We start from the raw sequence: 56,384 nt of genomic DNA, 5'->3' as shown, positions 1-56,384 counted from the left end.
CGCACTGCAACGGCCTTCAATGTGAGCCGGGAAATCGTTGGACCGGTCCAAAGAGGGGCAGTCATGGTGCGTTCGCTCGGCGTTGCCGTCGTGGGGTTCGGCTGGATGGGACGGGTGCACACCCAGGCGTACGCCCGCGTGCCCCACCACTTCCCCGGGCTGTCCCTGCGGCCCGAACTGGTCGCCGTCGCCGACGAGGTGCCGGGCCGGGCGGAGGAGGCCGCGGCCCAGTACGGCTTCGCCGCCGCCCACCGCGACTGGCGCGAGGTGGCCGCCGATCCCCGGGTCCAGGCGGTGAGCATCGCCGCGCCGAACTTCCTGCACCGCGAGATCGGTCTCGCCATGGCCGAGGCGGGCAAGCACATCTGGATCGAGAAGCCGGTGGGACTGACCGCCGAGGATGCCCGAGCCGTGTCGGACGCGGTCACCAAGGCCGGGGTCCAGGGCACGGTCGGCTTCAACTACCGCAGTGCCCCGGCCGTCGCCGCCGCCCGCGAACTGATCGCCTCCGGCGAGATCGGCACCGTCACCCATGTCCGCATCCGGTTGTTCAGCGACTACGCGGCCCATCCCGAGGGCGCTCTGACCTGGCGCTACGAGCGAGAGCGCGGCGGCAGCGGAGTCCTCGGCGACCTGGCCTCGCACGGCGTCGACCTGGCGCGCTTCCTGCTCGGCGAGATCGAGGCACTGACCGCCGACACCGCGATCTTCCTGCCTCGGCGGGCCCGCCCGACCGGCGCCACCGCCGGTCACACCCGCGCGACGGGCGGCGAACTGGGCCCGGTGGAGAACGAGGACTACGTCAACTGTCTGCTGCGCTTCGCCTCCGGTGCGCGGGGCGTGCTGGAGGCCTGCCGGGTCTCGGTGGGCGAGCAGAACAACTACGGCTTCGAGGTGCACGGCACCAAGGGCGCGGTCTTCTGGGACTTCCGGCGCATGGGCGAGCTGGGCGTCAGCAGGGGTACGTCGTACCAGGACCAGCCCGTGAGCACGGTGTACGTCGGCCCCGGGGACGGCGAGTACGCGGCCTTCCAGCCGGGCTCCGCGAACAGCATGGGCTACGACGATCTCAAGGTCATCGAGGCCCACCACTTCCTGCGGTCGATCGCCGACAACACCGCGTACGGCGCGACGCTGGCCGACGCGGTGCACAGCGCGGCCGCGCTGGACGCGATGTCCCGCTCCGCCGAGCGGGGCGCATGGGTGCCGCTGGCATGACGGGCGGTCGCGATGGCCGGACCGGATCCGTCATCGCGTCCATGAAGGACGGCCGGGCGACTTTCTGTTATCGGCCGCGTTCCACGGCGTCTCCTGTGCGTAGGCATCCCCGGGCACCGAGCGCTAAGGAACCACGTCAGTGACAGCACAGATCAGTCGCCGGAACATGCTGAAGATCGCCGGTGCGGCCGCGGGCGCCACCGTGGCCGGCACCGTCCTCGCGGCGGCCCCGGCAGCGGCGGCGGGCGGTGCCTTCGCGCACCCCGGGATGCTGCACACCCGGGCCGATCTGCACCGCATGGCGACCCAGGTGAAGGCCGGCGCGCAGCCCTACACGGCCGGCTTCGCCAGGCTGACGGCCAACCGGCATGCCCAGAGCACCTGGACGGCCAACCCCCAGGCGACCGTCTACCGCGGCTCGGGCACGCCCGAGAACTACGCCACCCTCTACAACGACATCCACGCCGCCTACCAGAACGCCCTGCGCTGGCACGTCACCGGAGACACCGCGCACGCCGACACCGCCCGCGACATCCTCAACGCCTGGTCGGCCAGGCTGACGAGGCTCGACGGCAGCGCCGACCGGTTCCTCGCCTCGGGCCTCTACGGCTACCAGTTCGCCAACGCCGCCGAGCTCGTCCGCGGCCACGACGGCTTCGAACTGGCCCGGTTCCAGAAGATGATGCTCGACGTCTTCCACCCGCTGAGCGAGGATTTCCTCGCCCACCACAACGGCTCCTACATCACCAACTACTGGGCCAACTGGGACCTGACGAACATCGCCTCCGTCCTCGCGATCGGCATCCTGTGCGACGACCGGGCGAAGGTCGACCGGGCCGTCGAGTACTTCAAGCACGGCACGGGGATGGGCTCCGTCAAGAACGCCATCCCGGTCGTGTACGCCGACGGCCTGGCCGAATGGGTCGAGGCAGGCCGCGACCAGGGTCATGCCCTGCTGGGCGTCGGCCTGATGGGCACCATCTGCGAGATGGCCTGGAACCAGGGCATCGACCTGTACGGCTACGACGACAGCCGCTTCCTCAAGGGCGCCCAGTACGTCGCCAAGTGGAGCCTGGGCGGAGACGTGCCCTACACCTCGTACACCCGTAAGAAGGGCGCACCCGGCATCTGGTCGGGCTCGGAGACCGCGTCCGCGGCGGCGGCCGTCGATCCGGCCATGGCCCGGCCGATCTGGGCCATGATCGCCAACCACTACACCGAGCGCCGGGGGCTGGACGCGCCGCACCTCACGAAGATCGCGGCCCGGTTCGCGCCCGAGGGGGGCGGCGGGGACTACGGTCCCAACAGCGGCGGCTACGACCAACTCGGCTTCGGCACGCTGGCGTTCACCCGCCCCCGGGCCACCGCCGCCGAGGCGACAACATCGCCTACGCCCACCACCAGTACGTCCGGTGCGTCGCCCTCCGGCAGTACGTCCGCCACGCCCTCCGCCTCCGCGAGCCCCCTCGGTGGGAAGGGCGACGACCTGGCCGCCACCGGTTCCTCCGACCTGCCGGCCTGGACCGCCGCCACCGGCGTCGCCGCCCTCGCGGGCGGCTTCCTCCTGCTGCGCCGCCGCGACCGGGCCCGCCGCGACGCCGGGGAGTGACGGGCGAGCGAGTGAGAGGCGGGCGTCCGCCTGCCGGTCGCGGCGCGCTCACGTACGGAGCAGCAACTGGAACTCGAAGGCGTACCGCGAGGAACGGTAGATGTGGGTGCCGTACTCGACCGCGCGGCCGGTGTCGTCGTAGGCCGTGCGCTGCATGGTGAGCAGGGCGGCGCCCGCCGGTTCGTCCAGCCGCTCGGCCTCCTCCGGCGAGGCGGAGCGGGCGCCCACGGACTGGCGGGCGCTGTGCAGGGTGATGCCGACGGCACGCATCATGCGGTACAGGCCGGTCGACTCCAGCCGGGCGGTGTCGACGTCCAGCAGCCCTTCCGGGATGTAGTTGCACAGGGCCGCCACGGGCCGGTCGTGGGTGAGGCGCAGCCGCTCCACGCGGTGCACCGCGCCGCCCTCGGGGAGGCCCAGGGCTGCCGCGACCTCGGCGGACGCGGGCTCGACCGCGTTGTGCAGCACCTGGGTCGTGGGACGCTGCCCGGCGTTCTCCAGGTCGTCGTAGAGGCTGCTGAGCTCCAGCGGGCGTTTGACCTGGCTGTGCACCACCTGGGTGCCCACGCCCCGGCGGCGGACCAGGAAGCCCTTGTCGACCAGGTTCTGGATGCCCTGACGGACAGTGGGGCGGGACAGGCCGAGGCGGCCCGCGAGCTCGACCTCGTTGCCCAGCAGGCTGCCCGGGCTCAGCACACCGCGCTGGATCGCGGCCTCCAGCTGTTGGGCGAGCTGGTAATAGAGCGGTACGGGGCTGTTGCGGTCCAGCGCGAAGTCCAGGCCCACGGGCATGGCGGCCGCTGCTCGTGGAGATCGGGCGGTCCGGCGGACGGGAACCTTTGCCATCGCATCGTCCTGACGGTCGGTCCTGAGGACGGCCGGTGCGGGAACCGAAGTGGTCTGTCCCCGCACCGGCCGCCACTGCGAGTCAGGAGTGGCTGGGGAAGCCGAGGTTGATGCCCGCGTCGGCCGGGTCGGGCCACCGCGTGGTGATCACCTTGCCCTGGGTGTAGAAGGCGATGCCGTCGTTGCCGTAGATGTGCAGGTCGCCGAAGAGGGAGTCCTTCCAGCCGCCGAAGGAGTGATAGCCGACGGGCACCGGGATCGGCACGTTGATGCCGACCATGCCCGCCTGGACCTCCAGCTGGAAGCGGCGCGCGGCGCCGCCGTCCCGGGTGAAGATCGCGGTGCCGTTGCCCCAGCGGGAGGCGTTGATGAGCTTGATGGCGTCGTCGTAGGTGTCGGCGCGCACCACGCACAGCACCGGGCCGAAGATCTCGTCCTTGTACGCGTCCGCCGTCACCGGGACCTTGTCGAGCAGCGAGACACCGAGGAAGAAGCCGTCCTCGTGGCCGTCGACGGAGTAGCCGGTGCCGTCGACGACGACCTCGGCACCCTGGACCGCCGCGCCGGCGACGTACGACGCCACCTTGTCGCGGTGCTCGCGCGTGATCAGCGGGCCCATCTCGGAGGCGGGGTCGTTGCCGGGGCCGATGCGCAGGTTCTTCGCCCGCTCGGCGATCTTGCCGACCAGCTCGTCGCCGGTGTCGCCGACCGCGACCACGACCGAGACCGCCATACAGCGCTCGCCTGCCGAGCCGTAGGCGGCGTTGATCGCCTGGTCGGCCGCGAAGTCCAGGTCGGCGTCGGGCAGGACGAGCATGTGGTTCTTGGCACCGCCCAGTGCCTGTACGCGCTTGTCGTGCTCGACGCCCTTGAGCTGGATGTACTTGGCGATGGGCGTGGAACCGACGAAGGAGACCGCGACGACGTCCGGGTGCTCCAGGAGACGGTCCACCGCGACCTTGTCGCCCTGCACGATGTTCAGCACACCGTCCGGAAGCCCGGCCTCGGAGGCCAGCTCGGCGAGCCGGAAGGAGGCGGAGGGGTCCTTCTCGCTCGGCTTGAGCACGAAGGCGTTGCCGCAGGCGATGGCGAGCGGGAACATCCACATCGGCACCATGGCCGGGAAGTTGAACGGCGTGATGCCGGCGACGACACCCAGCGGCTGGCGGATCGAGGCGACGTCGACCCGGGTCGAGACCTGCGTGGACAGCTCGCCCTTGAGCTTCTCGGCGATGCCGCAGGCCAGCTCGACGATCTCCATGCCGCGGGCGACCTCGCCGAGCGCGTCCGAGTGCACCTTGCCGTGCTCGGCGGTGATCAGCTCGGCGATCTCGTCGCGGTGCGCGTCGAGGAGTTCGCGGTACTTGAAGAGGATCGCCGTGCGCTTGGCGAGCGAGGCGTTGCCCCAACTCTCGTACGCAGACTTGGCGTTGGCGACGGCGGCGTCCACCTCGTCGACCGAGGCGAAGCCGACCTGCTTCTCCTGGGCACCGGTGGCCGGGTTGTAGACGGGACCGAAGCGTCCGGAGGCGGACTCGACGGGCTTGCCGCCGATCCAGTGGGTGATGGTCTTCATGGTGCGGGGGCCTTTCGGTGGCGGGGCAGGCGAAGAGGTCGGGATCAGAGGTGGCGGCGGCGGGCGGCGGCGTGGCCGTCGTACCGTTCACGGGCGGCCGACGCGGCGTCGCGGGAGGCGACTTCGGCGACGGGTACGTCCCACCAGGCCTCGGCGGGCGGTGCGGTGGGCGTCGGGTCGGTCTCGACGTAGACGCAGGTCGGCCGGTCCGAGGCGCGCGCGGCGGCCAGGGCGTCGCGCAGTTCCCGTACGGTCTTGGCGCGGATGACGTCCATGCCGAGGCTGGCGGCGTTGGCGGCGAGGTCCACCGGGAGCGGGGCCCCGGAGAACGTGCCGTCGGCGGCGCGGTACCGGTAGGCGGTGCCGAAGCGCTCGCCTCCGACCTCCTCGGAGAGGCCGCCGATGGAGGCGTAGCCGTGGTTCTGGATCAGGACCAGGTTGACGGGCAGGCCCTCCTGGACGGCGGTGACGATCTCGGTGGGCATCATCAGGTAGGTGCCGTCGCCGACCAGCGACCAGACGGGCGTGCCGGGGGCGGCCTGCTGGACGCCGATGCCGGCCGGGATCTCGTAGCCCATGCAGGAGTAGCCGTACTCCAGGTGGTACTGGCGCGGGCCGCGCGCCCGCCACAGCTTGTGCAGGTCACCGGGGAGCGAGCCGGCCGCGTTGATGACCACGTCGTCGTCGCCGACGACGGCGTCCAGGGCGCCGAGGACCTGCGTCTGGGTGGGTACGGCGGAGTCCTCCGCCCGGTAGGCGGCTTCGACGACCTCCTCCCAACGTGCCTTGCCCGCGCGGTAATCAGCCTCGTACGCCGCGTCGACCCGGTGGCCGGACAGCCCCTCCGCCAGCGCCTCGAGACCCGTCCGCGCGTCCGCGACCAGCGGCCGGGCGGCGAGCTTGTGGGCGTCGAAGGCGGTGATGTTGAGGTTGACGAAGCGGACGCCGGGCTGCTGGAACAGCGTGTTCGAGGCGGTGGTGAAGTCCGTGTAGCGGGTGCCGACCCCGATGATCAGGTCAGCGTTACGGGCGATGTCGTCGCAGACCGCGGTGCCGGTGTGACCGATGCCGCCGAGGTCGGCGGGGTGGTCGTGACGCAGCGAGCCCTTGCCCGCCTGGGTGGAGGCGACCGGGATGCCGGTGGCGTCGACCAGGGCCTTGAGCGCTGCCTCGGCCTCGCTGTGGTGCACTCCCCCGCCGGCGACGATCAGTGGGCGCTCGGCGGCGCGGATCGCCCGTACGGCTTCGGCGAGTTCCAACGGATCGGGGGCGGGACGGCGTACGCGCCAGACGCGCTCGGCGAAGAACTCCTCCGGCCAGTCGTACGCCTCGGCCTGCACGTCCTGCGGCAGGGCGAGGGTGACGGCACCGGTGTCGGCCGGGTCGGCCAGCACCCGCATCGCGTTCAGCGCCGCCGGGATCAGCATCTCCGGGCGGGTGATCCGGTCGAAGTAGCGGGAGACCGGGCGCAGAGTGTCGTTGACGGAGACATCCGCCTCGACGGGGTGTTCCAGCTGCTGGAGCAGGGGGTCGGCGGAGCGCGTCGCGAAGTAGTCGCCGGGCAGCAGCAGTACGGGCAGGCGATTGATCGTCGCGAGGGCGGCGCCGGTGACGAGGTTGGTGGCGCCGGGGCCGATGGACGTGGTCACGGCCTGCGCGGAGAGGCGGCTGAGCTGGCGGGCGTAGCCGACCGCCGCGTGCACCATGGACTGTTCGTTGCGGCCCTGGTGGAAGGGCATGGTGTCCTCGCCGGCCTCCAGGAGGGCCTGGCCGATGCCCGCCACATTGCCGTGGCCGAAGATGCCCCAGGTGCCGGCGATCAGCCGGTGGCGTACGCCGTCGCGCTCGCTGTACTGCGCGGACAGGAAGCGCACCAGTGCCTGGGCTGTCGTCAGGCGACGGGTGGTGGTGCTCATCAGGACCTCTCGGGGGCGGTGTAGAGGGGCAGGCGGGGGTCGACCGGCCGCTCCGGCCAGGTGTCACGGATCCAGGCGTGGTCGGGGTGGTCGCAGATCAGCCAGGCGCGGTCGGTGCCGGGGCCGGCCATGACGTTGAGGTAGTACATGTCGTGGCCGGGCACGGCCATGGACGGCCCGTGCCAGCCGTCGGGTATGAGGACGACGTCGCCGTCGCGCACCTCGGCCAGCACATCGGTGTTGGCGCCGTGGCCCGAGGGCGAGACGCGCTGGTAGCCGAGGCCGGGTGTGCCCTCGTGCGGGGCGAACTCGAAGTAGTAGATCTCCTCGAGTTCGGACTCCTCGCCGGGCCGGTGTTCGTCGTGCTTGTGCGGCGGGAAGGAGGACCAGTTGCCACCGGGGGTGATCACCTCGACGGCGATCAGCTTGTCGCACTCGAAACCCTGTCCATCACCGCCTCCGGCGGGGGCTGCCGCGCCGAAGTTGTTGACCTGGCGGGAGCAGGAGCCGGTGCCGCGCAGTTCGACCGGGACGCAGGAGGCGGGCCCGTAGCGGGCGGGCAGTCGGCGGTTGCAGCGGGCGCCGGTGAGCGCGAACCGGCCGCCGTCGCGCGAGGCGATCGAGACCTGGGCGTCGCGGGGCACGTACGCGAAGTCGCTCACCCCGCTGAAGACGCTCTCGCGGCCGGCGAGCCGGAACGTATCGCCGCCGACCGCGACGGTGCAGCCGCCCGAGAGCGGGAGCACGATCCACTCGCTGTCGCCGGTGTCGAAGGCGTGCCAGCCGCCGGCGGGCAGTTCGAGCACCCGCAGGCTGGAGTGGCCCCAGCCGGCCGACTCGGGAGTGACGTCCACGGCGTAGACGTCGGCGGCGGCCTTGCCCGCGGGCAGATGGTGCGTGGTGGTCATCGGGAGGGGCTCCTCTACGGGAATCAGAGCGGGCCTTCGCGAGGCGGCGAGTCGGCGCGGGCGGGGTGGGAGTCAGAGCAGGCCGACCGCGGTGTCCACCGCGGTCTCCACGCTGCCCTCGGCGGGGTAGAGCAGCGAGCGGCCCACGACCATGCCCTGGACGGTGGGCAGCCGCAGGGCCTTGCGCCACCTCTCGTACGCGCCCTCCTGGTCACCGCCGACCTCGCCGCCGAGCAGTACGGCGGGCAGGGTGGAGGCCTCCAGCACCTCGGCCATGTCGTCGGGGTCGTCGGTGACCGGGAGCTTGAGCCACGTGTAGGCCGAGGTGCCACCGAGGCCGGAGGCGATGGCGATGGACCGGGTGACGGCCTCGGCGCTCAGGTCGTTGCGGACCTTGCCGTCCACCCGGCGGGATATGAACGGCTCGACGAACAGCGGCAGTCGGCGGGCGGCCATGTCGTCGATGGCGCGCGCGGTGGTCCCCAGGGTCTCCAGGGAGCCCGGGTCGTCGTAGTCGATGCGCACCAGCAGCTTTCCGGCGTCGAAGCGGAGCCGCTCGATGTCCTCGGCGCGGTGGCCGGTGAAGCGGTCGTCCATCTCGAAGGACGCGCCGGACAGGCCGCCGCGGTTCATGGAGCCCATCACGACCTTGTTCTCCAGAACGCCCAGGAGCAGCAGGTCCTCCAGGATGTCGGCGGTGGCGAGCACCCCGTCCACCCCGGGCCGGGCCAGCGCGACGCAGAGGCGTTCGAGGAGGTCGGCGCGGTTGGCCATGGCCAGGCGGTGCTCGCCGACGCCGAGGGCGCCGCGCGCGGGGTGGTCCGCGGCCACGATCATCAGGCGGCCGCTGTCGCCGATCAGCGGGCGGCGGACCCGGCGGGCGGCCGCTTCGGCGATGGCCTCCGGATGCCGGGCGCGCACCGTGGCGAGGTCGGGGATGCTGATGCTCAAGACAGGCTCCGTTCAGGGGGTGGCGTCGGTCAGCCGCGCGCGAGGAGGTCCTCGACCTCGGACTCGGTGGGCATCGCGGAGGAGCAGGCAAGACGGGAGGCGACGAGCGCGCCGGCCGCGTTGGCGTACCGGATGGTCTTCTCCAGCTCCCAGCCGGACAGCAGACCGTGGCAGAGCGAGCCGCCGAACGCGTCTCCGGCGCCGAGGCCGTTGACGACCTCCACGGGGACCGGCGGGACCTCGGCGACGGTGCCGTCGCGGTGGACGGCCAGGACTCCCTTGGGGCCCTGTTTGACGACGGCGAGTTCCACACCGGCCGCCAGCAGGGCTTCGGCGCACGCGCGGGGTTCGCGTACGCCGGTGGCGATCTCGCACTCGTCGAGGTTGCCGACGGCGACGGTGGCGTGGCGCAGCGCCTCGGCGTAGTACGGGCGTGCCTCGTCCGGGTCGGACCAGAACATGGGCCGCCAGTCGAGGTCGAAGACGGTGGTGCCGGACTTGGCACGCGCCTTCAGCGCGGCGAGCGTGGCGGAGCGGCTGGGCTCCTCGCTCAGGCCGGTGCCGGTGATCCAGAAGATGCGGGCCGCCCGGATCGCGAAGAAGTCCAGCTCGTCGGTCCGGATCTCCAGGTCGGGTGCCTTGGGCCGCCGGTAGAAGTAGAGCGGGAAGTCGTCCGGCGGGAAGATCTCGCAGAACGTGATCGGCGTGGGGTAGGCGTCGACGGGCGTGACCCAGCGGTCGTCGACGCCGAACTCCTTGAGCGCCTGGTGGAGATAGGTGCCGAAGGGGTCCTGTCCGGTGCGGGTGATCACCGCGGTGGACCGGCCGAGGCGGGCGGCGGCCACCGCGACGTTGGCCGCCGAGCCGCCGAGGAACTTCCCGAAGGACTCGACCTGCGCGAGCGGCACACCCGTCTGCAGGGGATACAGATCGACGCCGATGCGTCCCATGGTGATGACGTCGAGGGATTCGGCGTCGAAGGATTCAGCGGACTCAGGCATGCGTGACGCTCCTGATGCGTGGGGATGCGGGCAACGGGGCGCCCGGTGCCTCTTAGGTGTAGGACCCATGGCACCCCCCTGTCAAGACTTTGTACTGACATTCGGACCTGCTCAGGAAATGATGTCTTAACAAAGTATTGACAGGGGGGTGCGTCAGGGACTTGTATCCCGTCCCAACGAAGCAGCCGCGTCACCCGCATCGACCCCGGACGTCCTGTCCGAGCCCCGCACGGGCCCGTCGCCCCGGCGCCGTCCCGTTCCCTTTCCCCTGTCGCACAGTGAGGTGCTGGAAAGATGGACCGCACGTTTCACCCCCGTACCCGCAGAATCGCCCCGCTCGTCGCGACCGCAGCAGCATCCGTGCTGCTCATAGCCGGCTGCTCCAGCAGCTCCGGCGGAAAGAAGTCCGAGGAGAGCGGGGCGGCGGTGTCGGCCGGCAAGGCCGGCACGCCCCGCATGACAGTCGCGCTGGTCACCCACCAGGCACCCGGCGACACGTTCTGGGACATCGTCCGCAAGGGCGCCGAGGCCGCGGCCGCCAAGGACAACGTCAAGCTGATCTACTCCGCCGACCCGAACGCGGGCAGCCAGGCCAACCTGGTCCAGAACGCCATCGACCAGAAGGTCGACGGCATCGCGATCACTCTCGCCAAGCCGGACGCCATGAAGGACGTCGTGAGCAAGGCGACGTCGGCCAAGATCCCCGTGGTCGGCCTCAACTCGGGCGTCAGCGACTGGCAGAAGCTGGGCCTGATGGAGTTTTTCGGCCAGGACGAGACGGTGGCGGGTGAGGCGCTGGGCAAGAGGCTGAACTCGGAGGGCGCGAAGAAGGCCGTCTGTGTGATCCAGGAGCAGGGCAACATCGGACTCACCCAGCGCTGCGACGGTGTGAAGAAGACCTTCAGCGGCAAGACGGAGACCCTGTACGTCAACGGCACCGACATGCCGTCCGTGAAGTCGACGATCACCGCCAAGCTCAAGCAGGACAGCGCGATCGACTACGTGGTCACCCTCGGCGCCCCGTACGCCCTGACCGCGGTGCAGTCGGTGGGCGACGCCGGCAGCAAGGCGAAGATCGCCACGTTCGACCTCAACAAGGACCTGACCGGCGCCATCAGCAAGGGCACGATCCAGTTCGCGGTCGACCAGCAGCCCTACCTCCAGGGCTACCTGGCCGTCGACTCGCTGTGGCTCTACAAGACGAACGGCAACTACAGCGGCGGCGGGGAGCAGCCGATCCTGACCGGGCCGGCCTTCGTCGACAAGTCCAACGTCGACGCCGTCGCCCAGTTCGCCGCGAAGGGCACCCGGTGATGAGCATGGCCCAGCAGGCTGAGCCGGCGGTGACCACACCGCCGGCCCCCGGCCCCAAGGAGACCGACGGCAGGACCGCCCAGCGCTCCCTGACGCTGCGGCTGCTCGCCCGCCCCGAGGTCGGCGTCTTCCTCGGCGCTGTGGCGGTGTTCGTCTTCTTCCTGATCGCCGCGCCGTCGGTACGCTCCGGCAGCTCGATGGCGACCGTGCTCTACCAGTCGTCGACGATCGGGATCATGGCCCTGCCCGTGGCCCTGCTGATGATCGGCGGCGAGTTCGACCTCTCGGCCGGCGTCGCCGTGATCACCTCGGCGCTCACCGCCAGCATGGTCAGCTACCAACTGACCATGAACGTCTGGGTGGGCGTGATCGTCGCACTCATCGTCTCGCTGGCGGTCGGCGCGTTCAACGGCTGGATGATGGTCCGCACCGGGCTACCAAGCTTCCTTGTCACGCTCGGCACCTTCCTGATCCTGCAAGGCGTCAACCTCGCGGTGACCAAGCTGATCACCGGCAACGTCGCGACCGACGACATCAGCACCATGGACGGCTTCGACCAGGCCAAGAAGGTCTTCGCGTCCTCCTTCGACGTCGGCGGCGTCCAAGTGAAGATCACCATCGTGTGGTGGCTGGTCTTCGCCGCGATCGCCACCTGGGTGCTGCTGCGCACCAAGTACGGCAACTGGATCTTCGCCGTCGGCGGCAACCAGGACAGCGCCCGCGCGGTCGGCGTACCGGTCACCTTCACCAAGATCACGCTCTTCATGATGGTCGGCTTCGGCGCCTGGTTCATCGGCATGCACCAGCTGTTCTCCTTCAACACCGTGCAGTCCGGCGAGGGCGTCGGCCAGGAACTGATCTACATCGCCGCGGCGGTGATCGGTGGCTGTCTGCTGACCGGTGGCTACGGCTCCGCGATCGGACCGGTCTTCGGTGCCTTCATGTTCGGCATGGTCAACCAGGGCATCGTGTACGCGGGCTGGAACCCCGACTGGTTCAAGGCCTTCCTCGGCGTGATGCTGCTCGGCGCCACGCTCATCAATCTGTGGGTCCGCCGCGCGGCGACCCGGAGGTGAACCGACCCATGACAACCAACGGATCCGGACCCGCCGGCGCCATCCTCCCGGACGCTCCGCCCGAGGACGGCACCGCCCCGATCGTCGAACTGCGCAGCGCCGGGAAGGCCTACGGCAACATCCGTGCCCTGCACGGAGTCTCCCTCGCCGTCCACCCCGGCCAGGTGACCTGCGTCCTCGGCGACAACGGCGCCGGCAAGTCCACCCTCATCAAAATCATCTCCGGCCTGCACCAGCACACCGAGGGCGAATTCCTCGTCGACGGCACCCCGGTACGCTTCTCCACCCCGCGCGAAGCCCTCGACAAGGGCATCGCCACCGTCTACCAGGACCTCGCCACCGTCCCCCTCATGCCGGTGTGGCGCAACTTCTTCCTCGGCTCCGAGATGACCAAGGGCCCCTGGCCGATCCAGCGCCTCGATATCGACCGCATGAAGAAGACCGCGGACGAGGAACTGCGCAACATGGGCATCGTCCTCGACGACCTGGACCAGCCCATCGGCACCCTCTCCGGCGGCCAGCGCCAGTCGGTGGCCATCGCCCGCGCCGTCTACTTCGGCGCCCGCGTGCTCATCCTCGACGAGCCGACCGCCGCCCTCGGCGTCAAGCAGTCCGGCGTAGTCCTGAAGTACATCGCCGCCGCCCGCGACCGCGGCCTGGGCGTCATCTTCATCACCCACAACCCGCACCACGCGTACATGGTCGGCGACCACTTCAGCGTGTTGCGCCTGGGCACCATGGAACTCAGCGCCGCCCGCAGCGAGGTCAGCCTCGAAGAGCTGACCAACCACATGGCCGGCGGCGCCGAACTCGCCGCGCTCAAGCACGAACTGGCCCAGGTGCGCGGCGTCGACGTCGAGGAACTCCCCGAAGCCGAGGACCTCAAAGCACCCGTGGCGGCCACTCCCGAAGGGACCTCCTGACATGACCGCTCCCCTGGACCGCATCCGGGTCGGCTCCGCACCGGACTCCTGGGGCGTCTGGTTCCCCGACGATCCCCAGCAGGTGCCCTGGGAACGCTTCCTGGACGAGGTGTCCGAGGCCGGCTACTCCTGGATCGAACTCGGCCCCTACGGCTATCTGCCGAGCGACCCGGCCCGGCTCACCGCCGAGATCGACAAGCGCGACCTGAAGGTGTCGGCCGGTACGGTCTTCACCGGGCTGCACCGCGGACCGTCCGTCTGGGACTCCACCTGGGAACACGTCAGCGAGGTCGCCGCGCTCACCCAGGCCATGGGCGCGAAGCATCTGGTGGTCATCCCCTCCTTCTGGCGCGACGACAAGACCGCCGAGATCATCGAGCCGCCTGAGCTGACCGCCGAGCAGTGGGCCCACCTGACCAAGGGCATGGAACGGCTGGGCCACGAGGTCAAGGAGACCTACGGCCTCGACATCGTCGTCCACCCGCACGCGGACACGCACATCGACACCGAGGACCACGTGGAGCGCTTCCTCGACTCCACCGACTCCGACCTGGTCAACCTGTGCCTGGACACCGGGCACTACGCCTACTGCGGCGGCGACAGCGTCAAGCTCATCGAGACGTACGGCGAGCGCATCGGCTATCTGCACCTCAAGCAGGTCGACCCGGCGATCCTCGCCGACGTCGTCAAGAACGAGGTGCCGTTCGGTCCCGCCGTGCAGCGCGGTGTGATGTGCGAACCCCCTTCCGGCGTACCGGAGTTGGAGCCGGTGCTGGTGGCCGCCCAGCGTCTGGGCGTGGAGCTGTTCGCCATCGTCGAGCAGGACATGTACCCCTGCGAGCCGGACAAACCGCTCCCGATCGCCGTACGCACCCGCAAGTTCCTGCGGTCCTGCGGCGCCTGACCCGTCCGGCGCCCCCGCCCGCATCCGCCCGCACCCGGATGTCCGCTCCGTGAGGCGGCCTCGTCATCCCGATGAGGCCGCCTCAGGCGTGCAGGGGTGTCGTCTGGATCGCCCCCTAGGTCCTGTCCGGCGGATCACGCCCTAGCCGAGAATGCCCTTGGTCTCCAGGTAGTCGTGGAAGCCGAACTCGCCCCACTCCCGGCCGTTGCCGCTCTTCTTGTACCCGCCGAACGGACAGCCGAAGTCGAACGCGTCGTTGATCGCGACCCATCCCGCCCGGATGCGACGCGCCACGGCACGCGCCTCATCCAGGTCCGCACCCGCCACATAGCCGGCGAGGCCGTACTCCGTGTCGTTCGCGATCTCGACGGCGTGGTCGACGCTGTCGTAGCCGAGGATCGTCACCACCGGCCCGAAGATCTCCTCGCGGGCGACGGTCATGTCGTTAGTGACCCGGGCGAAGACGGTGGGCTTCACGTAGTAGCCCTTCTCCAGCCCGTCCGGGCGTCCGGTGCCGCCAACCACCAGGGTGGCGCCCTCGTCGATGCCCTTCCGGATCAGCGACTGGATCTTCTCGAACTGGGCCTCCGAGACCACCGGCCCCATCACGAAGTCGCCATGGGGGTCGCCCACGGTGATCCCGGACGCGGTCTGCCGGGCGACGGTGATGGCTTCGTCCATACGTGCGGCGGGGACGAGCATCCGTGACGGCGCGCTGCACGTCTGCCCGGAGTTGCCCATCATGTTGGCCACGCCCTTGCCGACGTTCTCGGCGAAGTCCTCGTCGTCGAGAACGATGTTCGGGCTCTTGCCGCCCAGTTCCTGGGTCACCCTCTTCACCGTGGGCGCGGCGTTCCTCGCGATGTCGATGCCCGCGCGCGTCGAACCGGTGAAGGAGATCATGTCGACGTCCGCGTGGCCGGCGAGCGGCACCCCCACGCCGGGGCCGTCGCCCTGGACGAGATTGAACACACCGGCGGGAACGCCCGCGGCATCCAGGATCTCGGCGAAGATCTGCCCGGTGAAGGGCGACTTCTCCGACGGCTTGAGCACCATGGTGCAGCCGGTCGCCAGCGCCGGGAACACCTTCACCGCGATCTGGTTCATGGGCCAGTTCCACGGGGTGATCAGACCGCAGACGCCGATCGGCTCCTTCACGACCAGCGTGGCGCCGCGCCGCTCCTCGAACACGAAGTCCTTCAGCACCGCGATCGCCGTGGTCAGATGCCCGGCTCCGAGGCCCACTTGGAAGCCGCCCGCGAGCGCGGCCGGCGCGCCCATTTCCTCGGTCAGCGCCGCGGCGAGGTCACCGGCCCGCTTCTGGTACACGTCGAGGACGTTCTGGAGTACCTCGACCCGCTCCTCGCCCGTGGTCGTCGACCAGCCGGGGAAGGCCCGCCGGGCCGCCGCGACCGCCCGGTCGACGTCGGCCGCCGAACCTTGGGCCACCTTGCCGCAGACCTCCTCGGTCGCGGGATTCACGACCTCGAAGGTCTCCGCCCCGGACGGATCGGTCCACTGGCCGCCGATGTAGAACTTCGCATACTCCCGCATGGTCACTGCGTCCCTTCCGCGTACCAGGTCCGGAACTCGTCGTAGCTCGGCATCTCTTCCGAATTCGCCTTGGGGTCGACCGCGACGTGCACGACTCCCGGCCTGCCACTGGCGTAGGCGCGCTTGATGGCGGGGGCGATGTCCTCGTCGCGTTCGACGTACTCGCCGTGGCAGCCGAAGCCCTCGGCGACCTTGTCCAGGCGCGTGTTCCTGCTCCAGTGCACGCCCGTCTCCAGCGACCCCTGGCCGAAGGTGCGTTTGTAGACGCCCACTTCGAGGCCCCAGGCGTAGTCGACGCCGACGACGCAGACGAGCGGCAGGTTCAGACGTGCGGCCGTTTCCAGCTCGGCGATGTGGAACTGGAACGACGAGTCCCCGGTGATCAGCATCAGGGGCCGCTTGCCGCCCTCCGCCACCGAGGCGCCGATCGCGTAGGGAAGTCCCGTGCCCAGGTGGCCGAAGTTCTGGTTCCACATCACGTCATGGGGCTTGGCCTGCGAATACGTCCAGCCGAAGATGGTCGTGGCGCCGCCGTCGCGGACCATGATGCCGTCCTTCGGGAAGACCTTGGTCGCCTCGACGATCAGTCGTGCGGGATGCACGGGTGACATGCCGGACGGGGCCGTCTCCGCGAGCTCCGCGAGTTGGGCCGCGTCCTGTTTGATCCAGCCCGCGAGTTCCGGAGTCGCAGTGCGCGGTGTGTCCTCGAGCGCGTCGACGAGTTGCGGGACGACCGCGCGCAGGTCGCCCACCAGTGGGACGTCGACCGAGCGGTTCACGCCGACGGCCTGGGGATCCTGCTCTACGAGGATCCACCTGCGGTTCGCCTCGTTCGCGACCCAGTGCCGCCCGCGTCCGTAGTGGACCGGCTCACCGAGTTCGGTGCCGATGGCCAGACACAGGTCGGACTTCACCACCGCGTCGATCGCCGCCGCCGAGAAGCCGTAGGGGAACGTACGGTCCTCAAGTCCCGCGATGTACGAAGTGCCGCCCGAAGTCTGGATGACGGGGCAGGCCATCGCCTCGGCGAGCGCCCTGACCGATTCCCCGGCACGGGAGGTGTGGACTCCGTGCCCCACGAGGAGAATCGGCTGCTCGGCCGCGCGGATGAACGCGACGGCCTCGGCGACCTTGTCCGGACCGGCCGTCTGACCGACCAGGCGATAGGCCTCGGGCGGCAACGCCGGGGGTACGTCGAGGTCTTCCTGGATCACATGGGAGGGGTATTCGATGTAGACCGGGCCCGGTGTCCCCGACAGTGCCTTGCGCAGGCCCTCACGGATCACCTCGTCGGTCTGGTCGGCGTACTCGATGCTGGCGGAGTACTTGACCGAGGGTTCGAACAGGGCGGCCTGCTTGACGAACTGGATGCGTCCGCGGCGCACCCGTTGTTCCGTGATCCGGGCGCGCTGGCCGCCCAGGAAGACGACCGGTGAGTTCTCGACCTTGGCGCACATCATGGCTCCGGCCAGGTTGGCGACCCCCGGGCCCAGCGTGCCGATGCACACCGCGGCCCTTCCGGTCATGCGCGAGACCGCCTCCGCCATGAAACCGGCGGACTCCTCATGGTGCGGGGCGACCACGTTCCACCCGCGTTCCTCCGCGAGGTGGAACATGTGGACGAAGTTCGGGTCGGGTATGCCGAAGATGGTGTTGATGCCCTCGGCCTCGAAGAGTTCGAGAATGCGTGCAAAGACTTTCGTCACCGTGTTACCCCTTCACTGTGCCTGGCCATCGCGAAGCTGTTGCGGATGTGGTCGACATGGGCCGAGGGGACGACCGGCAGGATCCAGGGGTCTTTCGTGTCGCGGATGGCGGCGAGCTCCTCGCCGACCTGCTCGATCGACCATGCGGGCCGGTACACGCCCGGGGTCTCGCCCACGAAGGCCCGCGCCACCCGGCCGGCGATCGACACCAGCATCTCCCCGGTGACCGAGCAGGACTCGTGGGCCAGCCAGCCCACGACCGGAGCCGTCAGCTCCGGTCCCATCGGCGGATAGGCCGAGGTGTCGATGCCCTCGGCCATCCTCGTCACGGCGCCGGGGACGATGACGTTGCACTTCACGCCCGCGGCGGCGCCCTCCAGGGCGACCACGTTGGACAGCCCGATCATCCCGGCCTTGGCCATGCCGTAGTTGGCGACGCGGTGGTTGCCGTACAGCCCGCCGATCGACGAGGTCAGCACGACGCGGCCGTAACCCGCCTCGCGCATCAGCGGGAACGCGGGCCGTACGACGTGGAAGGCGCCCCGCAGATGGACGTCGAGTACGGCGTCGAAGTCCTCGTACGTCATCTCGGTCAGCGGCGCCGAACGGACGATGCCCGCGTTGTGGACGAGGACGTCGATCCGGCCGTAGTGGTCGAGCGCCGACTCGACGATCGCCCGGCCGCCCTCGGCCGTCGCCACGGACTCGGCGCACGCGACGGCCTCACCGCCCGCCGCCGTGATCTCCCGGACCACCTCGTCCGCGGGACCGGTGTCGCCGCCGGCCCCGGTCGGACTCCCGCCGGGGTCGTTGACGACGACCTTCGCTCCCTTCGAGCCGAGCAGCAGGGCGTAGGCGCGCCCCAGCCCCCGGCCGGCGCCGGTGATCACGGCTACGCGGTCGTCGAATCTGAGTTCGGGCATGAGGTGTTCCTCTCGCGGGGCGCGCGGTGCGGGACGGGGCTCGTCAGTCGTTCAGGACGAGGCCGCGCATCTCGCCCGTGTCGCGCCATGCCTGGAGCAGGTCCTCCAGGGCGTAGAAGCCGGGCCAGTAGGGTTCGCCCAGGTGTGAGCGGATCTGCTGCTCGCCCTCGTTGTTGTAGTAGCCGGGCGTGCATTCCCGTTGGAAGTCGGTGTTGTCGACCGCGGTCTCCCGGACGGTCGCGCACCACTGGTCCTGCGCTTCCTCGGTGGGCTCCACGGTCGAGGCGCCGCGCGCCAGGGTCTCTTTGATGATGTAGGCGATGTGCTCGGCCTGCTGTTCGAACATCGCCGTCGTGCTCGCGGTCACGCCGCCCTGGAGGAAGCCGGTGAAGAACTGGTTGGGGAAGCCGTGGCTCATGACGCCGTGCAGGGTGCGGTAGCCCTTGGCCCAGTGGTCGTAGAGCGACAGCCCGGCGCGCCCGGCGAACGGCCGGATGCCGAGGCGGCGGTCGAGGTCGGTGGTGATCTCGAAGCCGCTGGCGAAGATGATGCAGTCCACCTCGTGTTCGACGCCGTGGGCGACGATGCCCTTCTCGGTGATGCGTTCGACGCCCTTGGTGTCCGACACGTCGACGAGGGTGACGTTCGGGCGGTTGAAGGTGGGCAGGTACTCGTCGTTGAAGCACGGCCGCTTGCACAGGAAGCGGTAGTAGGGCTTCAGCGCCTGGGCCGTCCTCTCGTCCTCGACGACGGCGTCGACGCGGTCGCGCAGGCGCTGCATCGCCCGGTAGTCCTGGATCTCCCTGAGCTCCATGAACTTCTCCGGATCCACCAGCGCGGCCCAGCCGTCGGTGGCGTCCAGATGCGCGGCCAGATTGCGGCTGACCTCGGTCCAGCCGTCGCAGACGAGGTCCGGCTGGCCCGGCGCGAAGGCCTCGAACGCCGCGGTGTGGAAGTTGCGTTGCCGCTCCTTCTGCCAGCCCGGCTCCAGCGTCTTCACCCATTCCGGGTCGGTCGGTACGTTGCCGCGCTCGTCGATGTACGAGGGCGTGCGCTGGAACACGTGGAGGTGCCGGGCGGAGCGGGCGAGGTGCGGGACCACCTGGATGCCGCTGGCTCCCGTGCCGATGACGGCGACCCGCTTGTCGGCGAGCTTGTCGAGCCCGCCGCTCATGTCGCCGCCGGTGTACGCGTAGTCCCAGCGCGCCGTGTGGAAGGTGTGCCCCCGGAAGTCCGTGATGCCGGGGATTCCGGGGAGCTTCGGCCGGTTGAAAGGGCCCTGGCACATGACGACGAAACGGGCGCGGATGTCGTCGCCCCGGTTGGTGCCGATCCGCCAGCGCCCGATCGACTCGTCCCACTCCATGGAGCGGATCAGGGTGCTGAAGATCGCGTGGTCGTAGAGCCCGAAGTGCTTCCCGATGCGCTGACAGTGCTCGAAGACCTCGTCCCCGAAGGAGTACTTCTGCTTCGGGATGTAGCCGACCTCTTCGAGCATCGGCAGGTAGCAGTAGCAGTCCGTGTCGCACTGGATGCCCGGGTAGCGGTTCCAGTACCAGGCGCCGCCGAAGTCACCGCCGAGTTCGATGATCCGGAAGCCGGCGACGCCGGCCTGCTTGATCCGCGCCGCGGCGATCAGGCCCGAGAGGCCGCCGCCGAGGACCGCCACGTCGATGTCCTGCGAGATCGGGGGCCGGGGTACGACGGGCGTGTACGGATCGGCCTCGTAGTACTCCTCGAATTCGCCCTCGGCCTCCAGGTACTGCTTCTGCCCCTCGCCGCGCAGGCGCTTGTCGCGCTCCAGGAGGTACTTCGCCCTGAGGGCCGCGTGGTCTGTCTGAGGCGTCTGTGTCGGTGCGCATTTCGGCATGCGAAGTCCTCGGCTCGGGCGGTCACTCGGGTCGTTCGTCCTCAGGGCATACGGGAGCGGGATTCAGACGAGGTCGCGGGGCTCGCCGGTACCCATGTAGGTGGCCAGGTTGTGGTGCAGGTTCACGATGCTGCGCTCGCGGTACGGGTTGGGCTTCGGGCCCGAGAAGCCGCGGGCCTTCATGCCCTTCTGGACGGCGGCCATGTTGGTGAAGTCCTGTGGCAGGACCGTGCGCCAGTCCGGGTCGTCCTCCGGCGTGTACACCCACTCGGTCACCGGCTCCTCGCCGGGCGGGTACAGCTCGTACACGGCGACCTCGAAGACGCACTTGTCGGGGTCGTAACCATGGGGCCGGGCGCTGTAGCACAGCATGTTGTTCAGCGCGTGCCCGATCTGGAAGTTCGGGAAGATCTGCCAGGCGGTGCCGCTCTTCGCGACATGCGCGGGTTCCACGGTCGGCCAGCTCACACCACGCTCGGCGTCCGTGTGCCGGGCCGTGTCCAGCCAGTGCCTGAGCACATCGGCGGCCGTCGCGTCCTCCGGCACTTCCTCGACCAGCCGGTTCGCCGCGTCGACCAGGGTCTGGGTGGTGTTGGTGTTCGCGTTCGCCCAGGTGAAGTTCTGCAGCTCGGCCGTGGACTCGCGGGGGTCGGTGCCGCCGCCGATCCGCAGCTTCGCCTGGTTCTCGTCCAGGCCCTTGGGCGCGTCGTAGCCGATGTTGCTGTGCTTGCCCTGGGCCCTGGACCAGCCGAGGAAACTGCCGAACTTCATGAACTCCGGGTGGGTGTACGGCACATGATAGGTCTCCATGAACGCCTCGAGGGCGGTCTTCCAGTTGCAGTCGAAGACGAGCCAGCGACGCCACCGGTAGCGCATGTTCTCCAGCTGGAAGGGGTCGAGCAGGGTGGCCGCGGGCTCCAGGTAGTCGCGCAGCGGTTCGCACTCCGGGTCCATGTTGATCCAGATCCAGCCGCCCCAGGTGTCGACCTCGACCCCGGTCAGGCCGGTGTTCCCCGCGGACAGCCCGCACGGCCAGTCCTCCCGTTCGGGCACATGGGTGCACTGGCCATCCAGGTTGTACCGCCACCCGTGGAACCCGCAGACGAACTGCCTGCCGCGGCCGCGGGCGTCCCTCTTGCCCGGCGGGGTGTCGAGGAGGCGGCGCCCCCGGTGCGAGCAGACGTTGTGGTAGGCGCGGAGCGTGTCCGGCGCCGTGCGTACGACGATGATCGAGTCGTCGAGGATCTCGTAGGTGAGGTAGTCACCGACATCGGGGAGTTCCTCGACACGCCCGACCTGTTGCCACACCTTGGTCCACAGCTTGTCCCGCTCGGCCCGGGCGTACTCCTGGGAGATGTACGCCTCCACACCGATCGTCAGCGGCTGCGACAGGGCTTCGTTCTCGGCGGTTTCGCTCATGACATTCTCCAGCCCGCGTCAGCGCGTCATTGCGGCTCGGAACGACTCGTCCTTGAGGAAGAGAGAGGTGTTGTCGGCGGCCAGGTGGGTCCATTTGAGATTGAGGCCGCCGTCGACCAGCAGGGTCTGGCCGGTGATGTACGTCGACAGGTCGGACAGCAGGAAGAGAATGGCCCCCGCCTGTTCCTCGGGGCGGCCGCGTCGTCCCATCGCGATGGCGCGGCGGTCCCGCTCGGCGTCCTCGTCGACGTACGTCCCCGAGGCCGGGGTCTCGGTCACGCCGGGCGCGATGGCGTTCACCCGGATGCCGTCCCCGGCCAGTTCGACGGCCATCGTGCGGGTCGCCGCCACCAGCGCCGCCTTGGCCGTGCCGTAACCGATGTGCAGGGGCGCCGAGTTCATGCCGCTGATGGAGGAGATCGAGACGATCGACCCCGGCCGGCCCTGTGCCGTGAGCTCGGCGGCGACCGCCTGGCTCATGAAGAACATCGTTTCGAGATTCTGGGTGAACAGCGCGCGCCAGTCCGCCCGGGTCACCCGGGTCGAGGGCATCCAGGTCGAGGGCGCGGCGCCGCCGGCGACGTTCACGAGGCCGTGCAGGTCGCCGGCGGTCCGGCCGACCGCCTTCATCACGAGCGCGATGCCGTCGTCGGTGGAGGCGTCGGCCGCGACCGGCACGACCGCGAGGCCCTCCGCCGCCAGCGGCGCGACATGCTTCTCAAGGTTCTCCGGAGAGCGGCTCACCGCGACGACGGTCGCCCCGGCGCGGGCGACCATGCGTGTCACCGAGGTGCCGATGCCTCCGCCCGCCGCGCCGCTGACGATGACGACGCGTCCGTCGAGGCCCAGGAAGTCCTGCGTCATAGTGCGGTTCCTCCTGTCTCGCGCAGGGCCAGCACGCTGCCGTCGGCGTCGGCGGAGACGTAGAGCGTGCCGTCCGGCCCGGCGGCGATGCCTGCGAAGGGGCCCTGGGGCCCGGAGAAGGGCGGCAGTCCCCGCAGCGGTTTGGGGGTCACGCCGGGCGGGGCGCCCACCGGCAGGTCACGGGCGAGGGTGTGCCGGGCCTTGCTCTCGAGATCGACGCCGATCACCGCCTTGGCGCCGGTGTCGACGATGTAGAGCCGTCCGGCGCGCACCAGGATCCCCTGGGGTTTCTCCAGGCCGTCCACCACCGTGTCCACACCCGCACCGGTGACCGCGACGATCCGTCCGGCGCCCGATTCGGAGACCAGGCACGTGCCGTCGGGTCCGAATGCCACACCGAGCGGCTGGTTCAGGCCGGAGGCGAGTTCCTCGACCTGGCCGGACCGGATGGACAGCACACGGCCGGTGCCGAACTCGGCGGTCACCACGGCCCCGTTCGGAGCGACCACCACGCCGTAGAGCTGGTCGAGGTCCTGCGCCAGTACCTCGCTCTCCCTGTTCCCGGGCGAGTAGCGCGCGACCTGGCCGCCCGAGGTGGTGACGACGAACTCGCCCCCGCCGACGGCGGTCACCCCGCGGACGAAGCCCGGATAGCCGGGGGTGAAGAGCATCCCGAGTGTCTGCAGCTCACCGCCGGGGCGCAGGGCGTAGAAGAAGGTCCCGTCGGCGACGTAGAGGGTGCCGTCGTCTCCCACGGTCAGGTCCAGCGGCCAGTTGAGGCCACCGGGCAGCGTGGTCCGGGTCTCTCCGCCGCCCAGGATCTCCGTGATCTCGCCGGTGAAGTTCGAGACGAACAGCCGGTCGCCCACGAAGGTGCAGTTGTCGAGACCGGGGTTCAGGGCGGCCAGCACCGTGCGCGCGCCGCTGCGGGGATCGATGCGCAGCACCTCGCCGGTCGCCACCTGGGTGGAGACGATGTAGCCCTCGGAGTCGAACTTCACGGAGTCGGGGACGCCCAGGTCCCCCACGACCCGTTCGGGCTCGCCGCCGTCCGGATGGATCCGCCAGATGTCGTTGGTGCCCATCACCGGGTAGTAGAGGAGACCGTCGGGGCCGACCTCCATGGCGTTGGGCATCGCCACGTTCTCGAGCATCACGCGGGGTGCGCCACCGTTCGGATCGAGCTCCAACAGGCGCCCGCCGATGCGGCATTCGCCGATGAACAGGCGGCCCTGGTGCACCGTGATGCCGTTCGCGCTGGGGAGGTCGTCGCGCAGGACGCGCGTACGGCCGTCGGCGCCGCGCACGCTCACCCGGCCGTCCATGACCTCGGTGGCGTAGAGGTCGCCCTGCGGGCCGAAGGCCACGTCGTCCGGTGCGATGATGTCGCCGCCCTTGGCGCTGATGGTCTCCAGGCGGCCCGTCCTGACGTCGATCGCGCTGATCTGACTGCCGGTCACCTGCGCCACGTAGACGCGGCCGTCCGGACCGGTGCGCAGACCATTGGCGCCGAACAGGCGGCTGGGTGGGGTGAGTCGTTCCAGACTCCAGCCCTCGGCGAGGGTTGTCGATGTGGCGCTGGTGTAGCGCGCCCCTGGCAGCAACATGGTGGCGGACTCCCGAAGACCTCGTCGTTGAGGTGAATGAGCTTCTCCATACAGAGAATCTCACTCTCATTTCAATCTAGCGTTTGTTAGGGACGCAGGCAATGGAAAGTCATCGGTACCGCCCGGCCAGCCGTCGGCGGTGGGCGGCCGGTGAGCCGAACAGCGAACGGTTGAGCGTGGCGCGCTTGAGGTGGACGTGGATTCCGCTCTCCCACGTGTAACCCATGCCGCCGTGCAGTTGCATCGCCTTGCCGACGACGTCGACCGCGGCGGCGCAGACGTACGACTTCGCCATCGAGGCCGCGGCTCCCGCCTCGACGTGGTCCTCGGCGATCAGGCGCACGGCCTCGGACACCAGGTGCCGGGAGACCGAGAGCCGTACCAGCATGTCCGCGCAGGCGTGCTTCACCGCCTGGAAGGATCCGACCGGACGCCCGAACTGCTCACGGCCGCGGGTGTGTGCGACCGTCGCCTCCAGCATGGCCTCGGCGAGACCGAGGCTGTCGCAGGCCGTCGCGACGGCGGCCCGGTCGAGCAACCGGCCCACGGTGCGCCGCGGTTCGCTTGCGAAGCGCAGCACGCGTCCCTCGTCCGGGGCCACCGCCTCGGCGCGCACCAGAGCGAACCGTCGGGTGGCGTCCAGGACCGGCTGCCCGGTCACCGTCAGCCCCTCTGTCCCCGGGGCGAGGACAACGACCACCGGTGCGCCGACCGGGTCGAGCGCCAGGAGCAGCAGTCGGTCGGCCTCGGCGGCGTCGGGCACGAAGCCCGCGTGACCGCTCAGCCGTGGTCCCGCCGTGGAGTCCTCGATCCGGAAGGGCACGGCACCATCCCTGTCGTCGAGGGTGCCGGCGACCAGGCTGTCGTCGGTGGCGTCCACCAGGGCGGCGGTCAGGGCCCGCGTCCCGTTCGCCGTCCGGCGCAGCAACGCGTCCCGTTCGGCGGTGGGTTCGAGCGCGGTCAGTGTCCCGGCGGCCAGCACGGCCGCTCCGAAGTACCCGGTGCGGGTGGCCGCCCGGCCGAGTTCCTCCAGCACCACCGCCGTCTCCGCGAAGGTCACCCCCGCGCCGTCCAGTTCCTCGGGGACCTCCAGGCCGAGCCACCCGGCCGCGGCCAGGCGCCGCCGGGGCACCCCTTCGGACGCCTGCCCCTTCGCGAGCAACTCGCGGGCGACCGCGCGCAGTTCGGCGCGCACCTCGGTCTCCGGCGCGGCGGCCATCAGTTCCCCACCGGCTCTCGGGGCAGTCCGAGACCGCGCTCGCCGATGATGGTGCGCTGGATCTCGCTCGTCCCGCCCGGGATGGTCCACTCCCACGAGCCGATGAAGTCGAGCAGCCAGGCGCCGGACTCCCAGCCGCTGGAGGCCGGCTTCGCCAGCACCGTGTGCCCGGCCGGTCCCGCGATCTCGACGCCGAAGTTCATGGTGCGCTGGAGCAGTTCGCTGTAGTAGAGCTTGACGATCGAGGCGTCGGCCGGGCCCACGGTGCCGAGGGCGTGCCGCTCCACCAGGTCCCGGCACAGCGCCCGCAGACCGGTGATCTCGGTCTCCAGGGCCGCCAGCCGGTCGGCCACCCATGGGTCGTCGAGCGGCCGCCGCCCGTGCGGACCGGTCCTTCCGCACGCCTCCACCAGCCACCGGAACCCGGCGTTGCCCAAGCGCTCGGCCAGTTCCAGCATCGTCATGCCGCGCTCGGCGCCCAGCGTCCGCTGGGCGACACGCCACCCTTCGTTCACGGGCCCGACCAGGTCGGCCGCGGGAACGACGACGTCGTCGAGGAAGATCTCGCAGAAGTGGGCGCCGCCGGTGGCCTGCCGGATCGGTCGTACGTCGATGCCCGGGCTGCGCATGTCCAGCAGGAAGTACGAGATGCCGTGCCGCTTCGGGGCGTGCGGGTCGGTTCGCGCGAGCAGCAGGCACCAGTCGGCGTGCTGCGCGCCGCTCGCCCACAGCTTCTGGCCGTTGACGAGGTAGCCCTCGCCCTGCTTGCGGGCGGTCGTGCGCAGGGCGGCGAGATCGGACCCGGCCTCGGGCTCGGAGAAGCCCTGGACCCAGATCTCACCGTCCAGGATCGCCGGGAGGTGGCGTCGGCGCTGCGCGTCGGTGCCCGCGACGAGCAGCGTGGAGGCGGCGTGGTGGATCGCGACGAAGGCGAGGACCAGTCTGGGTGCGTCCCGTGCGGCCAACTCCTGGTGGAGCACGATCTGGTGGGCGACCGGCATCCCGCCGCCCCACTCCCGCGGCCAGTGCGGGACGGCCAGGCCGGCCCCCCGCAGCCGCTGGAACCACTCCTTCTGGAACTCGACGAACTCCTCCTCCGGCACGCCGGTCTGGTTCCGCCGCCACTGCGCGGGCACGTGCTCCCGACACCACTCCCGCACCGCGACACGGAACTCACCGAGGTCGTCCGGCCAGGTCGACCGGTGTGTCATGGTCACCGCCCCTTCGCGAGTGCCGCGAGCAGCCGCTGGTCGTGTGTCACCATGTCGGCCGTCCGTGTGGGTCGTGGGCGTCGTTGAACAGCCCGGTCAGCCCCCGCCGGTCCACCAGCCGGGCCAGCCGGTCGCGGGTGGCGGACAGGCCGAGCGGCAGTCGGCGTACCGGCTGGCTGTAGCGCGACAGCCAGGACAGGAACGCCTCGTCGCAGAACCCGGTGGCGCCCTGCAACTGGTGTGCGACGCGGAACACGGTCTGGGCCGCCTCCAGCGCCGCCAGCCGGAGTGCGAGCGCGTCGGCGAGCGCGTCCGCGGGGCTGTCCCGCAGGCTCCACAGCGCGTACTTGGCCAGCATCTCGACGCCGCCGCGCTCGACTTCGGCGTCGGTGAGCTGGAACTGGACCGCCTGGAAGGCCGAGAGGGGCTGGCCGAACTGGGTGCGGACGACCACGTGTGCGCGGGTGAGGTCGATCGCCCGGTCGAGCATCCCGAGCAGGGTCCAGCACGGCAGGACCAGTCCGAGCACGGCGTCCGCCGCCCCGTCGCCGTCGATACGCGTCAGGTCGAGGTCGGCGACGAAGGCCGAGTGGCGGGGCGGTGAGCTCCGCGGCAGGGCGAGGGCGTGGCTGCGCTCGCCGTCCAGTGTCACGGCCACCCAGCGCAGGTCGAGGTCGGCCACCGCACCGGCCGGGGCGTCGTCGCCGACGACGAGGAGCGCGTCGGCGTCGAGGTCGGCGGGCCGGGAGAGGCGCTCGGCCACCGGGTAGGCCAGGGCCCAATGGCCGGCGGCCCGGCAGACCGCGGCCGCCGCCTCCAACTCGTCGGCGCTGCCCCTTACGTCCAGTTCCCAGGCACCGAGCTCGGCCAGGACCGGCGCCACGAGTTTCTCGCGACGGTCCGGCTCCTCCTCGGCCTGCTGTACGAGCCGGTCGCCGCCGGCCGCCTCCAGGGCCCGCAGCACTTGACGGCCGTATTCCGTCGCCTCCCTGCTCAGGTCGATGTTCACGCGGCCGCCAGCAGGGCCCGGGCCAGCAGGATGCGCTGCATCTCGATGCTTCCCGACGCGACGGTGGACGCCTGCGCGTACCGCCAGTGGTCCTGGACCGCGCGCCGGAATCGGCGACCGTCCGCATCGGTGAGCCGACCGTGCCCGGCGATCTCCATGAGCACCTCGGCGCTGTCCTGGTCGAGTTGGGTGACCGCGATCCGGTAGGCGGCGGTGTCGGCCGGACTGACCCTTCCTTCGAGTTGGAGCGACAGCACGCGGTAGGCCAGCAGCCGGGCCCGCCGGCAGTGCACCAGCATCCCCGCCCATCGGCCCCGCAACTCCCCGGGCAGGGTGGCCCATTGCTCTCCGAGGGCGGACGGTGCGGACTGCAGGAGGCGCTCGCAGCGCGCGTACCGGGCGATGCCCACCCGCTCGAACGCGAGTACCTCCCGTACGACCTTCCAGCCGTCGTCCACCGTGCCCAGGACGTCGGCCGGGCCGACGCGGACCTCGTCGAGGAAGACCTCGTTGAGGTGGTGCGGGCCGATCATGGAGCGGATGGGCCGGACCTCGATGCCCGCCCGTTCCATCGGCACGAGGAAGATGGTCAGCCCGTGCTGCTTCTTGGCCCCCCGCGAGGTGCGGGCGAGCAGGAAGCACCACTGGGCCATGGTGGCGTAGGAGGTCCAGATCTTCTGGCCGGAGACCTGCCAGCCGTCTCCGTCCGGGCGGGCCGCCGTGCGCAGGGACGCCAGGTCGGATCCGGCGTCCGGCTCGCTGAAGCCCTGGCACCAGATCACCTCACCGCGGGCGATCGGGGGCAGGTGCCGGCGCTGCTGTTCGGGGGTGCCGTGCCGCATGATCGCGGGCCCCACCCAGTTGACGCCCATGTACTGCGCTCCCCGGGGTTCGTGGTGCGCCCACATCTCCTCGCGGACGACGGTCTGCTCCCACACCGAGGCGCCCCGGCCGCCGAACTCCTCGGGCCAGGCAAGGCACAGCAGTCCCCGGTCGGCCAGCAGCCGGCAGAAGCGCTGGGCGACCTCCAGATCGGCCGGGTCCTCGGTGAACGCGCCCAGGAAGTCGGCCGGGACGTGCTCGCGCACCATGCCGCGCAGCTGTGCCCGCAGCGTGGTGGCGCTCTCCCCCATCCTGAAGTCCATGGCGCCCACGGTATTTCAATCATTGCAATGATTGCTAGCCTTGAGAACGAACAAGGCGAGGACCTCCCAGCCGGTTGACGCCGACACGTCACCATGGAAGCATCATCCACACATATGGAGAATGTCATTCTCAATCGCGAGATTGCGATATGCGTCAGCGTCTGAGGCGGCCGAGGTAAGGACGAGTTCTGCGATGTTTTCGGCACTCCTGATCGAGAAGGGCGAGACGGGTCAGGCGGTCTCGCTCACGCGGCTGGACGAGGCGGATCTGCCCGACGGCGACGTCGGCATCGAGGTGGAGTATTCGACGCTGAACTACAAGGACGCTCTCGCCATCACGGGCACCTCGCCCGTGGTCCGCAGCTACCCGATGGTGCCCGGGATCGATCTCGCGGGCGTCGTCACCGACAGCGCGCACACGGACTGGCACAAGGGCGACCGCGTCGTACTCAACGGCTGGGGCGTCGGCGAGAACCACTGGGGCGGCCTCGCACAGCGCGCCCGCCTTGACGGCGACTGGCTCGTGCCGCTGCCCACCGCCTTCACCGCCCGGCAGGCGATGGCCATCGGCACGGCGGGCTACACGGCGAGCCTGTGCGTGGGCGCCCTGCTGGAGCACGGGGTCCGCCCGGAGCAGGGCGAGATCCTGGTGACGGGGGCGACGGGCGGCGTCGGCGGCGTCGCGATCGCGCTCCTGACGAAGGCCGGCTTCGAGGTGGCCGCCGCGACCGGCAAGGCGTCGGAGGCCGAGTACCTCCAACGGCTCGGCGCCGTGACCGTGTTGGACCGCGCCGAATTCTCGGAGCCCGGCCGGCCGCTGCAGAAGGAGCGCTGGGCGGGTGTCATCGACTCCGTCGGCAGCCACACGCTGGCCAACGCCTGTGCCCAGACGCGCTACGGCGGCACGGTCGCCGCCTGCGGCCTGGCCCAGGGCATGGACTTCCCTGCGTCGGTCGCCCCGTTCATCCTGCGCGGGGTGTCCCTGCTCGGGATCGACAGCGTGCGGGCACCGCGCGCGGCACGGACGACCGCCTGGGACCGGCTCTCGCGCGACCTGGACGTGGCCGCGCTGGACGCGATCGCCCGGGAGATCGGCCTGAGCGACGCGATCACCGCGGCGGGCCGGCTCATGGAGGGCGAGGTGCGCGGCCGCGTCGTCGTCGACGTCAACCGATAGACCTTTCAGCCGTTGAGCCGTTCAACCGGGAGCATCGGGAGCAGGCGTGAGCAAGAAGTCCACCGAAGCAGAGATCACCGAACTCGACCTCTCCGACGTCGACCACCGCGTGGGCAAACCGGTCGGCGGCGGGCAGTTGTGGGACCCGTGCAGCACCTCCGACATCCGCCGCTGGGTGATGGCGATGGACTACCCCAATCCGCTCCACTGGGACGAGGAGTTCGCCCGCGCCTCCAAGTTCGGCGGCCTCGTCGCACCACAGTCCATCGCGGTCGGCCTGGACTACGGGCACGGCGCCCAGCCCGCCTGCGTGGGATACATCCCCGGCAGCCACCTGATCTTCGGCGGCGAGGAATGGTGGTTCTACGGCTGCCCCGTACGGGCCGGGGACAAGCTCTTCCAGGAGCGCCGCTTCCACGACTACAAGGTGGTGGAGACGAAGTTCGCCGGACCCACGATGTTCTCGCGCGGCGACACCACCCACACCAACCAGCACGGCACGCTCGTGGCGCGCGAGCGCTCCACCGCGATCCGCTATCTCGCTCTTGAAGCGGAGAAGCGCGGCATGTACCAGGACCAGAGTCTGGTGGTGAAGCGCTGGAGCGGCACCGAGCTGAACGAGATCGAGAAGCTGCGCCACGAGTGGCTCCTGTCGAACCGGCTGGGTGTGTCACCGCACTTCGAGGAGGTGCGCGTAGGCGACAAGCTGCCACGGCGTGTGATCGGTCCGCACAGCATCGCCAGCTTCACCACCGAGTACCGCGCCTTCCTCTTCAACATCTGGGGCACGTTCCACTGGGTGGCGCCGCCCGGCGTCAAGGACCCCTGGATCAACCAGGATCCCGGCTGGGTGGACGGCTTCGGCTTCGACGAGGAAGGCGCCAAGATCGACCCGCGCAAGCGCGACGGGCTCTATGTCGGACCCTCGCGCGGCCACATCGACAGCGACCGGGCGAGCGAGATCGGCATGGGGCGCGCCTACGGCTACGGCGCCACGCTGGGCGCCTGGTGCACCGACTACCTCGCCTACTGGGCCGGCCACGACGGCATGGTGCGCCATTCCAAGGCGAACTTCCGCGGCCCCGCCTTCGAGGGTGACGTGACCTATTTCGACGCCGAGGTCGTCGGCAAGGAGACGGAGTCGACATGGGGCGTGCCGCTCGTCCGGGTGAAGCTGCGGCTCAGCGACCAGAACGGCGGCCTGCTGGTGGACTGCACGGCCGAGGTCGAGCTGCCGTACTGACGCGACGAGGAGCTATGGGGCGGTGAGCGATGGGCACTGAGACGAACGCCGAATCCGTACGGACCCTTTCGATCGTGTCGGGGCCGCCGTTGAGCGCCGAACCGGGGCTCGGGCCGCTCACGTTGCCCGGCTTCCTGCGCGAGGTGACGGCGCTGTACGACGAGCGCGAGGCGCTGGTGATGCGTACGGCGGAGGGCACCACCCGCTGGACGTACGCCGAGCTCTGGGAGCGCGCCCTCGAGGTGGCGCGCTCCCTGCGGGCGTGCGGCGTGGGCAAGGACAGCCGGGTGGGCGTCCTGATGACCAACCGCGCCGAATGGATCGCGGCGGTGTTCGGCACCTCGCTGGCGGGCGGGGTGGCCGTCACACTCAGCACGTTCTCGACACCGCCCGAGCTGGAGCACCTGCTCCAAGTGTCCTGCGTTTGCGTGTTGTTGTTCGAGCGACGGGTGCTGAAGAAGGATCTGGCCGCCGTTCTCACCGAGTTGGAGCCGGAGATCGGCAAGGCGCCGTCCGGCACACTGCGGTCGGCGAAGTTCCCGTTCCTGCGCCGGCTCGCCATGGTCGGGGAGGCCCTGCCGGACGACGCCATCGACACCTGGGAAGCCTTCCTGGCGCGTGGGCACGAGGAGTCGCGCGAGCTGGTAGAGGCGACGGCCGCGACGGTGCGGCCGAGCGACGCGGCCGTGCTCTTCTTCTCCTCGGGCTCGACGAGCAGGCCGAAGGGAATCCTGAGCGCGCATCGCGGTGTCGCCATCCAACTGTGGCGTTTCCGGCGCATGTACGGGTTCGCCCCGGAGGACGGCATCCGCTGCTGGACGGCCAACGGCTTCTTCTGGTCGGGGAACTTCGCCATGGGCCTCGGTACGACCTTCGCCAGCGGCGGGTCCCTGGTGTTGCAGTCGACCTTCGCCGCCGCCGAGGCGCTCGACCTCATGCAGGCGGAGCGGGTGAACTTCCCCCTCGCCTGGCCGCACCAGTGGGCCCAGCTCGAAAGCGCGCCCAACTGGAGCCAGGTGGATCTGAGCAGCGTACGGTTCGCGGATTTCAGGACCCCGATCGCCCAGCACCCCACGGTGTCGGGCCAGTGGCACGAACCGGGAAGCGCCTACGGCAACACGGAGACCTTCACGATCACGACGTGCTTCCCGGCCGACACCCCGCCGGAGGTGACCGCGGGCAGCAGTGGCGAGCCGCTGCCGGGCGTGGCGGTCAAAATCATCGATCCCCTCACGGGCGCCGTCGTCGAGCGTGGCGAGCGCGGTGAGATATGCGTCAAGAGCCCCACTCTGATGCTGAGTTACCTCGGCACACCGCTCGACGAGACGCTCGACGCCGAAGGCTTCTTCCCCACCGGCGACGGCGGACACCTCGACGAGAGCGGCCGGCTCTTCTGGGAGGGCAGGCTCACCGACATCATCAAGACGGGCGGCGCGAACGTCTCACCGCTCGAGGTGGACGAGGCACTCTACGACTGTCCCGGCGTCAAGGTGGCCCGCACCGTGGGCGTCGCGCACGAGACACTCGGCGAGGTCGTCACCGCCTGCGTCGTCCCCCACGAGGGCGCGGGCCTCGAACCCGGGGAGATCCTCGCGTTCCTGCGGGAACGCCTGGCGAGCTACAAAGTGCCGCGCCATGTGCTCTTCTTCCGCGACGAGGAGATCACGCTCACGGGCAGTGCGAAGATCAAGTCGAGCGATCTTCGCGAACTGGCCGCCGATCGGCTGCGCGGACAGCCGGCCACGCGGCTGCGCGGGTAGCCGTACGGCAGGGCTCTCTTCACGGCACGGCCCTCGTGTCAGAAGCCCCGCCGCTGGACGGTGTGGGCCGCCCGCGCCAGTTCTTCCTGGAAGTCGGGGTGGGCGACGGCGATCAGACGCCTGGTGCGCTCGGCCAGGGTCTGTCCCCTGAGCTCGGCCGCGCCGAATTCGGTGACGATCACATCCACGTCGCTACGGGCGGTGGTGACCGGTCCCGACAGGTCGGCGGTGATCCTGCTGACGGTGCCGCCCTTGGCGGTGGCGGGCAGCGCGATGATGGCGTGCCCCCCGGGCGAGCGGGCGCCGGCACGAACGAAGTCCACCTGCCCGCCGGTGCCGCCGAGGTAGGCGGGACCGCTCTGTTCGGCGTTCACCTGGCCGGTCAGATCGACCTCCATGGCCGAGTTGATGGTGACCAGTCGGTCCAGCTGGGCGAGCACGGCGGCATCGTGGGTGTACGAGGTGGCGCACATGCGGATCCGCGGATTGCGGTGGGCGAATTCGTAGAGGCGCTTCGTGCCGATGAGGGCGCCGTTGACCGAGACCCCGCGGTCGATGCGTTTGCGCGCGTTGGTGACGACTCCCGCCTCCACCAGCTCGACCAGGCCGTCGCCCAGCATGCCGGAGTGCACTCCGAGGTCCTTGCGGTCGTGCAGCAGCCGAAGGAGGGCGTCCGGGACGGCGCCGACCCCGGTCTGGATGACCGAGCCGTCCTCGACATAGGCGGCGGCGTGTCGCGCCATGGCCTCCTCCGTCGCGCCGATGCTCCCTGGTGGCACCTCCACCGGCAGGCGGGAGACATGTACGGCGACATCGATCTCCGCCGCGGGCAGCAGTTCCCCGTGGGTGAAGGGCACCTGTTCGTTCACTTCCGCCACGACGACGCGCGCCTTGGTGACCGCGGCCCGCACATGGTCGCTGATGAGGCCGAAGCTGTGGTCTCCGTTCGCGTCAGCGGGACTGACCTGCACGAAAGCGACGTCGCAGCCGATGGTCCCGGCCTCGATCATCGGGGCGATCTGGCTGACATGGCAGGGGATCACGCCGAGCCTGTGTTCCTTGGTCAGGGAGCGCAACGCGCCGATCGCCCCCATGCTGGCCAGGGAGAACCCGCTCACCGCCGCTGGGGTGAAACGTCCGGAGAAGCTGGTCGCTATGAAGGCCGAGAGACCTCCGATGCCGGGGCTCTGTTCGATCAACGCCTCGACCAACGTGGTCGGTTCACCGCAGGCCTGGCCCATGACGATGTGGTCACCGACGCGCAGGAACTCACTCAGGTCCAGGTCACCGACGTCGGAAACGACCTTCACGCCCGTCCCCCTGAAGCCAGCAGCGCCTGTGCGCGGGCGAGGTGGGGCCGGTCGAGCATGGCGCCCCGGTGGCCGATGGCGCCGACACCGGGACGGGCGGCGAAGAGGTCGACGATCTCCTGGGCCGCGGCCAGTTCCTGTTCTGTGGGGGTGAAGGCCGCGTTGATCACATCGACCTGGGCGGGGTGAATCGCCAGCATGCCTCGGTAGCCGTCACGGCGCACCTTCTCGGCCCGCTCGCGCAGTCCCTCCACATCACGGAAGTCGCCCTGGATGGTCTCGATGGGGGCCACACCGGCGGCGGCCGCTCCCAGGAGGCACAGGCTTCTGGCCAACTCGTAGGTGAATCCGTAGCTTCCGTCGGGGTTGCGGTTCTGGCCGGCGCCCACGGAGTCGGCGAGGTCCTCCGCCCCCCAGGTCATGGCGACCATCCTCGGCGCGTCCCGGTAGGTGCCGGTGGTGAACATGCCCTCGGCCGTCTCGGTCACCAGGACGATCACCTTCGTCGAGCCCTGCTCCCTCCCGGCGGAGACCTCCAGCGCGGACAGATAGTGGTCCAGAACGTCCACATCCGCACGGCCGCGCGCCTTGGGAAGCATGATGCCGCCGGGCCCCGTGGGGATCACCGTCGCCAGGTCCGCCAACGCGTGAGGGCCGTCCAGGGGATTGATCCGCACCCACAGCCGACCTCTCTCCTCGGGCGACCGGTCCGCCAGGAAGGAGGAGATCATCGCTCGGGACTTGGGCTTTCTCTCCTCGGCCACCGCGTCCTCCAGGTCGAGGAGCACGATGTCCGCCGGGCCGGCGGCCGCCTTTTCCATCTTCCGTTCGCTGTCGCCGGGGGCGAACAGCCAGGAGCGTGCGCTGAAGGGTTCTCCGGTACTGGTCACTGCTTCTGCGACTCCCTCGCTCAGGTGTCTGCCCTGCCCAGGTCGGCCACGATCTCCTCGGTGTGGGCGCCCAGCCGAGGGGCAGGACCGGCGACACGACCTGGAGTTCGTGAGAACCAGGCCGGCATGCCGGGAAAACGGACGGGGCCGTTCGGACTGTCCACCGTCTCGAAGAACCCCGCTTCGTTCAGATGCGGATTGTCGAACAGTTCGTCGAGGGTGCGGACCGGCGCGGCGGGAATGTCGAGGGACCTGAGCAGGTCGAGCCAGTCCTGCGTCGTACGCTCCAGGAAGGTCTCCCCCAACAGGGCGTACACGGTGTCGATCTGACGGGCGCGCTGTTCGAGGGTGGCGAAGTGCTCCCCCGCCCACGTCGGCTTCACGGCACTCACGAAGGCCGACCACTGCTTGTCGTTGTAGACCAGCGCGGAGATGTGGCCGTCCTTGGTCCGGTAGGGCTTCCGGTTGGGCGTCACCGCGCGGGGGTACGCCGCGGAGCCCAAGGGAGGGCTGAACATCGCGCCGTTGGCGTGCTCGACCAGCATGAACGCGGCCATGGTTTCGAACATGCCGACTTCCACCTCCTGGCCCTCACCGGTCCGCTCGCGGTGGAACAGCGCCATCATGGTGGCGTACAGGGCGGTCATTCCGGCCACCTTGTCCGCCATGATGGTGCCGACATAGCTGGCCTGCCCGGTCAACTGCTCCTGCGCGAACGGCAGACCGCACTCCGCCTGGATGGTGTCGTCATAGGCGGTGAGATCAGCGTCGGGGCCGCGGCGGCCGTATCCGTAACAGTTGGTGTAGATCACCGACGGATTGACGGCGGCCACTTCCTCGTAACCGAATCCGAGCCCGGCGATCGCCTTCGCACGCATCGAATGGATGAACACATCGCCGTTCCCGATGAGTTCGCGCAACGCGTCCTTGCCGTCGCCGGAACGCAGATCCAGCACCACGCTGCGCTTCCCGCGGTTCACATTGACGAAGACGCCCGCCATACCCGGTTCCGGCCCGACCGATATGTAGCGGGTGTTGTCGCCGCCGGGGGGCTCGATCTTGATCACGTCCGCCCCCATGTCGGCCATGATCTGGGTGCAGTAGGGGCCCATGACCATCGCCGTCAGATCGACCACACGCACTCCCGACAGCGGGCCGGTGTGTGTCCTCGGGCCGACCCACGGCGCGCCTGCCTTCACGTGTCGACCACTCCTCCGTCAGCGGGGGCGGACCTGGCATCCGGCCCGAGCCTATAGGATGAATCTTTACAAGGATAGTGATAATAAGAGGGCATGAGTCGTACCGATGCCGGTGGCACACCGCAGTACGCACATGAGGGTTCCCGAGGCCTGACGTCCGGTCGGGGAAGGGCCGTACCGGGGAGCATCGCCGAGGTACTGGACGCCTCGCTCACCGCCCGCCCGCACGCGACGGCGATCGAGGCCGTCTCCGGCGCCTGGTCGTACGCCGAACTCGACGACCGGGCCCGACACGCGGCCGGCGCGCTGTGGTCGCTCGGCGTACGCCCCGGCGACCGCGTCGCCGCCTGTCTCCCCAACGACCTCGACATCGTCGCGGCCTTCCACGGCGCGCAGCGGATCGGAGCCGTCTGGGCGGGGATCGGTGAAGCGCTCGCGGCAGGCGAGCAGCGGGAGTTGTACGAGCTCTGCGAGCCGACGGTCGTCCTGGCCGGACCGCGCTGCCGACTGAGCTCGCCCGACTGTGTCGACCCCGATCGATGGTCCGGGCTCGTGGCGAGCGCCGAACCGGCTCCGCGGGCCGAGCGGGCTCTCGACGCCCCGGCCGGCATCGCGTTCACCAGCGGTACGTCGGGACGCCCCAAGGCGGTCGTGCACAGCCAGCGCAACCTGCTCCTGCCCGGCGCGGCCCTGGTCGCCACCCGCGGCTGGGGCCCCGAGTTGCGCAAGGGCGACAGCTTCCCGCTGACGATCCTCAACCTCATGGTGCTGTCGACCCTGCTCACCGCACAGGCCGGCGGATGCTGCGTGGTCATGGACCGGCGTGACGTCGACGGGGTCGCCGACTGGATCTCCGCGCGGCGCGTCACGGTGTGGAACGGCGCCCCCGCCCAGCTCTACGACCTCGCCGCACGCCCGCACCTCGACCTCGGCCCGCTCCAGGAGGTGTGGAGCGGAGGCAGCGACACACCGGACGCGCTGCGCCGCGCGTTCGCCGAGGCACACGGGCTGGTCCCCCGGGTCACCTACGGCCTGACCGAGGCACCGACCGTCGTGTCCATCGACCCACCGGGCCACGAGTGGCGCCCGGGCACGAGCGGGCGGGTGCTGCCGCACTACGACGTCGCGGCGTACGACGACGAGGGGCGACGCCTGCCGACCGGGGAACTGGGCGAGTTGCGGCTGGGCGGGACCACCGTCGGGCCGTGGACCGACATGTGGCGGCCGATGCTCGGGTTCTGGGAGCACGGCGGCGTCCGGCGACCGGATCCCGGCCCGGTCCCCACCGGTGACATCGGCACCGTCGACGGCGAGGGGTGGCTGACGGTGCTGGACCGCAAGAAGCTCGTCATCATCCGCGGCGGCGCGAACGTCTACCCGCTGGAGGTGGAACGGGTCGTCGCTACGCACCCGGACGTCGCCGCGGTCGCCGTGTGCGCGGTGCCGGACGACCGACTCGGGCAGAGGGTGGCCGCGGTGGTCCAGAGTGCCGGTCCCCCGCTCGATGTCGAGGCACTCACCGCGCACTGCCGGCGCGCGCTCTCCCCGTACAAGGTTCCGGAAATCTGGTCCCAGGTCGACGCCCTGCCGTTGAACGCGATGGGCAAGGTGCAACGCACCCGGCTGGCCGAGCTCGTGGACCCGCCACGGCACCCCGGAACAGCCTGAAGTCCCCCCGCGTATCACTGCTAGCCTTGCAATCATGGAACGTACAGGGTCCGAGCACACCAAGATCGGGCAGATGCGCATGGCGGAGCTGGTGGCCGCCGCGCTGCGCGACCGGATCCTCGCGGGCGGCATCGGCGACGGCTCCACGCTCCCCAAACAGGACGAGCTCGTCGCGGAGTTCGGTGTCAGCTACCCCTCGGTGCGCGAGGCACTGCGGATCCTGGAGACCGAGGGCTTCATCACGGTGCGCCGTGGCAACCGCGGCGGCGCCACGGTGCACGCTCCCGACATCGGGACCGCCGGCTACGCCCTCGGTCTGACGCTCCAGGCCATGCAGGTCGGGGTTCCCGACCTCGGCGCCGCCCTCGCCACCCTCGAACCGCTGTGCGCGGCTCACTGTGCGCAGCGGGCGGACCGCGAGCGCGCGGTGGTGCCGCAGTTGCGGGAGTTGCTCGCCGCGAGCGAGAGCTGCATCGACGACGGTGCGGCGTTCACCCGGGCCTCGCGCGAGTTCCACGACGTCGTCGTCGGGTTCGACCCCAACGCGACCCTGCGCGTCGTCGTGAAGAGCCTCACGTCCCTCTGGTCGGTCCAGGAGGAGGCGTGGGCGGACCTCCAGGTCTCGCGGGGCGCCTACCCCTCACGCGCCGACCGCGCCCTTGCGCAGCGGGCGCACGAACGTCTCGTGACGAGCATCGAGCAGGGCGACGCCGACGAGGCCGCGCGGATCGCCGAGGAACACCTCACGGCGACCCAGCGCTGGGTGTGCCGCACGCTCAAGAACCGGGTCATCGACGCCGCGTCCGCCCGCAGCCGTATGCGGTTCCGCCGCGGCTGATGACTGGCGACATGTGATCAGTATGCTGTTAATCCTTGTAAGGATGGAGAGCCCGGCCTAGGATGCCTGCCGGGCCGGTCCGCGGTCAGCGCGTCAGCCGCCCCCGACACGCCCTGCCGTCGAAGGGAGACCCGCGTGGCGCCCGACCCCGATGTCGCCGCACGGATGTTCGGCCTCGACGGCCGGGTGGCGGTCGTGACCGGCGCCTCGTCGGGCCTGGGAGCGGCGGTGGCTCACGCACTCGCCTCGCTCGGCGCCCGGGTCGCCGTGGTGGCCCGCCGTCACGACCGGCTGGCCGAGCTCGCCCAGGGGATCGACGGCCTCGCCGTCCCCTGCGACCTGTCCGACCTCGACCGGATCGGCTCCGTGGTGCCCACGGTCGTCGAGGGACTGGGACCGCCGGAGATCCTCGTCAACGCCGCCGGGAACATGTTCACGACCGAGCGCGCGGAGTCCGAACCGCTCGACGCCGTCCGCCGCACCATGGACCTCAACCTGCTGGCCCCGTTGCTGCTCGCGCAGGCCGTCTTCCCCCACATGCGCGCCCTCGGCCGGGGCGCGATCGTCAACGTCTCGTCCATCAGCGGCCGGGTCGGCATCCCCGGCATCCCGCAGGCCTCGTACGCGGCGAGCAAGGCGGGCCTGTCCGGCCTGAGCGCCGAACTCGCGGTGCAGTGGGCGCGGCATTCGATCCGGGTGAACACGGTCGCCCCCGGCTTCTTCCGCAGCGAGATCACCGGCCCGCTCTACGAGGGTGCGCGCGCCGCCGAGTACCTGCGCCGCAACACCCCGCTGCCCAAGGAGGGGACCGCCGACGACATCGTCGGCGCGGTCCTGTGGCTCGTCGGCGACGCCGGAAGCTACGTCACCGGACAGACGGTCGTCGTGGACGGCGGCTGGACCGCCCGCTGACAGCACCTCCTGCCGAGTAAAGGGGAACGGCTACGCTGAGGTCATGCCGTCCACACGTCGCACAGCGCGCCAGACCGACCTGCTGGAACGGCTGGTCGCCCTGCTGGCGGCGGAAGGTTTCGCCTCGTTCACGCTCGACGAGCTGACCGAGCGGCTGCGCTGCTCGAAGACGACGTTGTACCAACTGGCGGGCAGCAAACAGGAGTTGGTCCGCGAGGCCGTGAAGCACTACTTCCGGAGCGCGGCCGAGGCCATCGAGAAGCAGGTGGCGGACACCTCCGCGCCCGCGGAGCGCGTGGTGGTCTACCTGAACGCGGTCGCCCAGCAGTTGAGGCCGCTGTCCCGGCGGTTCCTCGACGACATGGCCGGATTCGAACCGGCCCGCGAGGTGTACGAGGCCAACACCCGCCTGGCCGCGGGCCGGATCAGACAGCTGATCGCGGACGGCGTCGCCGCGGGCGCGTTCCGTGACGTCCACGCGGCCTTCGTGGGCGAGGTCGTCGCCGCCACCATGCAGGAGATCCAGCGCGGCGAGGTGTCCGCGCGCACGGGGCTGACCGACGCGGAGGCCTACGCCGAGTTGGCGTCGCTCATCGTGCACGCGGTCTCGCCCTGACCGCGGGGGTGGCGGCCGGGGAGCCGACACCCCAGTCCCGCAGCACCGACTCGGTGTCCGCGCCCGGCGCACCAGGGGCCGAGGGCCGCCGGTTGGGAGTGCGCGAGAAGCGCGGGGCCGGTGCGGCCTGGAGGATGCCGTCGACCTCGACGAGGGTGCTCCGGGCCACCACATGGGGGTGCGCTCCCGCCTCCGCGAACGTCAGCACGGGGGTGACGCACGCGTCCGTACCGGCGAAGTGCGCGGTCCACTCGTCGCGCGTACGGGAGGCGAACCGCTGCGCGAACCGGGCCCGCAGCGTGGGCCAGCCGCCGCGGTCGCCCTGGGCGGGCAGCTGGGCCCCGCCGATGCCCAGTCCCTCCAGCAGCGCCGCGAAGAACTGCGGTTCGAGTGCGGCGACGGCCACGTACTTGCCGTCGCCGCACTCGTAGGTGTCGTAGAAGGGGGCGGCCCCGTCGAGGAGGTTGGCGCTCCGTTCGTCCGACCACTCGCCCATGCCGCGCAGCGCGTACGTCATCTGACCCAGCAGGGCCGTCCCGTCGAGCATGGCGGAGTCCACGACCTGCCCGGCCCCGGAACGTGAGCGCTCCCAGAGCGCGGCCAGGACGCCGACGACCAGGAGCATGGACCCACCCCCGAAATCTCCCACCAGGTTGAGCGGCGGGGGCGGCGGATCACCGGCACGGCCCATCGCGTGGAGCAGCCCGGTGAGACCGATGTAGTTCAGGTCGTGCCCGGGATCCTGGGCGAGCGGGCCGTCCTGACCCCAGCCGGTGACGCGTGCGTAGACGAGCCCCGGATTCTCCCTGCCGCAGTCCTCGGGGCCGACGCCGAGGCGCTCGGCGACACCCGGCCGCAGTCCCTCGATCAGCACATCGGCCCGGGCTGCCAGCGCCCGTACCAACGCACGTCCCTCGGACTCCTTGAGATCGGCGAAGACCGACCTGCGGCCGCGCCGCACGATGTCGGTGGCGTCTTCCGGGCCGAGCCGCAGCGCCCGGCCGGAGGGCCGCTCGACGCGCACCACGTCGGCGCCGAGATCGGCCAGCACCATGGCCGCGTGCGGAGCCGGCCCGAGTCCCGCGAGCTCGAGGACGCGTAGACCGACGAGGGGGCCTCCGGATCCATCGCTGGACTGCATGGCATCACGGTACCAAAAACGATACTGTTGTATCGCTCGCCGTATCAATAGTTTCCAGAGCGACCGAGGAAATCCCATGCCAGCTACCCGTACGCTTCCCGCCCCGGAAGCCGTCGACCTGATCGGCCTGACCCGTGAGCTCGCCGAGAAGGAGCTCGCGCCTCGCGTCGCCGAGGCGGAGGCCGAGGAGAAGTTCCCCCGCGAGGTCTTCCGCACCCTCGGCCGGGCGGGCCTGCTGAGCCTGCCCTACGCCGAGGAGTACGGCGGTGGGGACCAGCCCTACGAGGTCTACCTCCAGGTCCTGGAGGAGATCGCCGCCGTGTGGGCCAGCGTCGGGGTCGGCGTCTCCGTGCACGCGTTGTCCTGCTTCGCCCTCGCCTCCTTCGGCACCGAGGAGCAGCGGAAGGAGTGGCTGCCCGACATGCTCAGCGGCGAGCTGCTCGGCGCCTACTGCCTGTCCGAGGCCCACGCCGGTTCCGACCCCGCCGCGATGCGCACCCGGGCCGTCAGGGACGGCGACCACTACGTCCTGAACGGCGCCAAGGCGTGGACCACGCACGGTGGGCACGCGGACTTCTACACGATCATGGCGCGCACGTCCGACGCGGGCTCGGGCGCGATCTCTTGCTTCCTCGTCCCGGCCGACACCCCCGGCCTGATAGCCGATCCGCCCGAGCACAAGATGGGTCTGACCGGGTCGGCCACCGCGACCATCCGCCTGGAGGACGTGCGCGTCCCGGCCGATCGCCGCATCGGCGAGGAGGGCCAGGGACTCAAGATCGCCTTCGCCGGACTGGACTGCGGCCGACTCGGCATCGCTGCCGTCGCCACGGGCCTGGCCCAGGGAGCGCTGGACCACGCGCTGCGCTACTCGCGCGAACGGGAGACCTTCGGCCGCCCGATCATCGAACACCAGGGGCTGGCCTTCGTCCTCGCGGACATGGCCGCGGCGGTCCAGGCCTCCCGCGCCACCACGCTCGCCGCCGCCCGGCTCAAGGACCAGGGGCTCCCGTTCGCCTGCGAAGCGTCCATCGCCAAGCTGATCGCCACGGACAACGCCATGAAGGTCACCACGGACGCCGTCCAGGTCCTCGGAGGCGCCGGCTACACCCGCGACTTCCCGGTCGAGCGCTATATGCGGGAGGCCAAGGTCATGCAGATCTTCGAGGGCACCAACCAGATCCAGCGCCTGATCATCGGCCGCGCGCTGCGGGAGAGCGACCGGGGCACCCTCAGGGTTCAGAACTAGGGCCTGTCCGGCGGACCCCAGGAGTGCGGGAGCCCGTCAAGCCGGGCTCGCAGGGCGCGGGCCATACGGTCCGCGCCTTCCGTTGTCACCCGCTCCGGCTCCGGACGGTCCAGGAGCCCGAAGATGCCCGGCCCACGGTCTGCGACGGACAGATCCGCCATGCGCGGCACGATGTGGAAGTGCACGTGCGAGAAGCCCTCGGACTCGGCGAACTGGACGACGTAGGTCTTGAGGCAGCCGGTCGCCCCGCGCAGCGCCCTGGAGAGCCTGACCTGCCACACCCCCAGGGCCCCGGCCTCGGCGTCGGTGAGGTCATGGACGGCCGTGACATGCCGTCGTGGCAGCAGCACCAGCCAGCCGGGCACCGCGGTGTTGAAGCTGTGAGCCACCCGCCAGTACTCATCGGACACGACGCGTTCGCGGGGCGGAAGTTCGCCGAACCGCGCTTCCTGGCCGCAGGCGTAGCAGGGGGGAGTCGTCATGCCCCCGGATCGTAGAACGGACTTCAACCGCGGCACCAACGGTGACACTTCACGGTACAGATCTCGGCACAGATCACGTACGGAGAGGAAGCCGTCATGGCTGTCATGCGCGCAGTGCGTCTGCACTTCCCGACCCACGAGCTGCGGGTCGAGGAGGTCGACCGGCCCACCCCCGGTGCGGGAGAGGTCCTGGTCAAGGTGGAAGCGGCCGGAGTGTGCCTGTCCGACGTCCACCTGATCTCCGGAGAACTCGGCGGCACACCCGCGCTGTTGCGCGGCAACACGGTGACCCTGGGGCACGAGGTGGCCGGCACCGTCGCCGAGCCGGGTCCGGACGCGGGCGCCTGGGAAGTCGGCGACCGCGTCGTCCTCCAAGCAGGCGAGTACCGCGACGGGCGGGGCTGGACCCGTGGTGTCGACTACGACGGAGGCTGGGCCGAGTTCGCGCTCGCCCGGATCGACACCCTGGTATCGCTCCCGGACTCGATCCCCTTCGAGCAGGGAGCGGTCATCCCCGACGCGGTCTCCACCCCGTGGGGCGCCATCACCGACACCGCCGGAGTCCGCCCCGGCCAGGCGGTCGGGGTCTGGGGCATCGGCGGTCTGGGCGCGCACGGGGTGCAGCTGCTGCGCATGGTGGGCGCCTGCCCCATCATCGCCGTCGACCCCTCCCCCGCCGCCCGTGACCGGGCCCTGGCCTTCGGCGCGGACCTCGCCCTCGATCCGGCCGACCCCGGTCTGGCGGACAAGGTCGCCGCCGTCACCCGCGGGGCCGGTATCGAGGCCGCCTTCGACTTCGCCGGCGTCACCCCGGTACGTGAGCAGGCCCTGTCCGTGCTGGCCGACGGCGGCAAGCTGGTCCTCGTCGGACTGAGCGGAAAGCCGGTCACCATCGCGGACAGCACCACCTTCAGTACCCGCGAGCTGCGGCTCCTGGGCCACTTCGGCTCCGGCGCGAACGCGGTGGCGCAACTCATCCACCTCACCGAGAACGGGCGGCTGGACTTCTCCCGCTCCATCTCGGACGTACTGCCCCTGGATCAGGCGGCCGAAGCCGTCGAACGGCTGGAGCACAAGAAGGGCGATCCGATCCGCCTGGTGCTGCGCCCCTGAGGGCGCCGTTCGCGTCGTCAGCACCACCACCCCCTCGTGAGCGTCAGCCCCCGCGGTGGAAATCACCGCGGGGGCTGCGCTACGGGCGTCAAGGTGTCGAGCCCGGCGCGCAGGAAGGCGACCTCCTCGCGCGGCCGGTGCTCCAGCGCGTCGCACGGACTCAGAAGTTGATCATATGTCCGGCCAGGCCGTGCACGGCTTCCTTCACCGCTTCACCCAGGGTCGGGTGGGCGTGGACATTGCGGGCGACCTCGTGCACGGTCAGGTCCCACTGCTGCGCCAGCGTCAGCTCCGGCAGCAGCTCCGTCACGTCCGGACCGATCAGATGGCCCCCGAGGAGCTCGCCGTACTTGGCGTCGCTGATCAGCTTCACGAAGCCGACCGTGTCACCCAGGCCGTGTGACTTGCCGTTGGCCGTGAAGGGGAACTTGGCGACCTTGACGTCGTAGCCCCGCTCCTTCGCCTGTGCCTCGGTGTAGCCGAAACTCGCGATCTGCGGCTGGCAGTACGTGGCACGCGGGATCATCACATAGTCCAGCTCCATGGTCTCCGCGTCCGCGATCGTCTCGGCCGCGATGATCCCCATGGACTCGGCGTTGTGCGCGAGCATCAGTTTCGCGGTCACATCCCCGATCGCGTAGATGTGCGGTACGGACGTACGGCAGCGGCCGTCGACGTCGATCGCGCCGCGCTCGGTGACCGTTACGCCCGTGGCCTCCAGGCCGTACCCGGTGACGTTCGGCGCGAAGCCGATCGCCTGGAGGACCTTGTCGGCCTCCAGCACCTTCTGTACACCGTCCTTGCCGGTGACCGTCACCCGCACCTGCGGGCCCGACTCGTCGATCGACTCGACACGCGTCGAGGTGAGCACGTCGATGCCCAGCTTCCGGTACTGCTTGGCGAGTTCGGCGGAGACGTCCGCGTCCTCCAGCGGGGCGACCCGGTCCAGGAACTCGACGACCGTGACCTTCACGCCGTAGTTGTGCAGGACGTACGCGAACTCGATGCCGATGGCCCCGGCGCCCGCGATCACGATGGAGCGCGGCAGGTCCTCGACGAGGATCTGCTCCTCGTAGGTGACGACACGGTCGCTGCGCCGGGTGCCGGGCAGCAACTTGGGGGTGGCACCGGTGGCGATGATGCAGTCGTCGAATCCGACCGTCTTCGTGGTGCCGTCGGCGAGGGCGACCTGAAGCGTGTGGGCGTCGAGGAAGGTGCCGCGGCCGTCGATCTCGGTGATCGCGTTCTTCTTCATCAGGAAGTGGACGCCCTTGACGCGGCCGTCCGCGACCCGGCGGCTGCGCCGGAACGCCTCGCCGTAGTCGAAGGAGACCTCGCCGTCGACCTTGATGCCGAACGTCTTCGCCTCCCGCGTGAAGATGTGCGCCAGCTCGGCATTGCGCAGCAGCGCCTTCGTGGGGATGCAGCCGACGTTCAGACACACACCACCCCAGTACCGCTCCTCGACGACCGCGACCCGCTTGCCGAGTTGCGCGGCGCGGATGGCGGCGACGTAGCCGCCTGGTCCTGCTCCGAGTACGACCACGTCGAAGCGCTCGTCCATGAGTGGATCCTTCCGGTGAAGCCCGGCTCAGAGCCGGCCCAACATCCTCTGCACCATCTGACCCTGTGACCTTATGTCTTCAGTGCCGCTACGGCGCTTTTCGTGTCCGTGATGACATGTGCGTAGGTCGGACCGTTCAATTCATGGGCGGCCCTCATGAGTTCGCTCGAGAACGCCGCTGTGGCGTCGGTCACCAGCGACACATGGAATCCGAGTTCCATCGCGTACTTGGCCGTGGTCTCGATGCAGGTGTTCGCGAGCAGTCCGATGACGATCACGTGGTCCACGCCGCGCTGGCGGAGGCGCATCTCCAGGTCGGTGTTGGCGAACCCGCTCTGGGCCCAGTGCTGTGCGACCACCGTGTCCGAGGGCTCGGGCCGCAGGGGCGGGTACCAGTCCCCGCCGAACGCGTCCTGGGCGAAAAGTTGGTTCTTGTCCACGGCGCGCTGTGACGGGTTCGGATGGGACCAGGACTCGTACAGCCCCGGTGTCCAGCGGTGATGTGGCACATAGAACACCGGCACGTCGACCTCGCGAGCGGTGGACACCAGTTCGGACAGGTGGGCCCGCAGGTCGACCTCCCGCGCGACCTCCGCGATACGCGGCCAGAGCTTGCCCTCGTCGGCGAGGAAGTCGTTCAGCGGATCGACCAGCAGAACCCCCGTCCGGCGCCGGTCGTAGTCGTACACCGTCATAGCTGCCTGCCTCCCGTACGTCGCACTCCTGTGCGGGCGCGCCGGTCAGACGGGGAACAGCAGACAGCTGCTGGTCGTGTGCGCCAGCAGCCGGTCCCCGGAATCGAAGAGCTCGGCCTGCGCGAGGGCGGTACGACGTCCGCTGTTGAGGACGGTGCCCACGGCACGGACCTTGCCGGTGTCCACGGTGACAGGGCGCAGGAACTTCACATTCAGGTCGAGTGAGGTATACCCCATCCCCTGCGGCAGGACCGACTGCACCGCGCAGCCCGCCGCCGAATCGAGCAGGGTGGCGTATACCCCGCCGTGAACGCTTCCGATGGGGTTGTAGTGCTCCTCGCCCGGGACGAGGGCGAAGACGACCCGGCCGTGCTCGACCTCTTCGAGCGTCATCCCGAGGGTCGCCGAGATCGGCGGGGCGGGGAGCCGTCCGGCCTGCATCTCGCGGAGGAAGTCGAGACCGCTGTGCTGCCCGACGGCGGCGGCGGAGACGGCGGGGTCCTCCCAGTCGTACGTGCGTGACCTGCCCATGTCGCTCCCTCGATGATCTGAATGTGGAATTCGAAGCTAGCCAGGGCGAGGTCTGGATGTCAACGTCGAAGCCAGCCTACGATGGGACGCATGACGTGGCTCGAGACAAGCACCGAGAACTGCACGGTCCAGCGGACTCTCGACCTGGTGGGCGAGAAGTGGTCACTGCTGGTCCTACGGGATGCCATGAACGGCGTACGGCGCTTCGACGACTTCCGCCGGCACGTCGGGCTGTCCGAGAGCGTGCTCTCGGACCGGCTGCGGAAACTCGTCGCGGCCGGGATCCTGGACACCGTCCCCTACAACGAGCCCGGCAGCCGCACCCGCTACGAGTACAGGCTCACCCGCAAGGGCTGGGAGCTGTGGCCGGCGATGATCGCCCTCAAACAGTGGGGAGACCGCCATGCGGCGGATCCCGAGGGCCCGCCCCTGGAGGTCACGCACGCCGGCTGCGGCGCGCCGGTCGAGACCGTGGTCGTCTGCTCCGCGGGACACGGTGCCCTCGTCCCGCCGGAGGCACGCACCCGCACCGGCCCGTCGGCGAAGGCCTTGGATCCCACCGCTCGCTAGGCCCTGTCGTCACATTCCCGTCTGCCCCGCGACGCCATGCACGCGCCCCCAAGTTCTCGGCTTCGCTCGAACAGGGAGGGACCCCCTTCACCGCACCGGGCACAGAGCCAAGTACGTCCCACGCACCTGACGCCGCAGGGCCCGCCCTCCGGGCGGACGACGGGAATGTGACGACAGGCCCTGGACCGGTGGGGCGGAGCGCGAGATCGAGCCCGGTGGCCGAGCCCGCGCCGGTCACGACGGCGTGTGCGCGCTCGCCGTACCGAGGTGGTCGAGCAGCCCGGTGGGTGGTGTCCTGGGCCGGGTCTCGGCGGCCGTACACGTCGCCGTACACGTCGCCGTACACGTCGCCGCGGGCGGACCGCGGGCGAACCCGCGCCTGACACGGCTCGCCCGGCGGCTGCGCCGCGATCCTCGTGGACCGGCCGGGGTCACGGTTGTCGGAGCGGATGACGATGAAGCCCCGGCCGACGCAGCCGTAGGTCGTCGCCGTGCGTCCGGTGGCACGGGGTGATGTCGCGTCCTACGGGAGCGAAGCGGTCGTCGCTCATGCCGACGTCTGGGCCTTCGCGTGGCGTGCGGCGGAGGCGAAGCGCAGGTTGTCGTCCTCGACGGGGCCGCCGCGCAGCAGTTTGACGTCGGAGTGGTAGTTCATCGACATGAGCCAGGGATAGGCGAGTCCTTGACGCGGCATCACGTGGAGGGACCGCTTGACGTATCCGGCACCGAAGTCGAGCAGCGGACGGGTCGGCATGGCCGGGTCGGGGAGCTCGGGGCAGCAGATGTCCGTGCCAGTTGCGTCCATGTGTCCGAGCAGCCGGGTGAAGTGCTCGCACAGCAGGCCCACCTTGAGCGTCCACGAGGAGTTGGTGTAGCCGATCGCGAAAGCGAAGTTCGGTACGCCGCTCAGCATCATGCCCTTGAAGGCCACCTTGTCGGCGAAGTCGACGGGTTCACCGTCCACCGAGAGCGCCATCCCGCCGAACAACTGCACGTTCAGCCCGGTGGCGGTGACGATGATGTCGGCGTCGAGCTCACGACCGGACTCAAGACGGATGCCGGTCTCGGTGAACGTCGCGATCCGGTCGGTGACGACCGAGGCCGTTCCCTTCTTGAGCGCCTTGAACAAGTCCGCGTCGGGGACCGTGCACAGCCGCTGGTCCCAAGGGTCGTAGGGCGGGTTGAAGTGCTCGTCCACGGGATATCCGGCCGGCAGCTGCCTGATGTTCACGGCGCGGATGAGACGTCGCACGACTCGTGGATGGCGTCGCGAGGTCCGCCAGATGAGGCGCTGCATGGCGATGTTCTTGCGCCGGGTGAGCCGGTAGGCGAGGCCGGCCGGCAACACCTTGCGCAGTGTGTTCGCGATCGCGTCCTCCGACGCGACCGGAAGGATGTAGGTGGGCGAACGCTGGAGCATGGTGACATGGCCGGCCGTGTCCGCCAGCGCCGGGATCAGCGTGACGGCCGTCGCACCGCTGCCGATCACCACGATCTTCTTGCCCGCGCAGTCCAGGTCCTCCGGCCAGTGCTGCGGGTGCACGATCTGTCCGGCGAACCGCTCCCTGCCCTCGAACCGGGGGGTGAACCCTTCGTCGTAGCGGTAGTAACCACCGGCGCAGAACAGCCAGTTCGCGGTCATCGAGACCGTCTCACCGGTGTCGGCACGCTCGATCTCCACCGTCCAGCGGGCCTCGGCGGTGGACCAGGCCGCGCCGCGCACCCTGTGGTGGTAGCGGATGTGCGCTTCGATGCCGCTCTCCCCCGCCGTCTCCCGCAGGTAGTCGAGGATCAGATCGGCGGTGGCGATCGACTTGTCGTTGCGCCACGGCTTGAAGGCGTAGCCGAAGGTGTGCAGGTCGGAGTCCGACCGGATGCCCGGATAGCGGAACAGCGCCCATGTGCCGCCGGAGACACCGCGGGCCTCCAGGACCGCGTAACTGCTGCCGGGCCGCTCGGTCTGCAGGTAGTGGGCAGCGCCGATGCCGGAGATGCCGGCGCCGATGATCAGCACGTCGATGTGCTCGCTCTGACGGGTCATGTGCGGGGACTCCGTTGATGAGGCGTTCGCTGGGTGGTGCCTCGATGATGACCTCACATACCAGCCAGTACGGTGTGGCAGTTCGCACCTTCATCGGAAAAGACCAGTGCATTTTGCACCACTGCTGGCTACCGTGCGGACATGACCTGGCAGCACCCGTCCGAACGGACATGCGATCTGCTTCGGCAGGGTGCGGAGATCGCACTCAACAGTCTGCAGGAGTGGCTCGACGAGATCGACGAGGCGACCTTGGCGGCGGTGACCATGCGAGCCATCGCGCAGGACCCCGCCCTGCGCGCCGCCACACGGCGTATCAACCGCGCCCACCTGGCGTTCTGGGCGTCGGAGACCGCGCGCGACCCCGGCGCGCCCGTACCCGCGTACATCGGCCCGGACAGTCTCAGCCACGCCCGCGACCTGGTGCGCCGCGGGCTCGACGAATCGGCCCTCGACTCCTACCGCGTCGGACAGAACGCGGCCTGGCGGCGCTGGATGCAGACCGCCTTCACCCTGACCTCCGACCCCGACGAACTGCGCGAGCTGCTCGATGTGTCGGCGCGCTCCGTCTCGGGCTTCCTCGACGCCACGATCGTCAACCTCGCCGCACGTATGGCCGCCGAGCGCGAAGAACTGACCCACGGCACCCACGCCGAACGTCGCGAGATCGTCACCCTGCTCGTCGAGGGCGCGCCCATCAGCCGGCAACGGGCGGAGGCACGCCTCGGCTACGCCCTCGACCGGACGCACACCGCCGCCGTCGTGTGGAGCGAGGAACCGGACCCCGAACCGGGCCACCTCGAGCGTGCGACCGAGGCTCTGGCGCAGACGACCGGAGTGCAGCAACCGCTCACAGTGATCGTCGGCGCGGCCACTTTGTGGGTGTGGCTGCCCGGACCCGCCGCGCCGGACACCGGCCTGCTGAGCCGGCTCCTCGACCCGCTGCCGGGCGTCCGGATCGCCGTGGGCCCGCCCGCCCGGGGCAGGGAAGGCTTCCGGCGCAGCCACCTCGACGCGCTGACCACCCAGCGCATGCTCGCCAGGCTCCGTTCACCGCGTCGCGTCGCCGGTTTCGACGACGTCCAGCTCAGCAGCCTGATCAGCCAGGACGTCGAACAGGCCGACGACTTCGTCAAGACCACCCTCGGCGACCTCGCCACGGCAAGCCCGGAACTGAGGCACGCCGTCCTCACCTACATCCAGGCCCAGTGCAACACGACCCGCGCCGCCGGCCGGCTCTACACCCACCGCAACACCCTCCTGCGGCAGCTCGACCGAGCCGGCCACCTGCTTCCGAGGCCACTGGAGGACAACACCGTCAAAGTCGCCGTCGCCCTCGACCTGCTCCAGTGGCGTGGCAGCGACTGAGGACCACGGTGGACGCCGGCATGCGTCTGCATCGGCACTACGCGCACTCCACGGCGTACTGCGTTCTCAGTAGCCGGGATTGTCGGCAGCCGCAGGACGACGCGGCAGGGCCCGACCAGAGAGCCTGAAGACTTCCCGGCGAGCGGGACGAAGCGACCCCCTCAACGGCTGTTTCCCTTTGTCCACCGGGCTGTTGGGCCTTCCGGCGTGCGCGCCCCTCATCCGTCACCGAGGCAGCAGGACATGTTGATGACGAATCACCTACGGACCGTGCTGATCGGGGTCTTCCTCGCCTGCGCCACCTTGGTCGCCGCGGTCGGCATCACCCGGCACGACTCGGGCACCGACCCGGTCGGAGTCGCGACGCCACGGGGACCGTATGTGGCGCTCGGCGACTCCTACACCGCCGGGCCACGGATCCCCGACCGGACCGGAACCCCCGCCGGATGCGATCGCTCCGACCACGACTACCCGGCGCTGGTCGCCGCGCGGCTGGGGCTGCGGGCGGCCCACTTCCGCGACGTGAGCTGCAGCGGGGCCACCATCGCCGACCTGACGGCGCCGCAGTCCACCGACAACGGCACCAACCCGGCCCAGCTGTCGGCACTGTCCGCCGGGACGCGGCTGGTCACCCTCGGCATCGGCGGCAACGACATCGGCTTCAGCTCGTTGATCACCACATGCGTCAAAGCGGGCGTGATCTACGACATGACGGGCCGCGGCAAGTACACCGGGGACGACGCGCCGTGCCGGGGGAAGTACGTCTCCGGCGACACCGACGACGTACAGCGGAAGATCGACACGGCGGGTGAGCGGCTGTCCGAAGCGGTGGCCGAGGTGAAGCGCCGTGCCCCGAAGGCCCGCGTGTACGTCGTGGGATACCCGGCGATCCTGCCGGCGGGTGGCTCCGGCTGCGCCGACGACCTGACCCTCGCACCCGGTGACGCGACCTACCTCCACGACAAGGAACAGCAGCTCAACGCCGAGCTGCGCAAGCGGGCGCGTGAAGCCGGGGCCGGATACGTGGACACGTACAAGCCCTCCGTCGGCCGTGACGCCTGCTCGGGCAGGGACACCCGCTGGATCGAGCCGCTGCTGCCCAGCCTTCCCGCCGCCCCGATGCATCCCAACGAGCGCGGCGCACGCGGCATGGCCGACGCGGTACTGCACGCGGTCGGCCCTCCGCGGTGAGCGACACCCCCGGCACACCGCCTTCCCGAAATTGACGTAGACCTCCTTGAGCTGGGCGTCGCCTTCTGCCGTGCGGGGGAGGGTGGCTGTCGGGGCGGGGCTCACGACCTCGCGAGCCGAGCGACCGCCTCGGTCACGGGGGTCTCGCCGCCGGTGAGTTCGACGATGACGCGGCTCAGGGCCGGCTCGTGCAGGGCCGCGTCGATGAACGCCGCGACGTCGTCGCGGCGCACGTCGCCGTACTCGATGGCCGGGCCCGCGGTGACGCGGCCGGTGCCGGGCTCGTCGAGGAGAGTGCCGGGACGGACGATCAGCCAGTCGAGGCCGGTGCGGGTGAGGTGGACGTCGGCGGTCTTCTTGACCTTCATGTAGTCCTCGAAGCTCTCGTCGGGCTCGCCGGCGCGCAGGGCGTCCGGGAAGACGGAGACGAGCACGAACCGCGAGACCCCGGCGCGGACGGCCGCGGCTGCGGCCTTCTCCAGGCCCTTCCCGTCGATGGCGGTGGTCTTGTCCCTGCCGGTGCCGTGGGCTCCGGCGGAGAACACCACCGCGTCGTGCCCGCCGATCTTCGCCGCGAGCTCGTCCACCGAGTCGTCGACGAGGTCCCCGGTGAGCGGGGTCGCGCCACTGGCCCGCACGGTCCCGGTCTGGGCGAGGTTGCGGTGCATGCCGGTCACCGCGTCACCACGGGCGACGAGCAGACGGGCGAGCCGGTTGCCGACGCCTCCGGCGGCGCCGATCTGGAACACCTTCATGACGATGCGCCTCTCTTCGTCGGTTCTTCGTCGGTTCTTCGTCGATCGCTTCTCTTCGCGGCGGCGCCGTCAGGCGGCGAAGACCTGGGAGTCGTCTGCGAACGCCTTGAACTCGAGAGCGTTGCCCGCCGGATCGAGGAGGAACATCGTCCACTGCTCACCGGTCTGGCCCTCGAAGCGCACGTACGGCTCGATGACGAACTCGGTACCCGCCGCGCGCAGCCGGTCGGCGAGCTTCTGGAACTCGGGGATCGTCAGGATCAGGCCGAAGTGCGGCACCGGGACGTCGTGGCCGTCGACCGGGTTGTGGGCGTGCCTCACACGGGCCGGGGCCAGGTGCGTGACGAACTGGTGGCCCTGCAGATTCCAGTCCACCCAGGTGTCCGCGCTGCGGCCCTGCGCGAGGCCGAGCACCTCTCCGTAGAAGCGGCGCGCGGCGGCCAGGTCGTCGACCGGCATGGCCAGGTGGAACCGCGGGATCGATGATGCGAGCACGGTCATGGCGCGTGTCCTGCCTTCCTGAACGCGGGTCCGGGTGCGTCCCCCGGAGGTCAATGTCCGAATGTTAACATTAAGACATCTGAGGGAATGTTAACATCACGACAATCGAGGGAGGCAAGACCATGCGTGACCAGGACAAGGTGGCCCCCGCGCGCCGACGGGGCCTGGCGGACGAGGTCGCGGACCGTATCCGGGAGGCGATCTTCAGCGGGGTCTACGCCCCTGGGGCGCCGCTGCGCGAGGTGGAACTGTCCGGTGCGCTGGACGTCAGCCGTGGCCCGGTGCGGGAGGCGCTGCGGCTGCTGGAGCGCGAGGGCCTGGTCCACTGCGCCTGGCACCGGGGCACCCTCGTGACGACGCTGTCGCCCGCGGACGTCGCCGAACTCGACAGTCTGCGAGGCGCGTTGGAGGAACTCGCCGTGGCGCAGGTGATCGCCCGCGCCTCGGACGAGGACATCGCGGGGATCGAGAAGACCGCCGCGCTCATGGAGCGTGCGGCGGACGAGCACGAGATGGTGCGCTGCGACATCGCCTTCCACGACGCCGTCTTCGCCGCCGCCGGACACCAGCGTCTGCAAGAGGCGTGGGAAGCCATCCGCTGCCAGGTCCACCTGTTCCTGCTGACCCGGATCGGCCACAGCACCGAGGGGTACCTCGCCCACATCCCGGAGGAGCACCGCGGGCTCGTCGCCGCCCTGCGCGCCCGCGACACCGGGACCGCGCTCGATCTCTTCGCCGCCCACCGCCGCCTGGCCGTCGACGTCGTCACCGAAGGCACGGCCACGACCTGATCGGCGGCCGACGCTGATCGTGCGACCGCCTCGCGCCACCTGGCCGGCGGCAGGATGTCGGACAGGTCGATCCAGGCGTTCGACCCCTTGTCGGTGAGCTGTTCCTTGAGCCGTTGGACGTCATCGCGGTCCTGGCGCGAAGAGCAGGGGAACACCTGCGTTCCGGGGTCGGCCGCGGGACCAACTCGGTTGAGCACAGGCATGGTTCAGCATGTCGGTCCGGAGCGGGCATCGGCCGCTCGAGGAGAAGATATGCGCTCATGAGCGTGTGCGGGCACGGCCGTCGTACTTTTGCCGACCGCGGCCGGGAGGCCGAGGACCATGGTCAGGCCGCCGCCGGGGGTGTCCTCGGCGGCGAGGGTGCCGCCCATCGCCTCGGCGAAGCCGCGGGCGACCGCGAGGCCGAGGCCGACGCCCGCGCCGCGAGGAGCGTCGCCATGGCGCTGGAAAGGTTCGAAGATGCGGTCCTTGGCCTCGTCGGGGACTCCGGGACCACGGTCCACCACCCGTACCTCCACGCGGTCGGCCATGGCGCTCGCCGCGACCAGGACCGGTGCGCCCGCCGGGCTGTACTTCACCGCGTTCTCCACGAGGTTGGCGACCGAGCGTTCCAGCAGACCGGGGTCGACGACGACCATCGGCAGCGTCTCGGGGATGTCCAGCTCCACGCTGTCCTCCGGTACGCCGCCCAGCGCCATCGGCACCACTTCGTCCAGGTCGATCTCCCGCACGATCGGGGTGACGGTCCCGGTCTGCAGGCGCGACATGTCCAGCAGGTTGCCCACGAGGTGATCCAGGCGGTCGGCGCCCTCCTCTATGCCCTCCAGCAGTTCGGCCCGGTCCTCCTCCGACCACGCCACGTCGTCCGACCGCAGCGAGGAGACCGCGGCCTTGATCCCGGCCAGCGGGGTCCGCAGGTCGTGGCTGACGGCGGCGAGCAGCGCGGTGCGGATGCGGTTGCCCTCGGCCAGCGCACGGGACTGGTCGGCCTGGGACTGCAGCCGCTGGCGGTCCAGGACGACCGCGGCCTGGGCGGCGAAGGCGGCGAGCACCCGGCGGTCCTCCGCCGGCAGGACCCGTCCGGACAGCGCGAGCGCCATCCGGTCCCCCACCGGCATGTCCACGTCCGCGTCCTCGGGCCGCTCCAACGTTCTCCCCGTGCCCACCCGGCCCGCGCAGGTCCACGGCGTCACGTCGCTCTCCCGTTCCAGGAGCGCGACCGACTCCATGCCGAAGGTCTCCCGGACCCGTTCCAGCAGGGCCTCCAGGCTGGTCTCGCCGCGCAGCACGCTGCCCGCGAGGAAGGAGAGGATCTCCGACTCGGCGCGCAGCCGGGCCGCCTGGTGCGTACGCCGGGCGGCGAGGTCCACGACGGAGGCCACTGTCGTTGGCCAGGCCGACTTCGGGCGCGACGCCGGCCAGCAGCAGGGTGAGCAGGGCCGGCCCGGCCACGCCGGTCAACCAGCCCCAGACGACCCGAAGGCGGCCGAGCCGTGCGCTCCGGGCGACCGGCAGTCCGCGTCCCTTGCCCGCCTCGCCGTGGGTGATCAGGTGGACGTCGAGGTCGGGACCCGAGTCGCGGGCGACCGTCGCCCCGACGCCCGGCCCGAAGACGTACTGCCATCCCTTGCGGCGGGACACTCCGAGGACGATCTGGGTGGCGTTCACCCCGCGGGCGAAGTCGAGGAGCGCCGTGGGGACGTCGTCGCCGATGACGTGGTGGAAGGTGCCGCCGAGGTCCTCGGCCAGGGTGCGCTGGACGGCGAGCTCCTTGGGCGAGGCGGAGGTCAGTCCGTCGCTGCGGGCTATGTAGACGGCCATGACCTCGCCGCCCGCGCCCTTCTCCGCGAGCCGGGCGGCCCGACGGATCAGCGTGCGCCCCTCGGGACCCCCGGTCAGCCCCACCACGATCCGCTCGCGCGACCCCCAGATCTTCGAGACCCGGTGCTCGCTGCGGTACTCGGTCAGGTACTCGTCGACCCGGTCCGCCACCCACAGCAGGGCGAGCTCGCG

Annotated in this window: 47 protein-coding genes and 2 pseudogenes; 19 read left to right on the top strand and 30 right to left on the bottom strand. The window is 70.3% G+C overall.

Translation table 11 applies throughout. From position 1 onward, the window contains the following. The first annotated feature begins 63 nt into the window (after positions 1-63). Together ACFVWD_RS22245 and ACFVWD_RS22240 are read left to right on the top strand one after the other, a co-directional pair. A complete protein-coding gene (locus tag ACFVWD_RS22245; RefSeq protein WP_389598300.1) occupies positions 64-1,218 on the top strand; it encodes a Gfo/Idh/MocA family protein in 1,155 nt (384 codons plus the stop codon). A 166-nt stretch (positions 1,219-1,384) separates the two neighbouring features. Beyond that, complete coding sequence (locus ACFVWD_RS22240; RefSeq protein WP_389598384.1) at positions 1,385-2,827, top strand: alginate lyase family protein; 1,443 nt, start codon at positions 1,385-1,387, stop codon at positions 2,825-2,827. A gap of 48 nt (positions 2,828-2,875) precedes the next feature. Here ACFVWD_RS22240 and ACFVWD_RS22235 read toward each other — a convergent pair whose 3' ends face one another. From ACFVWD_RS22235 to iolC, 6 genes are all read right to left on the bottom strand, one after another. Then, positions 2,876-3,619, bottom strand: coding sequence for a GntR family transcriptional regulator (locus tag ACFVWD_RS22235; protein ID WP_389598382.1), 744 nt, complete (start codon positions 3,617-3,619; stop codon positions 2,876-2,878). A gap of 136 nt (positions 3,620-3,755) precedes the next feature. Further along, complete coding sequence (locus ACFVWD_RS22230) at positions 3,756-5,249, bottom strand: CoA-acylating methylmalonate-semialdehyde dehydrogenase (protein WP_389598298.1); 1,494 nt, start codon at positions 5,247-5,249, stop codon at positions 3,756-3,758. A 44-nt stretch (positions 5,250-5,293) separates the two neighbouring features. After that, a complete protein-coding gene (gene iolD, locus ACFVWD_RS22225) occupies positions 5,294-7,165 on the bottom strand; it encodes a 3D-(3,5/4)-trihydroxycyclohexane-1,2-dione acylhydrolase (decyclizing) (RefSeq protein WP_389598296.1) in 1,872 nt (623 codons plus the stop codon). Then, on the bottom strand, positions 7,165-8,073 hold the full coding sequence (gene iolB, locus ACFVWD_RS22220) for a 5-deoxy-glucuronate isomerase (protein WP_389598294.1): 909 nt from the start codon (positions 8,071-8,073) through the stop codon (positions 7,165-7,167). Before iolB ends, iolD begins: the two co-directional genes overlap by 1 nt. Before the next feature lie 72 nt (positions 8,074-8,145). Then, the gene (locus tag ACFVWD_RS22215) at positions 8,146-9,024 is read right to left on the bottom strand and encodes a deoxyribose-phosphate aldolase (RefSeq protein WP_389598293.1); all 879 of its coding nucleotides are present in this window, start codon (positions 9,022-9,024) and stop codon (positions 8,146-8,148) included. 29 nt (positions 9,025-9,053) lie between these two features. Next, on the bottom strand, positions 9,054-10,025 hold the full coding sequence (iolC, locus tag ACFVWD_RS22210) for a 5-dehydro-2-deoxygluconokinase (protein WP_385382957.1): 972 nt from the start codon (positions 10,023-10,025) through the stop codon (positions 9,054-9,056). A gap of 294 nt (positions 10,026-10,319) precedes the next feature. Here iolC and ACFVWD_RS22205 point away from each other — a divergent pair, with 294 nt between their 5' ends. Genes ACFVWD_RS22205 through ACFVWD_RS22190 form a run of 4 tightly spaced genes read left to right on the top strand, consistent with a single transcriptional unit; the run spans position 10,320 to position 14,242 of the window. Then, the gene (locus tag ACFVWD_RS22205) at positions 10,320-11,339 is read left to right on the top strand and encodes a sugar ABC transporter substrate-binding protein (protein ID WP_389598291.1); all 1,020 of its coding nucleotides are present in this window, start codon (positions 10,320-10,322) and stop codon (positions 11,337-11,339) included. Beyond that, positions 11,339-12,415, top strand: a complete 1,077-nt coding sequence (locus tag ACFVWD_RS22200; protein ID WP_389598290.1) for an ABC transporter permease — start codon at positions 11,339-11,341, stop codon at positions 12,413-12,415. Before ACFVWD_RS22205 ends, ACFVWD_RS22200 begins: the two co-directional genes overlap by 1 nt. Before the next feature lie 8 nt (positions 12,416-12,423). Further along, positions 12,424-13,338: an ATP-binding cassette domain-containing protein gene (locus tag ACFVWD_RS22195; RefSeq protein ID WP_389598288.1), complete on the top strand. Its 915-nt coding sequence runs from the start codon at positions 12,424-12,426 to the stop codon at positions 13,336-13,338. A gap of 1 nt (position 13,339) precedes the next feature. Further along, positions 13,340-14,242, top strand: coding sequence for a sugar phosphate isomerase/epimerase family protein (locus tag ACFVWD_RS22190; RefSeq protein WP_389598286.1), 903 nt, complete (start codon positions 13,340-13,342; stop codon positions 14,240-14,242). A 141-nt stretch (positions 14,243-14,383) separates the two neighbouring features. On the opposite strand, the gene ACFVWD_RS22185 is transcribed toward ACFVWD_RS22190, so the two are convergent. The 11 genes from ACFVWD_RS22185 to ACFVWD_RS22135 form a co-directional block, all read right to left on the bottom strand. Next, a complete protein-coding gene (locus tag ACFVWD_RS22185) occupies positions 14,384-15,796 on the bottom strand; it encodes an aldehyde dehydrogenase family protein (RefSeq protein ID WP_389598284.1) in 1,413 nt (470 codons plus the stop codon). A gap of 2 nt (positions 15,797-15,798) precedes the next feature. Further along, positions 15,799-17,502, bottom strand: coding sequence for a thiamine pyrophosphate-binding protein (locus ACFVWD_RS22180; protein ID WP_389598283.1), 1,704 nt, complete (start codon positions 17,500-17,502; stop codon positions 15,799-15,801). Continuing rightward, on the bottom strand, positions 17,499-18,425 hold the full coding sequence (locus tag ACFVWD_RS22175; protein WP_389598281.1) for an SDR family NAD(P)-dependent oxidoreductase: 927 nt from the start codon (positions 18,423-18,425) through the stop codon (positions 17,499-17,501). Before ACFVWD_RS22175 ends, ACFVWD_RS22180 begins: the two co-directional genes overlap by 4 nt. 43 nt (positions 18,426-18,468) lie before the next feature. Continuing rightward, complete coding sequence (locus ACFVWD_RS22170; RefSeq protein ID WP_389598279.1) at positions 18,469-20,295, bottom strand: flavin-containing monooxygenase; 1,827 nt, start codon at positions 20,293-20,295, stop codon at positions 18,469-18,471. 63 nt (positions 20,296-20,358) lie between these two features. Then, positions 20,359-21,714, bottom strand: coding sequence for an SRPBCC family protein (locus ACFVWD_RS22165; protein ID WP_389598277.1), 1,356 nt, complete (start codon positions 21,712-21,714; stop codon positions 20,359-20,361). Positions 21,715-21,732: 18 nt separating this feature from the next. Next, positions 21,733-22,578, bottom strand: coding sequence for an SDR family NAD(P)-dependent oxidoreductase (locus ACFVWD_RS22160; RefSeq protein WP_389598275.1), 846 nt, complete (start codon positions 22,576-22,578; stop codon positions 21,733-21,735). Continuing rightward, positions 22,575-24,185 carry an SMP-30/gluconolactonase/LRE family protein gene (locus tag ACFVWD_RS22155; RefSeq protein ID WP_389598273.1) on the bottom strand — a complete coding sequence of 537 codons (1,611 nt, stop codon included), beginning with the start codon at positions 24,183-24,185 and terminating at the stop codon, positions 22,575-22,577. The genes ACFVWD_RS22160 and ACFVWD_RS22155 overlap by 4 nt, the downstream gene beginning before the upstream one ends. A gap of 109 nt (positions 24,186-24,294) precedes the next feature. Further along, a complete protein-coding gene (locus ACFVWD_RS22150; RefSeq protein ID WP_389598271.1) occupies positions 24,295-25,404 on the bottom strand; it encodes an acyl-CoA dehydrogenase family protein in 1,110 nt (369 codons plus the stop codon). Continuing rightward, positions 25,404-26,615: an acyl-CoA dehydrogenase family protein gene (locus ACFVWD_RS22145; protein ID WP_389598269.1), complete on the bottom strand. Its 1,212-nt coding sequence runs from the start codon at positions 26,613-26,615 to the stop codon at positions 25,404-25,406. Before ACFVWD_RS22145 ends, ACFVWD_RS22150 begins: the two co-directional genes overlap by 1 nt. A gap of 46 nt (positions 26,616-26,661) precedes the next feature. Continuing rightward, positions 26,662-27,624 carry an acyl-CoA dehydrogenase family protein gene (locus ACFVWD_RS22140; RefSeq protein WP_389598266.1) on the bottom strand — a complete coding sequence of 321 codons (963 nt, stop codon included), beginning with the start codon at positions 27,622-27,624 and terminating at the stop codon, positions 26,662-26,664. After that, a complete protein-coding gene (locus ACFVWD_RS22135; protein ID WP_389598265.1) occupies positions 27,621-28,769 on the bottom strand; it encodes an acyl-CoA dehydrogenase family protein in 1,149 nt (382 codons plus the stop codon). The genes ACFVWD_RS22140 and ACFVWD_RS22135 overlap by 4 nt, the downstream gene beginning before the upstream one ends. Before the next feature lie 193 nt (positions 28,770-28,962). Between ACFVWD_RS22135 and ACFVWD_RS22130 the strand changes: the two genes are divergently transcribed. The 3 genes from ACFVWD_RS22130 to ACFVWD_RS22120 are packed head-to-tail and all read left to right on the top strand — an operon-like array spanning position 28,963 to position 32,949. Continuing rightward, complete coding sequence (locus tag ACFVWD_RS22130) at positions 28,963-29,946, top strand: MDR family oxidoreductase (protein ID WP_389598263.1); 984 nt, start codon at positions 28,963-28,965, stop codon at positions 29,944-29,946. Between the two features lie 46 nt (positions 29,947-29,992). Continuing rightward, positions 29,993-31,189 carry a MaoC family dehydratase N-terminal domain-containing protein gene (locus tag ACFVWD_RS22125; RefSeq protein WP_389598262.1) on the top strand — a complete coding sequence of 399 codons (1,197 nt, stop codon included), beginning with the start codon at positions 29,993-29,995 and terminating at the stop codon, positions 31,187-31,189. A gap of 29 nt (positions 31,190-31,218) precedes the next feature. After that, positions 31,219-32,949, top strand: coding sequence for a class I adenylate-forming enzyme family protein (locus tag ACFVWD_RS22120; RefSeq protein ID WP_389598260.1), 1,731 nt, complete (start codon positions 31,219-31,221; stop codon positions 32,947-32,949). 38 nt (positions 32,950-32,987) lie between these two features. Here the strand turns inward: ACFVWD_RS22120 and ACFVWD_RS22115 are convergent, their stop codons facing one another. From ACFVWD_RS22115 to ACFVWD_RS22105, 3 genes are read right to left on the bottom strand one after another with little or no spacing between them, the layout of a single operon-like run. Further along, positions 32,988-34,259: an acetyl-CoA hydrolase/transferase family protein gene (locus ACFVWD_RS22115; protein WP_389598258.1), complete on the bottom strand. Its 1,272-nt coding sequence runs from the start codon at positions 34,257-34,259 to the stop codon at positions 32,988-32,990. Beyond that, positions 34,256-35,149 carry an HpcH/HpaI aldolase/citrate lyase family protein gene (locus ACFVWD_RS22110; RefSeq protein ID WP_389598256.1) on the bottom strand — a complete coding sequence of 298 codons (894 nt, stop codon included), beginning with the start codon at positions 35,147-35,149 and terminating at the stop codon, positions 34,256-34,258. The genes ACFVWD_RS22115 and ACFVWD_RS22110 overlap by 4 nt, the downstream gene beginning before the upstream one ends. Before the next feature lie 20 nt (positions 35,150-35,169). After that, entirely contained in the window at positions 35,170-36,291 is a 1,122-nt protein-coding gene (locus tag ACFVWD_RS22105; RefSeq protein WP_389598380.1) for a CaiB/BaiF CoA transferase family protein, read from the bottom strand. A 150-nt stretch (positions 36,292-36,441) separates the two neighbouring features. Between ACFVWD_RS22105 and ACFVWD_RS22100 the strand changes: the two genes are divergently transcribed. From ACFVWD_RS22100 to ACFVWD_RS22085, 4 genes are all read left to right on the top strand, one after another. Next, positions 36,442-38,016 carry a class I adenylate-forming enzyme family protein gene (locus tag ACFVWD_RS22100; RefSeq protein WP_389598254.1) on the top strand — a complete coding sequence of 525 codons (1,575 nt, stop codon included), beginning with the start codon at positions 36,442-36,444 and terminating at the stop codon, positions 38,014-38,016. A 34-nt stretch (positions 38,017-38,050) separates the two neighbouring features. Then, complete coding sequence (locus ACFVWD_RS22095) at positions 38,051-38,854, top strand: FadR/GntR family transcriptional regulator (RefSeq protein ID WP_389598253.1); 804 nt, start codon at positions 38,051-38,053, stop codon at positions 38,852-38,854. Positions 38,855-38,989: 135 nt separating this feature from the next. Then, positions 38,990-39,766 (top strand): SDR family NAD(P)-dependent oxidoreductase, encoded by a 777-nt coding sequence (locus ACFVWD_RS22090; RefSeq protein ID WP_389598251.1) that lies wholly within the window; start codon positions 38,990-38,992, stop codon positions 39,764-39,766. Positions 39,767-39,809: 43 nt separating this feature from the next. After that, positions 39,810-40,382, top strand: coding sequence for a TetR/AcrR family transcriptional regulator (locus tag ACFVWD_RS22085; RefSeq protein ID WP_054232974.1), 573 nt, complete (start codon positions 39,810-39,812; stop codon positions 40,380-40,382). On the opposite strand, the gene ACFVWD_RS22080 is transcribed toward ACFVWD_RS22085, so the two are convergent. After that, a complete protein-coding gene (locus ACFVWD_RS22080; protein WP_389598249.1) occupies positions 40,357-41,523 on the bottom strand; it encodes a CaiB/BaiF CoA transferase family protein in 1,167 nt (388 codons plus the stop codon). The two genes, ACFVWD_RS22085 and ACFVWD_RS22080, sit on opposite strands and share 26 nt — an antisense overlap. 76 nt (positions 41,524-41,599) lie before the next feature. Here ACFVWD_RS22080 and ACFVWD_RS22075 point away from each other — a divergent pair, with 76 nt between their 5' ends. Then, complete coding sequence (locus tag ACFVWD_RS22075) at positions 41,600-42,772, top strand: acyl-CoA dehydrogenase family protein (protein WP_168505848.1); 1,173 nt, start codon at positions 41,600-41,602, stop codon at positions 42,770-42,772. On the opposite strand, the gene ACFVWD_RS22070 is transcribed toward ACFVWD_RS22075, so the two are convergent. Next, on the bottom strand, positions 42,769-43,254 hold the full coding sequence (locus ACFVWD_RS22070) for an HIT family protein (RefSeq protein WP_389598247.1): 486 nt from the start codon (positions 43,252-43,254) through the stop codon (positions 42,769-42,771). The two genes, ACFVWD_RS22075 and ACFVWD_RS22070, sit on opposite strands and share 4 nt — an antisense overlap. A gap of 96 nt (positions 43,255-43,350) precedes the next feature. On the opposite strand from ACFVWD_RS22070, the gene ACFVWD_RS22065 reads away from it, so the two are divergent. Beyond that, a complete protein-coding gene (locus ACFVWD_RS22065; RefSeq protein WP_389598246.1) occupies positions 43,351-44,367 on the top strand; it encodes a zinc-binding dehydrogenase in 1,017 nt (338 codons plus the stop codon). Between the two features lie 160 nt (positions 44,368-44,527). On the opposite strand, the gene lpdA is transcribed toward ACFVWD_RS22065, so the two are convergent. The 3 genes from lpdA to ACFVWD_RS22050 all read right to left on the bottom strand — a co-directional run bounded on the left by lpdA (position 44,528) and on the right by ACFVWD_RS22050 (position 47,157). Continuing rightward, positions 44,528-45,931 carry a dihydrolipoyl dehydrogenase gene (gene lpdA, locus ACFVWD_RS22060; RefSeq protein WP_389598244.1) on the bottom strand — a complete coding sequence of 468 codons (1,404 nt, stop codon included), beginning with the start codon at positions 45,929-45,931 and terminating at the stop codon, positions 44,528-44,530. A 71-nt stretch (positions 45,932-46,002) separates the two neighbouring features. Beyond that, positions 46,003-46,626, bottom strand: a complete 624-nt coding sequence (locus ACFVWD_RS22055) for an isochorismatase family cysteine hydrolase (RefSeq protein ID WP_385382991.1) — start codon at positions 46,624-46,626, stop codon at positions 46,003-46,005. Positions 46,627-46,671: 45 nt separating this feature from the next. Beyond that, entirely contained in the window at positions 46,672-47,157 is a 486-nt protein-coding gene (locus ACFVWD_RS22050; protein WP_389598242.1) for a PaaI family thioesterase, read from the bottom strand. A gap of 90 nt (positions 47,158-47,247) precedes the next feature. Between ACFVWD_RS22050 and ACFVWD_RS22045 the strand changes: the two genes are divergently transcribed. Next, complete coding sequence (locus ACFVWD_RS22045; protein ID WP_389598240.1) at positions 47,248-47,727, top strand: winged helix-turn-helix transcriptional regulator; 480 nt, start codon at positions 47,248-47,250, stop codon at positions 47,725-47,727. A gap of 547 nt (positions 47,728-48,274) precedes the next feature. Here the strand turns inward: ACFVWD_RS22045 and ACFVWD_RS22040 are convergent. Next, positions 48,275-49,768: a flavin-containing monooxygenase gene (locus ACFVWD_RS22040; RefSeq protein ID WP_389598238.1), complete on the bottom strand. Its 1,494-nt coding sequence runs from the start codon at positions 49,766-49,768 to the stop codon at positions 48,275-48,277. A gap of 141 nt (positions 49,769-49,909) precedes the next feature. Here ACFVWD_RS22040 and ACFVWD_RS22035 point away from each other — a divergent pair, with 141 nt between their 5' ends. Continuing rightward, on the top strand, positions 49,910-51,133 hold the full coding sequence (locus tag ACFVWD_RS22035) for a PucR family transcriptional regulator (protein ID WP_389598236.1): 1,224 nt from the start codon (positions 49,910-49,912) through the stop codon (positions 51,131-51,133). Positions 51,134-51,382: 249 nt separating this feature from the next. Beyond that, the gene (locus ACFVWD_RS22030) at positions 51,383-52,324 is read left to right on the top strand and encodes an SGNH/GDSL hydrolase family protein (protein WP_389598234.1); all 942 of its coding nucleotides are present in this window, start codon (positions 51,383-51,385) and stop codon (positions 52,322-52,324) included. 101 nt (positions 52,325-52,425) lie between these two features. On the opposite strand, the gene ACFVWD_RS22025 is transcribed toward ACFVWD_RS22030, so the two are convergent. Together ACFVWD_RS22025 and ACFVWD_RS22020 are read right to left on the bottom strand one after the other, a co-directional pair. Then, positions 52,426-53,079 (bottom strand): NAD(P)H-binding protein, encoded by a 654-nt coding sequence (locus tag ACFVWD_RS22025; protein WP_389598232.1) that lies wholly within the window; start codon positions 53,077-53,079, stop codon positions 52,426-52,428. A 69-nt stretch (positions 53,080-53,148) separates the two neighbouring features. Continuing rightward, entirely contained in the window at positions 53,149-53,580 is a 432-nt protein-coding gene (locus tag ACFVWD_RS22020; RefSeq protein ID WP_389598230.1) for a VOC family protein, read from the bottom strand. Between the two features lie 140 nt (positions 53,581-53,720). Here ACFVWD_RS22020 and ACFVWD_RS22015 point away from each other — a divergent pair, with 140 nt between their 5' ends. Then, on the top strand, positions 53,721-54,371 hold the full coding sequence (locus ACFVWD_RS22015) for a GntR family transcriptional regulator (RefSeq protein WP_389598378.1): 651 nt from the start codon (positions 53,721-53,723) through the stop codon (positions 54,369-54,371). Positions 54,372-54,403: 32 nt separating this feature from the next. On the opposite strand, the pseudogene ACFVWD_RS22010 reads toward ACFVWD_RS22015, so the two are convergent. Then, positions 54,404-54,574 (bottom strand): annotated as a pseudogene (locus ACFVWD_RS22010) (hypothetical protein); the annotation flags it as partial. A 3-nt stretch (positions 54,575-54,577) separates the two neighbouring features. Further along, positions 54,578-56,384 (bottom strand): annotated as a pseudogene (locus tag ACFVWD_RS22005) (ATP-binding protein); the annotation flags it as partial.

Origin of the sequence: Streptomyces sp. NPDC058086, from assembly GCF_042885015.1 — a bacterium.
Taxonomy (GTDB): domain Bacteria; phylum Actinomycetota; class Actinomycetes; order Streptomycetales; family Streptomycetaceae; genus Streptomyces.
The sequence above is the reverse complement of the archived record's forward strand: the minus strand, read 5'-3'. Positions and strand labels throughout refer to the sequence as shown.

What these genes read in the sequence shown, in the direction of transcription:
- ACFVWD_RS22025 (WP_389598232.1), bottom strand. Translation starts at nt 53,079, where the DNA reads ATGAAGGTGTTCCAGATCGGCGCCGCCGGAGGCGTCGGCAACCGGCTC.
- ACFVWD_RS22095 (WP_389598253.1), top strand. Translation starts at nt 38,051, where the DNA reads ATGGAACGTACAGGGTCCGAGCACACCAAGATCGGGCAGATGCGCATG.
- ACFVWD_RS22050 (WP_389598242.1), bottom strand. Translation starts at nt 47,157, where the DNA reads ATGGGCAGGTCACGCACGTACGACTGGGAGGACCCCGCCGTCTCCGCC.
- ACFVWD_RS22045 (WP_389598240.1), top strand. Translation starts at nt 47,248, where the DNA reads ATGACGTGGCTCGAGACAAGCACCGAGAACTGCACGGTCCAGCGGACT.
- ACFVWD_RS22150 (WP_389598271.1), bottom strand. Translation starts at nt 25,404, where the DNA reads ATGGCCGCCGCGCCGGAGACCGAGGTGCGCGCCGAACTGCGCGCGGTC.
- iolC (WP_385382957.1), bottom strand. Translation starts at nt 10,025, where the DNA reads ATGCCTGAGTCCGCTGAATCCTTCGACGCCGAATCCCTCGACGTCATC.
- ACFVWD_RS22235 (WP_389598382.1), bottom strand. Translation starts at nt 3,619, where the DNA reads ATGCCCGTGGGCCTGGACTTCGCGCTGGACCGCAACAGCCCCGTACCG.
- ACFVWD_RS22135 (WP_389598265.1), bottom strand. Translation starts at nt 28,769, where the DNA reads ATGGACTTCAGGATGGGGGAGAGCGCCACCACGCTGCGGGCACAGCTG.
- ACFVWD_RS22185 (WP_389598284.1), bottom strand. Translation starts at nt 15,796, where the DNA reads ATGCGGGAGTATGCGAAGTTCTACATCGGCGGCCAGTGGACCGATCCG.
- ACFVWD_RS22055 (WP_385382991.1), bottom strand. Translation starts at nt 46,626, where the DNA reads ATGACGGTGTACGACTACGACCGGCGCCGGACGGGGGTTCTGCTGGTC.
- ACFVWD_RS22070 (WP_389598247.1), bottom strand. Translation starts at nt 43,254, where the DNA reads ATGACGACTCCCCCCTGCTACGCCTGCGGCCAGGAAGCGCGGTTCGGC.
- ACFVWD_RS22245 (WP_389598300.1), top strand. Translation starts at nt 64, where the DNA reads ATGGTGCGTTCGCTCGGCGTTGCCGTCGTGGGGTTCGGCTGGATGGGA.
- ACFVWD_RS22190 (WP_389598286.1), top strand. Translation starts at nt 13,340, where the DNA reads ATGACCGCTCCCCTGGACCGCATCCGGGTCGGCTCCGCACCGGACTCC.
- ACFVWD_RS22100 (WP_389598254.1), top strand. Translation starts at nt 36,442, where the DNA reads ATGAGTCGTACCGATGCCGGTGGCACACCGCAGTACGCACATGAGGGT.
- ACFVWD_RS22200 (WP_389598290.1), top strand. Translation starts at nt 11,339, where the DNA reads ATGAGCATGGCCCAGCAGGCTGAGCCGGCGGTGACCACACCGCCGGCC.
- ACFVWD_RS22240 (WP_389598384.1), top strand. Translation starts at nt 1,385, where the DNA reads ATGCTGAAGATCGCCGGTGCGGCCGCGGGCGCCACCGTGGCCGGCACC.
- ACFVWD_RS22195 (WP_389598288.1), top strand. Translation starts at nt 12,424, where the DNA reads ATGACAACCAACGGATCCGGACCCGCCGGCGCCATCCTCCCGGACGCT.
- ACFVWD_RS22120 (WP_389598260.1), top strand. Translation starts at nt 31,219, where the DNA reads ATGGGCACTGAGACGAACGCCGAATCCGTACGGACCCTTTCGATCGTG.
- lpdA (WP_389598244.1), bottom strand. Translation starts at nt 45,931, where the DNA reads ATGGACGAGCGCTTCGACGTGGTCGTACTCGGAGCAGGACCAGGCGGC.
- ACFVWD_RS22080 (WP_389598249.1), bottom strand. Translation starts at nt 41,523, where the DNA reads ATGCAGTCCAGCGATGGATCCGGAGGCCCCCTCGTCGGTCTACGCGTC.
- ACFVWD_RS22230 (WP_389598298.1), bottom strand. Translation starts at nt 5,249, where the DNA reads ATGAAGACCATCACCCACTGGATCGGCGGCAAGCCCGTCGAGTCCGCC.
- ACFVWD_RS22085 (WP_054232974.1), top strand. Translation starts at nt 39,810, where the DNA reads ATGCCGTCCACACGTCGCACAGCGCGCCAGACCGACCTGCTGGAACGG.
- ACFVWD_RS22155 (WP_389598273.1), bottom strand. Translation starts at nt 24,185, where the DNA reads ATGTTGCTGCCAGGGGCGCGCTACACCAGCGCCACATCGACAACCCTC.
- iolB (WP_389598294.1), bottom strand. Translation starts at nt 8,073, where the DNA reads ATGACCACCACGCACCATCTGCCCGCGGGCAAGGCCGCCGCCGACGTC.
- ACFVWD_RS22040 (WP_389598238.1), bottom strand. Translation starts at nt 49,768, where the DNA reads ATGACCCGTCAGAGCGAGCACATCGACGTGCTGATCATCGGCGCCGGC.
- ACFVWD_RS22020 (WP_389598230.1), bottom strand. Translation starts at nt 53,580, where the DNA reads ATGACCGTGCTCGCATCATCGATCCCGCGGTTCCACCTGGCCATGCCG.
- ACFVWD_RS22145 (WP_389598269.1), bottom strand. Translation starts at nt 26,615, where the DNA reads ATGACACACCGGTCGACCTGGCCGGACGACCTCGGTGAGTTCCGTGTC.
- ACFVWD_RS22065 (WP_389598246.1), top strand. Translation starts at nt 43,351, where the DNA reads ATGGCTGTCATGCGCGCAGTGCGTCTGCACTTCCCGACCCACGAGCTG.
- iolD (WP_389598296.1), bottom strand. Translation starts at nt 7,165, where the DNA reads ATGAGCACCACCACCCGTCGCCTGACGACAGCCCAGGCACTGGTGCGC.
- ACFVWD_RS22075 (WP_168505848.1), top strand. Translation starts at nt 41,600, where the DNA reads ATGCCAGCTACCCGTACGCTTCCCGCCCCGGAAGCCGTCGACCTGATC.
- ACFVWD_RS22160 (WP_389598275.1), bottom strand. Translation starts at nt 22,578, where the DNA reads ATGACGCAGGACTTCCTGGGCCTCGACGGACGCGTCGTCATCGTCAGC.
- ACFVWD_RS22035 (WP_389598236.1), top strand. Translation starts at nt 49,910, where the DNA reads ATGACCTGGCAGCACCCGTCCGAACGGACATGCGATCTGCTTCGGCAG.
- ACFVWD_RS22205 (WP_389598291.1), top strand. Translation starts at nt 10,320, where the DNA reads ATGGACCGCACGTTTCACCCCCGTACCCGCAGAATCGCCCCGCTCGTC.
- ACFVWD_RS22030 (WP_389598234.1), top strand. Translation starts at nt 51,383, where the DNA reads ATGACGAATCACCTACGGACCGTGCTGATCGGGGTCTTCCTCGCCTGC.
- ACFVWD_RS22130 (WP_389598263.1), top strand. Translation starts at nt 28,963, where the DNA reads ATGTTTTCGGCACTCCTGATCGAGAAGGGCGAGACGGGTCAGGCGGTC.
- ACFVWD_RS22165 (WP_389598277.1), bottom strand. Translation starts at nt 21,714, where the DNA reads ATGAGCGAAACCGCCGAGAACGAAGCCCTGTCGCAGCCGCTGACGATC.
- ACFVWD_RS22175 (WP_389598281.1), bottom strand. Translation starts at nt 18,425, where the DNA reads ATGCCCGAACTCAGATTCGACGACCGCGTAGCCGTGATCACCGGCGCC.
- ACFVWD_RS22170 (WP_389598279.1), bottom strand. Translation starts at nt 20,295, where the DNA reads ATGCCGAAATGCGCACCGACACAGACGCCTCAGACAGACCACGCGGCC.